This is a genomic window from Neoaquamicrobium microcysteis (assembly GCF_008180155.1).
Lineage (GTDB): Bacteria > Pseudomonadota > Alphaproteobacteria > Rhizobiales > Rhizobiaceae > Aerobium > Aerobium microcysteis.
Genome location: NZ_VSZS01000064.1, coordinates 221,053 through 277,580 on the forward strand (window position 1 = coordinate 221,053; position 56,528 = coordinate 277,580).

Here is a 56,528-nt window from a genome sequence, read left to right on the forward strand (position 1 = left end):
TGGGCATCGGCACGAACCATATGTCGGCGTCGAGCCCGAGCTGGTGCGAGGCGTGGCCGGAAAGCATCGGCCCGCCGCGCGGCTGCGAGATGTCGCCGATCAGCAGCCCCGGCCAGCCGTCCTGCGCCGCCTCGCGCGAGAAGCGCTCCAGCAGCGAGATCATTTCCGGGTGGCCCCAGCGGCGGTTGCGCGACAGGCGCATGGCCTGCCAGTTGGGCCCGTCCTCGGCGATCGCCATGCCGCCTGCAAAGCAGCCTTTGGAATAGAAACCGTGCGCGGCAGCCTGGGTGGCAGCCGGCAGGCTTTGCGCGCCGAACACGTCCTTTGCCAGCGGGTCTGCATGCGTCTCGGCGGCGAAGGAGAACGCCGTCGCAAGCCCGGCAAGGGCAAGTGTCGTGTTGCGGATGAAGTGTGAGAACCGCATAAGCCGGCCTCCGGTGATCGTCGGTTTCGCTGGCGCCCGTTGCCCGTCGGTCACCTTGGCAGACGCATGGTTAACCGAATCATAACAGTTCAGGGCCGGATTTTCGAGCTTGCGACCCGCCGCGCCATTCCCCGCTTCTCCACAGATGGTCGAGCGCGGCGCGATAATTCGGGAAGCGGAAATCGTATCCGGCCTGCCTGATGCGGGCATTGGAGACCCGCTTGTTCTCGCTATAGAAGGAGCGCGCCATCGGCGTCATGTCGGCATCATCGAAGGCGATCTCCGGCGGCGGTACAACCCCCATCAGCGATGCGGCATAGGCCACCACGTCCTGCGGCGGCGCCGGCTCGTCGTCGGTGACGTTGAACACGCCGCCGGTTTCATGCGTCGCCAGCAGCATCGCGGCCCCGGCGATGTCGTCGACATGGATGCGGTTGAACACCTGGTCCGTCTTGACGATGCGCCGCGCCGTGCCCTTGTCGAGATTGACCAGCCCATTGCGACCCGGACCGTATATGCCCGAAAGGCGCAGGATCGCGACCGGCAGGCCGGTCCGCGCCCCGAGCTCCAGCCATTCCCGCTCGGCGGCCAGACGCTGGCGCGAACGGCCCGAGACCGGGCGGGATTCGGCATCCTCGGCGATCCATGCCCCGCCATGGTCACCATAGACGCCGACGGTGGAGAGGTAGCCGATCCAGCACAGCGCCGGCATCCTTTTCTCGATGATGTCGCGCGCGGCCGCCAGCACCGGGTCGGCCTCGCCCGGCGCGATCGAGACGACGAGGTGGGTGGTTTCGGCGAGCGCGGCCCTCAGTTCTGATGATGGGGACGCGCCGTCGAACAGAAACGGCACCATGCCCTGCGCGCGCAATTCCTCTGCCTTGTCAGCCGAGCGGGTCGTGCCGGAAGCGACGCCGCCGGTCTCGATCACGCTTTGCGCGATGGCGCGACCCGAATAGCCCGCCCCGAAGATGAAGCACCGCATCGTCATGAGAGCTCTTTCGTAGTCCCGGCCGGCAGAACCGTATCGATTTCGGCGAGCACATCGCCATCGGCTTCCACCGCGCGCAGGTCGCGCAGCGCAGCCACCAGCCTTTCGGCGGGCAAAAGCCGCGACAGCGCCCAGACAGCCGCGCCGCGCACCAGCGGGGACGGATCGGCGAGCAGCTTCTCCGCTTGCGTCGCCAGCGATCGCTCGCCCGAATTGCCGGCCGCGATCAGGACGTTGCGGATGAACCGGTCGCGGCCGATGCGCTTGACCGGCGAGCCGGAGAAGAACGCCCGAAAGCCGGCGTCGTCGAGCGTCAGCAGGTCGGCGAGGCGCGGTTCCAGCAGGTCTTGGCGGGCCACAAGCCTGGCCTCGGATGCGGCCTGCGCGAACTTGTTCCACGGGCACACGGCGAGACAATCGTCGCAGCCATAGATGCGGTTGCCCATCGGCTCGCGAAACTCGTGCGGTATCGGCCCCTTGTGCTCGATGGTGAGGTAGGAGATGCAGCGCCGCGCATCGAGCTGGTAGGGCGCGGGGAAGGCGTCGGTCGGGCAGATGTCCAGGCAGGCCCGGCAAGAGCCGCAATGATCCCGCTCGGGGTCGTCTGGCGGTAGTTCGGCGGCGGTGAAGATCGAGCCGAGAAACAGCCAGGAGCCGAATTCCCGGCTGACGAGGTTGGTGTGCTTGCCCTGCCAGCCTATGCCGGCGGCTTCCGCCAGCGGCTTTTCCATCACCGGCGCGGTGTCAACGAACACCTTCACCTCCGCGCCGCTGCGCGACGCCAGCTTCTGCGCGATCTCCTTGAGCCGGCCCTTGATGACGTCGTGATAGTCGCGGTGGCGCGCATAGACCGAGATGGCGGCTCGGTCCTTGCGCGACATAAGGTCGAGCGGGTCGCGATCCGGGCCGTAGTTCATTGCCAGCATGACGATGGAGCGCACCTGCGGCCACAGGTTTCGCGGATCGCCGCGCCTTGCCGCCGTCTCCGCGATCCAGTCCATCGAGCCGTGGCGGCCCTTTTCGACATAGGCGGCAAGCCGCTCCGGCGCCAGCGGTACAGCATCGGGCCGCGTCACGGCGATGGCATCGAAGCCCTGCCGTCTCGCTTCCTCGTCAAGGAAAGCCCGAAGCCGGTCCGGTCGGACGGGATTCAGGGCCGCAGCCATCAGAAGTCCAGGTCGGCGTAGTGCGATACGGGCGACAGCGCACGCACCCTGTCTGCCAGGAGCGGGCGGAAGGACGGGCGCGACTTCATCCGCGTGTACCAGTCCTTGGCGGCCGGATAGTCGCCCCAGCTCACCTCGCCCATGTAATCGAGCACCGACAGCGTGGCGGCGGCGGCCATGTCGGCATAGGTGAGGCGCGTGCCTGCCAGCCAGTTGCGGGTGCCCGCCAGCCAGTTGGTGTATTTCAGGTGCTGCTTCACATTGGCGCGGGCGGCGCGAATGGCTGTCGAATCGGGTGCGCCGCCGCCATACTCGCTGCCCATGATCGGTTTCAGCACGCGTTCGCGCACCAGATGGCGGGTCACGTCGGCTTCCGTCTTGACGAGATACCAGTCCACCAGCCGGCGGATTTCGGCCCGCGCCAGCGGGTCCTCCACGAACAGCCGCTTGTCGCGCTTCAGCACGCCCCTCGTCTCGTCGACATATTCGGCGATGACCGTCGCGCCGACAATCGGCTGGTCGCCTTCGGCCAACAGCACGGGCAGGCTGGCCGCAGGGTTGAGGGTGAGGAACTCCTTGCGCCGAAGCCAGGGCTTTTCCTCGATGAGTGCGAGCTCCTCGCCATATTCGCCGAACGACAGGCGAACGAAACGACAGGCGGGAAGCAGCGGATGGTGGAACAGGGTCAGCATGGCACCGGGCAAACAGGAACGGTCTGGCCTTTTTAGGGCAGCGGGGCTAAGTCTCGAACCCGTTCCTGAGTCGGGCGCGAGGCGGTCACGTCCTATAGGCGCTCATCCATATCCTGACAAGCAAGCGGCGCAGATACTGCGGGGCGAGACATGAGCGAACAGACGATCGTCGGGGCTGCGATACTCGGCATTCTCGAAGGGCTGACCGAGTTCATCCCCGTCTCGTCGACCGGCCACATCCTGCTTGCCGGCCATTTCATGGGCTTCCAGTCCACCGGCAAGGTGTTCGAGGTCGTCATCCAGCTCGGCGCGATCCTGGCCATTCTGTCGGTCTATTTCGCGCGTCTGTGGGACATGCTGATCAAGCTGCCCTCCGACCGCGCCACGCAGACCTTCGTCCTGGGCATCCTGATCGCGTTCCTGCCTGCGGCGGTCATCGGTGCGATGGCCCACGGCTTCATCAAGGAAGTGCTGTTCGAAAGCCCGATGCTGATCTGCATCATGCTCATTCTCGGCGGCTTCATCCTGCTGTGGGTGGACCGGCGCGCGGTGGAGCCGAAATACACCGATGCGGCCGCGTTTCCGCTGTCGGTCTATTTCCGCATCGGCCTGTTCCAGTGCCTGGCGATGATCCCCGGCACGTCGCGCTCCGGCGCCACCATCGTCGGCGCGCTGCTGATGGGCGCAGACAAGCGTTCGGCAGCCGAGTTCTCGTTCTTCCTCGCCATGCCCACCATGGCGGGAGCCTTCGTCTACGACCTTTACCAGAACCGCGACATCCTGTCGGCGAACGATCTTCCCATCATCGCGACGGGGTTCGTCTTCGCCTTCATCTCCGCCGTGGTGGTGGTGCGCAAGCTGCTCGATTTCGTCTCGCGCCGCGGCTTCGCGCCCTTCGCCTACTGGCGGCTGCTGGTCGGAACCGTCGGGCTCGTCGCCCTTTTGGTCTGGGGCTAAAGCTCCAGCACGCCGCGGCGGATCATGTCGGCCGCCAGAAGCGTGATGCCGATCTTGAACCAGCGGCGGAAGCTTTCTTCGGGCAGCTTCTCAAGCCACGACGTGCCGTAGACGGTTCCCAGAAAGCCCGATGCGATCATCGCGGCCACCAGCGGCATCCACTGCGCGAACGCGAAGCCCGCCAGCCCGAACACCACCACCTTGAGGAAATGGTGGATCGTCATCGCCGCCCCGTGCGTGGCCACCAGCGCCTTGCGGTCATCCGGCATGATCTGCCCGAAGAACGCGGCAAGCAGCGGTCCCGTTGCCCCAACGAACATGGTTGCCAGTGCCGTGACGGCGCTGCCGATGGCAAGGCCGGCATGCGACAGCCGCTCGAAGCCGGGTATCTTCGTCCAGGTGACGGCGACGATGAAGCCGCCGAGCAGCAGCTTCAGCAGCGCGTCGGGCAATTGAACCACCACCATCGCGCCCACCGCCGCGCCCACCAGCGAGCCGGCGATGAACGGCCCGAAGATGTCGCGGCGCACATGCGCCCGCTGGTGCCATGCCCGCCCGGTGTTGGAGCCGAGCTGCACCGCGCCGTGCACGGGGATGAGGGCTGCGACCGGCAGGAAGATGCCCATCAGCGCCAGCATCGCCACGCCGCCGCCCACTCCGAAGGCGGCAGTCAGCGCCGATGTGAAGAACGAGGCGACGACCAGCAGGGCGGCGATGCCGGGGCCGATGCCTTCGGGCAGCAGCGAGGCGACCGTGTCCACGGGCCGGTTGCGCTCAGGCCGCGTTCGGCTGGGTGAACTGGCCCGAAGGCCTGTAATGCCAAAGATAGGTCGGCAGGATCGCGTCCATCGCCTGCGGCGCGATGCCGAGCCCGGCAAAGGTGCGCTCCTCCTGCACCGCCGCCTGCGAGACGACGTTATCGGTGCGCAGCATCTCCACCTGGTCGGTGGTCAGAAGCGGCTTGGGCAGCAGGCCGAGGAAGCTCGCCTTCAGCCGCGCCAGCGACCACGGCACCGTGACCAGCATGCGCTTGCGGCCGATGACCGACAGCATCTTCTTCATGCAGCCCTCGAAGCTCAGCGTCTCGGGCCCGCCCAGTTCGTAGATGCGGCCGCCCTGCACCTGCCCGTCCACGGACCGCGCGATCGCCTCGGCGACGTCGGCGACGTAGACCGGCTGGAAAAGCGTGTGGCCGCCGCCGATGAGCGGCAGCACCGGCGACAGGCGCGCCATCGCGGCGAAGCGGTTGAAGAACCCGTCTTCCGGCCCGAAGATGATCGACGGGCGGAAGATCACCGCATCGCTGACCGTTTCCAGCACGGCCTGTTCGCCGCGCGCCTTGGTGCGTGCATAGGCGGCGCTCGACTGCGGGTCCGCGCCGATGGCGGACACGTGCGTCAGCTTCGCGCCCTGCGCGCGCGCCGCTTCCGCAACCGCCCGCGCGCCGAAATCCTGCACCGCGTCGAAGGACTGCCGGCCGCTCTCGAACAGGATGCCCACGAGGTTGATGACGTGGTCGGCGCCCTGCACCGCGCGGTCGATGGACCAGCGCACGCGCAGATTGGCCTGCACCGCCTGTATCTGGCCGACATTGCCGAGCGGCTGGAGATGGTGGGCGATGTTGGGGTTGCGCACGGCGACACGCACGCGATAGCCGCGCTTGGCCAGCGCGCGCACGACATGGCGGCCGAGAAAGCCCGATCCGCCGAAGACGGTGACGAGCGGGGGGACCTTTATGACGGATGTCATCGCTGGCTCTCCATATGCCTGTTCTGCCGCTTCTTAATCGCTTCGCGGCGAAAGGCAAAGGCCGCGCTTCGGTGTCTGGAGGATGATTCTTTCGACGCAGGGTTACGATTCCGCTTCTCGCAGGCGAACCGGCCCGCTAATAGAGACGCCGCCGAGACGACCGACACAAGAGGGACTTTCATGCAGTTTGCGATCTGGGTGGCGACGCTCGCCGCAGCCGTGATGGGCGCGCCCGACGCAGCCTTCGCTGCGGAAGCCCTGCCGGGCGGGACCATGTCGCTGCTCTGGGCCGTTCCCTTCGCCGGCATCCTGCTTTCGATCGCCACCGGTCCGCTCTTCTTCCCGCATTTCTGGGAGCATCATTACGGCAAGATTTCCGCCTTCTGGGCAGCCCTGGTGATCCTGCCGATGATGGCGGGCTTCGGCTTCTCGACGGCGCTGGGCGCGGTGCTGCACACGATCCTGCTCGAATACATGTCCTTCATCATCCTGCTGTTCGCCCTGTTCACCATCTCGGGCGGCATTCTGGTGTCGGGCAACATCCACGGCACGCCGCTGGTCAATTCCGGTCTCCTGCTGATCGGCGCGCTGATGGCTTCCGTGGTGGGAACGACGGGCGCGTCGATGATCCTGATCCGCCCGATCATCCGCGCCAACGACAACCGCCGCCACAACGCGCACGTCATCGTCTTCTTCATCTTCCTGGTTTCCAACATCGGCGGCTCGCTCACCCCGCTGGGCGACCCGCCGCTGTTCCTCGGCTTCCTGCGCGGCGTCGACTTCTTCTGGACGACGACGCACCTGCTGCCTGAAATGCTGTTCGTGGGCGGCATCGTGCTGGCGCTGTTCTTCGCGCTCGACACGTGGCTCTACCGCCGCGAGGAGGCGAGGCCGCCGGTAGCCGACCCCACGCCCGATTCGCGTGTGCGCATCCGCGGGCTGGTGAACCTGCCGCTGCTGGTGGGCGTCATTGCCGCGATCCTGATGTCGGGCATGTGGAAGCCCGGCATCGACATCACCATTCACGGCGTCCACGTCGAACTGCAGAACCTTTTGCGCGACATCATCATCGTCGGGCTGGCGATCGTTTCGCTGGTCGTCTCGCGCAAGGATTACCGCGAGGCCAACGGCTTCAACTGGGAGCCGATCCGCGAGGTGGCCAAGCTGTTCGCCGGCATCTTCGTCTGCATCATCCCGGTCATCGCCATCCTGCAGGCGGGCCTCGAAGGCGCGTTTGCACCCCTGGTCTCGCTGGTGACGGGCCCGGGCGGCGCGCCCAACGACCTGGCCTACTTCTGGCTCACCGGCATCCTCTCGTCCTTCCTCGACAATGCGCCGACCTATCTCGTCTTCTTCGAGATGGCGGGCGGCGACCCGCAGGTGCTGATGACGACGCTGGCCCGGACGCTCACGGCGATATCGGCCGGCGCGGTCTTCATGGGCGCCAACACCTATATCGGCAACGCGCCCAACTTCATGGTCTACGCCATCGCCCGCAGCCAGGGCATCGCGATGCCCTCGTTCTTCGGCTACATGCTGTGGTCGGGCGCGGTGCTGATCCCGGTCTTCCTGCTGACAGGGTTCATCTTCTTCACCTGAGGGCTCAATCCAGCGTGCGGCGGAAGCGAGCCAGCGCCACGCCGCCATAGGCGAGGACGAACAGGCACAGCACGACGATTTCCGTCGTCACCTCGTGCGTGTTCGCGCCTTTCAGCATGACCGCCCGGATCACGCGCAGGAAATGGGTGAGCGGGAAGAACTCGCCGATCCACTGCGCCCACAGCGGCATGCCGCGAAACGGGAACATGAAGCCCGACAGCATGATCGACGGCAGGAAGAAGAAGAAGGTTAGCTGAAGCGCCTGCATCTGCGTGCGCGCGATTGTCGAGATGAAATAGCCCAGCAGCACCAGCGCCAGCACGAAGATGAGCACGGCCGCGAGAAGCAGCGCGATGCTGCCCACGAACGGCACGTCGAACAAGAGCTTTGCCGCCGACAGCACGACGATCACCTGCACCGACCCGACGGCGAGATAGGGCAGCACCTTTCCCAGCATGATCTCGAACGGGCTGGCGGGCATGGCCAGCAGGTTCTCCATCGTCCCACGCTCGATCTCGCGGGTCAGTGCGATGGAGGTCATCATCACCATCGTCATCTGCAGGATGACGCCGAGCAGGCCCGGCACGATGTTGTACTGGGAAACGCCTTCCGGGTTGTAGCGGCGGTGGACGACCACCTCGAGCCGGCTGGATGCGTCCTGCGCGGCGGCGGCCTGCATTCCGCGCTCGCGCAGCAGTGCCTGGTTTGCGACCGTGCCGAGCGTCGAGATCGCGCCGCTGGCCACCGACGGGTCGGTCGCATCGGCCTCGATGAGGATTTGCGGGCTGTCGCCCCTGTCGACCCGGCGCGCGAAGTCTGAAGGGATCGTCACCACGAACACCACCTGCCCCGACGCGATCAGCGCCTCGGCCTCGGCCGCGCTGGCGGTCACGTGGTCGAAGCGGTAGTAGCCCGTCGTCTCCAGCGCCGACACCATGGCGCGGGTATAGTGATCCTGGCTGACGGCCACGAGTGCTGCGGGAAGCTGCTTCGGGTCCGAATTGATCGCGTATCCGAACAGCAGAAGCTGCGCCAGCGGTACGCCGAGCATCATGGTGAAGGTGATGCGGTCTCGCCGCATCTGGATGAACTCCTTGATGAGGAGCGCTGCGAGGCGCGCGAGGGAGAAGGCGGCGTTCATTGCATGTTGTCCCGCGCGCCGCTCATGAACTGGATGAACACGTCTTCCAGGCTCGTCTCGCCGCGCTCGAAGGACACGCCTTTCCGCCCGCCGGTGTATTCTGCCAGAGATTTTTCAAGCAGCGCTGCATCGCTGCCGACGACATGCAGCGTGGTGCCGAAGGGCGCGGCCTGCTCGACGCCCGGTAGCGCGGAAATCTGTTCGGCCAGCTTGTGGAGATCCTCTCCCCGTACGACGAAGGTCGTCAGGCCCGCGTCGCTCACCACCTCGTCCACCGTTCCCGTCGCCAGCATCTTTCCATAGGCGATGTAGCTGATGCGGTGGCAGCGCTCGGCCTCGTCCATGTAGTGGGTCGAGACCAGGACCGTGAGCCCGTTTGCGGCCAGCCGGTGGATTTCGTCCCAGAAGTCGCGGCGCGCCTTGGGATCGACGCCGGCTGTCGGCTCGTCCAGCAGCAGCAGCTTCGGCCGATGCATGATGCAGGCGGCAAGGGCGAGGCGCTGCTTCCACCCGCCGGAGAGCGTGCCTGCCAGCTGGTCGCGGCGCGAGCCGAGGCCCAGTTCGTCGAGCGTGCGGTCGACATGCTCGCCGACCGGGTCGAGCTGGTAGAGCCGGGCGACGAAAGCGAGGTTTTCGGCGATCGTCAGATCCTCGTAGAACGAGAATTTCTGCGTCATGTAGCCGACCTCGCGCTTGATCTTGAGCGCGTTGGTTCTCAGGTCGAAGCCCAGCACGCGGCCTTCGCCTTCATCCGGCGTCAGCAGGCCGCACATCAGGCGGATGGTGGTTGTCTTGCCGGAGCCGTTGGGCCCGAGGAAGCCGACTATCTCGCCCTCGCCGACGGTCATCGAAACATGGTCCACGACCGTCTTGTCGCCGAAGCGCTTGACCAGCCCGCTGACCTCGATGGCGTTCATGGTGCGAGATCCACGTCGACGATCTGGCCGGGCTTCAGGGCGCTCGCGTCGCCTTCGGCCCGCGCCTCGACCAGATGCACCAGCTTCTGCCGCGTATCCAGCGAGTAGATGACCGGCGGCGTGAATTCGGGCTCCGGCGAAACGTAGCTGACGCGCGCAGTCAGCCCGTCCGCACAGCCGTCGCAGCGCACGGCAAGCAGGCTTCCCATCTCGATCGAGGAGAAGCGCGGCTCCGGCACGTAGAGCTTGAGCTTCACGCCGCCGTCGGGCAGCAGCGACAGAACGGGTGCGGCCGGCCCGGCGGTATCCCCCTGTATGCGGATGACGTCGTCCACCCGTCCGGCGACAGGGGCGACGAGTGTGCGCTTGTCCAGCCTCCACCGCGCCTGCTCCAGCAGTGCGTCTGCTCTTTTCGTCGCGCCTTCGGCGGCGCGGATCGCTCCCTCGCGCGCTGGCAGGCGCGCCACCTCCAGGTTGGCTTCCGCCTCGCCAACGGAGGCGGTGGCCAGTTCCAGCGCGGTTTCGTCGCGGTCGAGATCGGCCTGCGTGGAGATGCCGCGCCGCCGCAGGTCGCCCGTGCGCTCCACCACGCGCCTGGCCTCGGCCTCCTGCGCGTTGGCTGAACGCAGCGCAGCCTCGATCACCGCCATCTCCTGCGGGCGCTTGCCGAGCTTCAGGTCTGCGAGTTGTGCCCGCGCCTGTGCCAGGGCCGCCTCTGCTTCCGCCACCGCGAGGCTGGCGTCGTCTGTTTCCAGCCTCGCCAGAACCTGCCCGGCCTCGACCCGGTCGCCGCGGCGGACGTCCAGCGCCAGAATCTGCGCGGTTTCGATCGGGGCCAGCATCACGTACTCGCCTTCCACATACCCCACGGCCAGCGTTGCCGGCTGTGCGCAGGCGGCAAAAAGCCAGCTGGCGAAAGGGATGGCGCAGAGATAGCTCATCACGGCCTCCGGCGTGCCGCTATTGCGGCCTTGACGTTGATGATGATGGCGTTGGCGATCTTGCGGGCCTCGTCCGGTCCCACCTGCTCCCACGCCATCCGCCGCACCACCGCTTCGCGCCCGATCCGGAAATAGACGAGCTGGCCGATCATCGAGAACACGGCGATCTTGACGTCCTCGCTGTCCGGCCCCTCGCCGGTTGCCGTCGCCCAAATGCGGCATAGCAGCCCGTGCATCGGCTCGAACACGCCGCGATAGATGATGTCGAGTGCCGTCGTCGGGTGCTGCAATTCGGACAGGATGAAGCGCACGAAGACGGCCGCTTCCGGGCTGGCGAGCAGGAAACCGCTCATGCGATGGATGACAGCGACGAGTTGCGCCTCCGCAGCGTCGGCATCCGGCGCAGGGGGCGTCGCCTCGATGACGGGGGCCGCGAAACCGCGCATCGTCGCGACGATGTGCTGGGCACAGGCGTCGCGCAGCGCTTCCTTGCCGCCGAAATGATAGGCGATCGACCCGATATTCGCGTTTGCCTCGGCAGCGATCTCGCGGGTGGACGTTGCCGCATAGCCTCTTTCGCCGAACAGCTTGAGGCCCGCTTCGATAAGGGCTGCACGCGTAGTGTCGGCTGAGCGCGAAGCAGTGGATGTGTCGGTTCGTATTTTCATGATATCAATTTAATCAATCGATTGATTAAAGTCAAGTCGCGCCAACACGACCGGGTGGCTGCCGGCTCGATGGATTGGAACGAGGATGTCTCAGGCCGCGAGGCAGCTCGCGCAGTGGCCGCGTATTTCGACGGTCGTCTTCTCGGCCTTGAAGCCGTTCTGCGACGACCATGCGCCGAGCCGCTCGCGCACCACCTCGTCGGAAAACTCGTCCACCTGCCCGCAATCCTCGCAAATGGCAAACGCGATGAGCCCGTGGGCGTGGCAATGCGGATGCGCGCAGGCGACGAAGGCGTTGAGCGATTCCAGCCGGTGCACGAGCCCGAACCCGAGCAGCTTCTCCAGCGCGCGATAGACCTGGAGCGGCGCGCGGAAGCCGTCGGCTCTTAGCCGGTCGAGGATGGTGTAGGCCGAAAGCGGCCCGTCGGCCTTGGCCAGCGTGTCCAGCACCAGCGTCTGGTTTCGGGTGAGTTCCTGATGTGTCGCGCTCATGGCATCCGGTTTCCGTCCGCGGCCGACCCGCGTCTCGAGAATGCAGAGTAGGGGAGCAGGCTCACCAGGAAAAGGGCGAGCGCTGCGACCACGATGGAAGGCCCCGACGGCGTGTCGAATTCGAGCGAGCCGAACAGGCCGCCCGCAACCGCCACCGCGCCGATGCCCGATGCCATCAGCGCCATCTGCTCGGGCGTGGCGGCAAAGCGCCTTGCCGTGGCGGCGGGGATGATCATCAGCGCGGTAATCAGCAGGATGCCGACGATCTTCATCGCGATGGCGATGACCAGCGCCATCAGCAGCATGAAGACCACGCGGGAGCGCTCCGGCGCCATGCCTTCGGCGCGCGCCAGTTCCTCGTTGACGGTCGCGGCCAGAAGCGGCCGCCACAGCCAAGCGATGACCGCCAGAACCACCGCCCCGCCGCCGTAGATTAGCGCGATGTCGAGACGCGACACGGCGAGGATGTCGCCGAACAGGAAGCCCATCAGGTCGATGCGAACCCATGTCATGAAGGCGACCATCACGAGGCCGAGCGCCAGCGTGGCATGTGACAGGATGCCGAGCAGCGCGTCGGTGGAAAGCGCGCCGCGACGCTGAAGCACGAGAAGGGCCCCCGAAACCATGGCTGCGGCGATGAACACGCCGACGGTCAGGTTGATCTCGAACAGGAAGGCGAGCGCGACCCCCAGAAGTGCCGAATGCGCCATCGTGTCGCCGAAATAGGCCATGCGCCGCCACACGATGAAGCAGCCGAGCGGGCCGGTCGTCACCGCCAGCCCGATGCCGGCGATCAGCGCGCGCGTGAAGAAATCATCGAGCATGGCCGCCCCCCTCATGGTCATGCCCATGCCCATGCCCGTGCCCATGATCGTGCGTATGGTCGCCGTGGTGCCCGTCGCCCGCGTGGCAATGCTCGGTCACGGTGCCGTCGGCATGCAGCACGCGGCCGTCCGGCAGGTGCGTGTGGTCGTGATCGTGGCGGTAGACGGCCAGCGTGCCCGCCGCGCGCGCGCCGAAAAGCTGATGGTACTCCGGGCTTGCGGCCACCGATTGCGGCGTGCCGCGGCAGCAGACATGCCCGTTCAGGCAGATGACCGTGTCTGTACTGGCCATCACGACGTGCAGATCGTGCGAGATCAGCAGAATGCCGCAGCCGGTCTCGTCGCGGATCCTGCCGATGAGATCGTAGAGCGCGACCTCGCCTGCGAAATCGACGCCCTGCACCGGCTCGTCCAGCACCAGCAGGTCGGGCTTGCGCAGGATGGCGCGGGCCAGAAGCGCGCGCTGGAACTCGCCGCCCGAAAGCGCCTGCACCTCCGCGCCCGCCAGATGCGAGATGCCGACGGAAGCCAGAGCCTCGGCAATTTCGGAAGCGTTATGCGCGGCCGTCAGGCTCATCAGCCTCGCCACGGTCAGCGGCAGCGTCCAGTCGATCGAAAGCTTCTGCGGCACGTAGCCGACGCGCAGACCCGGCAGGCGCCAGACACTGCCCTCGTCGGGCTTGAGGACGCCGATCGCCGACCGTGCAGTGGTGCTCTTGCCCGAGCCGTTGGGACCGATCAGCGTGACGATCTCGCCGCGCGCGATGTCGAACTCCACATTGCGCACCAGCCAGCGCCCGCCCCGGTACACGCCGGCGCCCTTCAGGCTGACGAGGGTCTCGCGCGGGCCGCGCAGGGCGGGATCGGATTTTTTCAGCATCGTGTCCGTTCGGGGTTGCCACCGGCATATGGCACACGTTATAGCGCTGCGCAATGTAATATCATTACATCCGTTTCTGACACATGAGGAGAGACCGCGCCATGACCCTGAAAAAGCTCCGCACCATCACGCTTGCCTCTGCCTCGCTCGCGGTCCTCGGCACCGGCCATGCCATCGCGATGGACGGCGTGGTGGCCTCGATCAAGCCGATACATTCGCTCGTCTCTGCGGTCATGGAAGGGGTGGGCGAGCCCGAGCTGATCGTGCGCAGCACCGGATCGGAGCACGCCTATACGCTGCGGCCATCCGATGCCAACGCCCTGCAGAACGCGAAGATCGTCTTCTGGGTCGGCCACGAGATGGAAACCTTTCTGGAAGGCCCGATAGAGACGCTGGCCGGCGGCGCGACGGTCGTCGCGCTGGAAGATGCCGAAGGGTTGGAAAAGCTGAAGTTCCGCGAAGGCGGCCCGTTCGAGGCGCATGCGCATGGCGAAGACGATCACGGCCATGCCCATGAGGGCCACGATCATGAGGGCCACGATCACGCGCATGACGACCATGGGCACGATGAACACCATAGCCACGCGCATGGCGAATACGACCTGCATTTCTGGCTCGACCCGCTCAATGCCAAGCTGCTTCTGGCGCAGATCGAGAAGACGCTTAGCGAAGCCGATCCCGACAATGCAGAGCGCTACAGGGCCAATGTCGAAACCTATTCCGCAAGGCTGGACGAGCTGGTCTCCGAGGTCGAGGCTCAGCTCGCTCCTGTGAAGGACAAGCCCTTCGTCGTCTTCCACGACGCCTATCAGTATTTCGAGCAGCGCTTCGGCGTGAACGTCGTCGGCTCGATCACCGTCAATCCCGAGATCATGCCCGGCGCGCAGCGTGTGGCCGAGATCAAGGCGCGGATTGCCGAGCTTCGTGCTGCCTGCATCTTCGCCGAGCCGCAGTTCGAGCCGCGTCTGGTGTCCGTCGTGGCCGAGGGGACGGACACGAAATCCGGTGTGCTCGACCCGCTGGGCGCGGACCTCGACGACGGCCCGGAGCTCTATTTCGAGCTCATCCGCAACATGGGCACTTCCATGGCGGCCTGCCTTTCGCAGGCCGGCTGACGCTCAGCCCTCCTCGAAGCCGGTCAGCACGCCGACTGCGTTGATGCCGATCTCGTCCACCGCATACCCGCCTTCCATGACGAAGAGCGTCGGCAGGCCGAGCTGCGCGATGCGCCGGCCCATCCTTGGGTAATCGGCGCTGCTCAGCCTGAAATTGCTGATCGGGTCGCGCTCGAACGTATCGACGCCGAGCGACACGATCAGCACGTCCGGCGCGTGCCCCGCGACGAGATCGCAGGCACGATCGAGCGCCGCGCTCCAGCCGCTCCAGTCGGTGCCGGCCGGCATCGGGAAATTGTGGTTGAAGCCGTGGCCTTCACCCTCGCCCCGCTCGTCGGCATGGCCGAGGAAGTAGGGATATTCCGTCATCGGGTCCCCGTGCAGGTTGACGACCTGCACATCGGCCCGCGCGTAGAAGATCTGCTGCGTGCCGTTGCCGTGGTGGTAGTCGATGTCGAGGACGGACACGCGCCGCGCACCCGCGTCGATGAAGCTCTGCGCTGCGACCGCGGCGTTGTTGATGAAGCAGTAGCCGCCCATGAAGTTCGAGCCGGCATGATGGCCGGGCGGACGGCACAGCGCAAAGGCGGCGGGCTCGCCCGAGCGCACGAGCCCCGCTGCCGTCAGCGCGGTGTCGTGCGAGGACTTGATCGCCTCCCACGTACCCTTCACGAAGGTCGCGCCGCCGTCGAAGGCGTAGAACCCCAGCTTCGCTTCGATGGCCTGTGGCGGCACGTCGCCGCGCAGGCCTCTCGTCGGAAACACGTAGGGCATGGCCGTTCCGCCACGCCCCGCTTTCTCCCATTCCGGCCACACCGTGGGCAGGAAGGCGAGATAGGCGGGATCGTGGACCTTGCGCGCGGTCGCAAGCTCGTGCTCGTCCGGTTCGGTGATCGGCCCGAGGCCCACTTCGGCAACGCGCGCCTTGATGATCTCGGCACGCGAGGGCATTTCGTAGGCGGGCAGGATTGCTCCCGCATCGAGTTCGACATTGCCCGCGTGCGCGGCGTGGCGAGGGGAAAGGATGGTCCTCATCGGCCTGTTGTCGCCCATGGCGCGGCATCGGTCCAGAACCATCACCCAAAAAGAGAAAGCCCCGCTTGGGCGGGGCTTTCGCAGGGGCTGGGAACGGGATCAGTGACGGCCCAGCCAGGTGTCGATTTCCTTGTCGGCCTCGTCCTGCGCCTTGCCGTAGCGCTCCTGGATGCGGCCGGCCAGCTCGGTGCGCTTGCCCTTGATGACGTCGAGATCGTCATTGGTGAGCTTGCCCCACTGCTGCTGGACCTTGCCCTTGAACTGTTCCCAATTTCCTTCGACCTGATTCCAGTTCATTGTCGGTCTCCTTTCGACATTTCTTGTTCGGCAGGGCGATTTGCCCTTCGGCAGGGTTAACGTGGGCAACCGGCATGGGTTCCGACACGACGAGGCTGAGCATCGACGACGCCGTGGCGCTGGCGCAGCAGGCCTGCGAGCGCGCCGGGGCGGGAGAGGCTGCTGCCCGGTCGCTGGCGCGCGCGGTGGTGGATGCCGAGGTCGCCGGCCAGCCCAATGTCGGGCTCGCGCACCTGATCGACCACCTTGATGCGTTGCGGGCGGGGCGCATCGCCGGCCATGCCGTGCCGGCCGTCACCCGTCCCGCGCCGGCCTTCTTCCATTGCGATGCCGGTGGCGGCATCGCGCAGCTCGGCTTCGACATGGCGTTCGACGAACTGGCGCAAACGGCGCGTCAGCTCGGCATCGCGCTGTTCGCGCAGCACAATGCCTATACCTGCGGCGCATTGGGCTGGTTCGCCAACCGGCTGGCGGATGAGGGTCTGGTGGCGATCGCGGCGACCAACGGGCCGGCGCTGTTGGCGGGCTCAGGCGGCACGAAGCCTGTCTATTGCACCAATCCTTTGGCCTTCGCCGCGCCACGAGCCGGCGGGCCGCCGCTGCTGATCGACCAAGCCTCCAGTGAAACCGCCTTCGTCAATGTCCGGCAGGCGGCCAAGGCGGGACGAGCCATTCCGCAGGGATGGGCGCTCGATGCCGACGGCAACCCCACGACCGACGCCAAGGCGGCCGTGAAGGGTGCGCTTCTGGCCTTCGGCGGCGCACGCGGCGCGAATATCGCGCTGATGGTGGAGGTGCTCGCAGCCGGGCTGACGGGCGCGAACTGGTCGCTCGACGCGCCGTCCTTCGTTTCAGGCTCGCAGAGCCCCGGTAGCGGACTGCTTGTCATCGCGATCGAGCCGAGGCTGCTTGATCCGGATTTCGAAAACCGCCTCGGCGCCCAGCTCGATCGGCTGGACGCGGCGTACGGCGTCCACATTCCCGGCGCGGGCAAGGGTGCGTCGCGGCAGGCGGCGCAGCGCGCCGGACTGGAGATCGCCAACGCGATTCTTGCGCGCCTGCGGGGCTGACGACCTCCCGCAAATGAACTTCTTTTGACACCGGGGTCGTTTCAGGTTTTCGCCGGAACGCCCCTCCACCGTCTTCGGCGGTTCTTGAGGACGAGCCACTTGTCTCATCTGTCTTTCTGACCCCCCGCTTCGCAGGGAGGATCCTGGGTTGCCCACGGCCGCGACGCCGGATCTACGCGAAGTCTGAAACTTCCCAACCGCTGACCGCACAAAGAAAAACCGCCGGATCGCTCCGGCGGTTTCTTGGTTTGTCAGACAGACCGGGACGATCAGTCCTTGGTGGTCTGCTTCTTCAGCGCGGCGCCGAGAATGTCGCCCAGCGAAGCGCCCGAGTCGGTCGAACCGTACTGTGCGACGGCTTCCTTCTCTTCGGCGATTTCCAGCGCCTTGATCGAGACCTGCAGCCTGCGGGTCTTCTTGTCGAAGGCGATGACGCGGGCATCGACCTTCTGGCCGACCTGGAAGCGCTCGGGACGCTGCTCGTCGCGGTCGCGCGACAGGTCCGAACGCTTGATGAAGGACTCGACGTCGTGGTCGACGAGGCGAACTTCAAGCCCGCCGTCCTTCACGTCGGTGACCTCGCAGGTGACGATCGCACCCTTGCGCAGTTCGCCCGAGGAAGCGGCTTCGCCGATCGAATCGCGGCCCAGCTGCTTGATGCCGAGCGAGATGCGCTCCTTCTCGATGTCGACGTCGAGGACCTGCGCCGAAACCATGTCGCCGCGGTTGTACTCCTCGATCACCTGCTCGCCCGGACGGTTCCAGTCGAGGTCGGAGAGGTGGACCATGCCGTCCACGTCGCCGTCGAGGCCGATGAACAGGCCGAACTCGGTCTTGTTCTTGACCTCGCCCTCGACAACCGAGCCCGAAGGATGGTTGCGGGCGAATGCCTCCCACGGGTTCTCCAGCGTCTGCTTGAGGCCCAGCGAGATGCGGCGCTTCTGCGGGTCGACCTCGAGAACCACGACCTCGACTTCCTGCGTCGTCGACAGGATCTTGCCGGGGTGCACGTTCTTCTTGGTCCAGGACATTTCCGAGACGTGGATGAGGCCTTCGATGCCCGGCTCCAGCTCGACGAACGCACCGTAGTCGGTGATGTTCGTGACGGTTCCGCTGATCTTCTTGCCGATCGGGAACTTGGTGCCGATGTCCTGCCACGGATCGCTCTCGAGCTGCTTCATGCCGAGCGAGATGCGGTGGGTTTCCTGGTTGATGCGGATGATCTGCACCTTGACCGTCTGACCGATGTTGAGGATTTCGGTCGGATGGTTGACGCGGCGCCATGCCATGTCGGTGACGTGCAGCAGGCCGTCGATGCCGCCGAGGTCGACGAACGCACCGTAGTCGGTGATGTTCTTGACCACGCCTTCCACGACCTGACCTTCTTCGAGGTTCTGGACGATCTCCGAGCGCTGCTCTGCACGGCTCTCTTCGAGAACGGTGCGGCGCGACACGACGATGTTGCCGCGACGGCGATCCATCTTGAGGATCTCGAAGGGCTGCGGGTTGTGCATGAGGGGCGTGACGTCGCGGATCGGGCGGATGTCCACCTGCGAACGCGGCAGGAACGCCACTGCGCCGTCCAGATCGACCGTGAAGCCGCCCTTGACCTGGTTGAAGATGACGCCTTCGACGCGCTCGCCGGCGTTGAACTTGGCTTCGAGGCGGACCCAGCTCTCTTCGCGGCGAGCCTTCTCGCGCGACAGCATGGCTTCGCCAAGCGCGTTCTCGATGCGCTCGACATAGACCTCGACCTCGTCGCCGGCCTTGAGTTCCTTGGCGCTCGCGCCGAACTCCTTGAGCGGCACGCGACCTTCGACCTTCAGGCCGACGTCGATGATGGCCATGTCCTTCTCGATGGCCGTGATGAGGCCCTTGACGACCGAACCTTCAGCGGAATGCTCGGCGGAAAACGACTCGTCGAGAAGGCTGGCGAAATCGTCGCGGGTGGGATTTGCGTTGGACATATGTTCTCCTGGGTGCCCGGCCGCTCTGGGCTCTCGGGCTGCGCCGTCGGTTTGCGTTGCGTGTGGCCTGCCGTGCATCGCGATCCTTTCGGGATCGGCTGCCGCTGTCGCGGCGTTCCGGCGCATGGAGATGCGGGCAGACCGGTTTCGGCATGAACGAAAATGCGCCGCAGGCCTTTTCCTCGTCGGAAAAGAGATGCGTCGCGCCTCGTTGTCAGCCTTCGTTCCCGGAAGCCATGGCCTGTTCGACCAGTGTTTTCGCCGCCTGGAACGCGGTCTCTATATCCATTTCGCTCGTATCGAGCAAGTGCGCATCGGCTGCGGGCCGCAGCGGCGAATCCTCGCGGCCCATGTCGCGCTGGTCGCGGCGCCTGATGTCGTCGAGGATCTGCTCGAGATCGGCCTTGCCGCCGCGCGCCTCGATCTCGGCGAGCCGCCGGCGCGCGCGCACCTCCGCGCTTGCGGTGAGGTAGAGCTTCACGTTCGCATCCGGGCAGACCACGGTGCCGATGTCGCGGCCATCGAGCACGGCGCCCGGCGGCCGCGTGGCGAACTCGCGCTGCTTGTCCACCAGCGCGCGCCGAACGGAAGGGATCACGGCCACCTGCGAAGCGGCCTCGCCGATCGCATGCTGCGACAACACTTCCCGATCCATCGCCCCCAGATCGACCTGCCGCGCGGCGGTCTCGGCCGCCGACACGTTGTCGAGCGGCAGGCCGTAGCTCAGCATGCGATGCGCGACGGCGCGATAGCTGAGCCCGGTATCGAGCAGGTTGAGATGGAAATGATCGGCCAGCCGCCGCGCGAGCGTCCCCTTGCCCGCCCCCGCCGGCCCGTCGATGGCGATGATGAACCCGGCCCCCATCGCTTAAACCGACCGCATCATGCCGCCGTCGATGCGCACGCTCTGGCCGGTGATGTAGGACGACTTTTCCGATGCGAGGAACAGGATCAGCTCCGCCACTTCCTCCGCCTTGCCGTAGCGCTTCATCGGCACGTTCTGCCGGCGCTCCTCGGTCGGCGCGATGCTGTCGATCCAGCCTGGCAGCACGTTGTTCATGCGCACCTTGCGGGCCGCGTACTCGTCGGCGAAGAGCCGCGTATAGGCCGCCAGCCCCGCGCGTGCCACGGCCGAGGTGGGGAACATCGCGCTCGGCTCGTCCACCCACGCTGTCGAGATGTTGACGATGGAACCGCCTTCTTCCTGCGCCGCCATCACGGGCGCGACGAGGCGCACCGCGCGCACCACGTTCATGAAATACACGTCGAAGCCGGTGCGCCACTGCTCGTCGGTGATGTCGAGCAGCGGTGCGCGCGGCCCGTGCCCTGCCCCGTTCACCAGAACGTCGATCCGTTCCCATCTGTCCATGGTGGCCTCGACGAAGCGTTTGAGGTCGTCGCCCGACTGGTTGGAGCCGGTGAAGCCCAGCCCGCCGAGCTCGTTGGCCAGCGCCTCACCCTTGCCTGACGACGAAAGCACGGCCACCGAATAGCCGCTCTCGGCCAGTTTGCGCGCCGCTGCCGCACCCATGCCGCTGCCGCCGCCGACAACCATCGCAATCTTTTTATCGCTCATATCGGGGTACTCCTAAGCTATCTCCGCGCCCAGCCCGGTCATCAGGTCGAAAAACTCGGGGAAGCTGGTGGCGACCATGCTGCGGTCATCGACCGTTATCGGCTTTTCGGCCGCAAGTCCCATGACAAGGAAGCTCATGGCGATGCGGTGGTCGAGATGGGTTTCGACCGTTCCGCCGCCTATGCCGCTGCCGCCGGGGCGGCCGCGCACCGTCAGCGAGGTCTCGCCTTCCGTGCAGTCCACGCCGTTGGCCTCCAGCCCGCGCGCCACGGCGGCAAGCCTGTCGCTTTCCTTGACGCGCAGCTCTTCGAGCCCGTCCATCACCGTCTCGCCTTCCGCAAACGCGGCCGCCACCGCCAGCACCGGATATTCGTCGATCATGAACGGCGCGCGGGCGGGCGGCACCGTCACGCCCTTCAGCTCCGAATGGCGCACCCGCAGATCGGCCATGTCCTCGCCGCCGGCATTGCGGCGATTGAGGATTTCGATGTTCGCGCCCATCTCCAGCAGCGTATCGATCAGTCCGGTGCGGGTCGGATTCATCAGCGCGCCCTCGATGATGACGTCCGAGCCGGGCACCAGCAGCGCCGCTACCATGGGGAACGCCGCCGAGGACGGGTCGCCCGGAACCGCGATGGTCTGTCCGGTCAACCTCGGCTCGCCCTCGATGCGGATGTGGCGAACGCCCTGGGCGTCGGTTTCCACCTCCAGCGTGGCACCGAAGCCGGCCAGCATCTTTTCTGTATGGTCGCGCGTCATGATAGGCTCGATCACGGTGGTGACGCCGGGGGTGTTCAGCGCGGCCAGCAGCACGGCGGACTTCACCTGCGCCGAGGCCATCGGCACGCGGTAGCTGATCGGTGTCGCGCGCTTCGGGCCGCGCAGCGTCAGCGGCATGCGGTCGCCCTGTGCAGCCTCCAGCACCTGCACGCCCATCTCGCGCAGCGGGTCGAGCACACGGCCCATCGGCCGCTTGGAAAGCGAGGCGTCGCCGATGAAGGTCGTCTTCATGTCGTAGGTGCCCACCAGCCCCATGGTCAGGCGCGAGCCGGTGCCGGCATTGCCGAAGTCGAGCGGCGCAACCGGCTCCAGCAGGCAGCCATTGCCCACGCCCTGGATGATCCATTCCCCGCCCTGTTTCTCGATGCGCGCGCCCATCGCCTTCATCGCCTCGCCGGTGCGCAGCACGTCCTCGCCTTCCAGCAGCCCGGTGATGCGCGTCTCGCCCGCGGCGAGCCCGCCGAACATGAACGAACGGTGGGAGATCGACTTGTCGCCGGGAACCTTGATGCTGCCCGAAAGCGGCTGCGAGCGGGAGGCGGTTGCGGGAACGGGCGTTGCGTGTGCGTTCATGCGGGTGGTCCTTGCCTGGCGCGGCAGAGCGGGTGGTGGTATGGCGGCGGTCCTAACACGGTGGCCGCGTGCGGTCATCCCCCGGCGGCAGGCCTTGGATGAAAAGGCTTTTTCACGATCGCGGCGAGGCATGTCGACACATGCGGCAGGACGGTTGACATAGGCTTTGACACCACGCCTACTTGCGTTTATGGGGACCGCACTTTTTTACGAGGAAGGGGCCGCCGCACATCAGGTATGGCCCCGGCGGGCCACCCCGGCGAATGGCGGTCCCGGCAAGCAAAGCAGACGAAGAGGCAGCAGGTGGCAAATCCCGATCTCGGCGCCAAGCGCATCTGCCCGGAAACGGGCCGCAAATTCTACGACCTGAACAAGGATCCCATCGTTTCGCCCTATACGGGCCAGTCCTATCCCCGCTCCTATTTCGAGAGCGGCTCGTCCTCGTCGGCCGTCGCCGATGACGAAGAGGTCGAGGAGAAGGAAGTCGACACCGAGGAAGAGGGCGCGGAGATCGTTTCGCTCGAAGATGCGGACGACGAGGCCAAGGGCGGCAAGGACGACGATGTCGATCTCGGCGACGATGACGACGACGATGTCGACCTTGGCGACGACGATGACGACACCTTCCTCGCCGACGACGACGAAGAGGACGAGGACGACGTTTCCGGCATCATCGGCGTCGGCGACGACGACGACGACAGCTGAGCGAAAAAAGGCCTCAAACGAGGCTTGATATTGACGACAGGCGGGTTTAGAAGCCGCCTCGATAACCGGTGCACCACCCAGGCGCACCGGTAGGATGCCGGAAACGGCAGCGGCCCTCGGGCCGGCGTGGGGCCATAGCTCAGCTGGGAGAGCGCCTGCATGGCATGCAGGAGGTCAGCGGTTCGATCCCGCTTGGCTCCACCAAATTTCCCTCTCTCACGGCAGTTCGCTTCGCCCCCGCTTCCGATCGGCGGATCGCTCTTGTCTTTTCTCGCTTTTGTCGTGGCGCGGGCAATGCGGGCGCGGAACCGGGGCGTCGCGAAACGGTTTTGAGGAAAACCGGAGACGCCTATCTTGTCGGCACGAGCTCAGCCATCGCGATCGGGTACGGCGCGGGCCGTCCGCGACTTCGGCCGTGCGGCCGGCGGGGCGCTGGTGTTCTCGCTGCCGATGCTGATGACCATGGAGCTGTGGTGGCTCGGCTTCTATCTCGACCGCGCGCGGCTGCTCGTGCTGTTCCTCACGGCGCTGCCGCTGCTCGTCGTCCTTTCGCACCATGTCGGCTTTGAACGGACGCGCGGCTGGCGCGACGACATCCTCGATGCGCTGATCGCGGCCGGCATCGCTGCGGTCGTCTGCACCACGTTGCTAATTCTTTTCGGCACGATCACCTTCGATACCCCGCCTGACGAGATCGTCGGCAAGGTGGCGATACAGAGCGTGCCTGCGTCGATCGGCGCGCTTCTGGCAAGAAGCCAGTTCGGGCACGGCGCGGCGGACGACGAGGATGTGGCCGACGAGGAGGAGCCCTATGGTGGCGAACTCTTCCTCATGGGCGTGGGCGCGCTTTTCCTGGGGTTCAATGTCGCGCCGACGGAGGAGATGATGCTGATTTCCTACCAGATGTCGCAATGGCATGCGCTCGCGCTGGTCGTCCTTTCGCTCGTCCTCATGCACGGCTTCGTCTTTGCGCTCGGCTTTGCCGGCGGTTCGGAGGTCTCGCCCGACGAACCGTGGTGGAGCCCCTTCGTCAGGCTTACCTTGCCCGGCTACGTGATAGCGCTGGCCATCAGCTTCTACCTGCTTTGGCTTTTCGCACGCACCGACGGCCTGCCGGTCGAGGGCGTGGTCATGGCGGTCGTCGTGCTCGCCTTCCCCTCGGCCATCGGCGCCGCGGCCGCGCGCCTGATAATGTGAGGCTGCCATGGGCAAGACCAAGCCTGCCGGACGAGCCGGAAACGGCCGTCCGCTCATCGAGTGGGTGTTCGGAGGTGTTTCCGCTGCCGTCGTCGCCGCGCTGATCCTGTTTCTCGGCTATCAGGCGCTGTTCGGCGACGCCCGGCCTGCCGACCTGATGGTGACGATCGAGCGCATCGACGGGCTCGAAAGCGGCGCTGCGGTCGTCGTCGCCGTGGAGAACCGGGGCGACCGGGCGGCTTCGGCGGTTGCGGTCTATGCGTCGGAGCGCGGCGACGGCGCTTCGCGGCAACGGATCGAGTTCGACTATGTCGCCGCCCATGGCGTCAGGCGGGGCGCGTTCATCTTCTCCGAGCCCGTCGAGGCCGCCGATCTGCTGGTGGAGGTCGGCGGCTACACCGAACCCTAGGAAAGACCTGCCTATCGATGAAAAGAATTTATCGCCTCCCATGACAATTAACAATTCGACTCATCAAACCGCCGGCGCTTAACTGTTCCCAACAACAAGCCTGCGGCCGGATACCCCGGTGACAGACAGGAGAACCGGGGAATAGCGTGAACGATACGGCAGAGCTGACGACCGGATATTATGCAAGCGGCACCGAGGTGCGCGCAGCCTGTCGCGACGGGCGTCATACCGGTCAGACATCGGGTCTCGCGCAGGGCTTTCAGCAGGGCAACCTCGCCATCCTCCCAAGCGCCTATGCCGACGATTTCCTGCGCTACTGCGTCCGCAACCCCAAGCCCGCCCCGCTTCTCGGCGTCTCCGAGCCCGGCGATCCCTCGCTGCCGCAGATCGGCCGCGACATCGACATTCGCCGCGACCTGCCGCGCTATCGCGTCTTCCGCAATGGCGAGCCGGCCGAATCGGTCACCGATCTGGATGCGCTCTGGCGCGACGATTTCGTCAGCTTCGTCATCGGCTGCTCGTTCTCGTTCGAGACCGCGCTCCTGCGCGACGACATCCCCGTGCGCCATATCGCGGCGGGGCGTAACGTCGCCATGTACGTCACCAATATCGAGACCGAGCAGGCCGGGCCTTTCGGCGGCCCCATGGTTGTGTCGATGCGCTCGTTTTCCCCGCGTGATGCCATCCGCGCGGTGATCCTGTCGTCGCGCCTGCCCGAAGCGCACGGCGCGCCGGTGCATCTGGGCGATCCCGCGGCGATCGGCATCGCCGACCTGTCGAAGCCCGACTTCGGCGATGTGCCTGACATTCACGCAGGCGACGTGCCGGTGTTCTGGGCCTGCGGCGTGACCCCGCAATCGGCGATCAGGCGGGCGCGGCCCGAGATCGCCATCGTGCACGAACCCGGCCACATGCTGGTGACGGATTTGCGCGTGAGCATGAGTTGACCACGCCCCGGCTTCGGCCGGGTCGAGACTGCACTGCCGTTGACGACCTTGATAAGAGAAAGGGGAACCTGAGATGAAATCCGTATTCCGCACCCTGCTTGCCGGCGCAGCACTCCTGCCGCTCGCGACCGCCGCAACCGCCCAGGACCTTCCGGCCACCGATTTCAACGTGGTGGGAAGCTGGAGCAACCTGCCGCTCTACCAGGAGTTCGAGCGCAAGTTCTGGGAAGAGACCGTGCCCGCCGAATCGGGCGGCGCGATCAACGTCACCATGACGACCTTCGACCAGATGGGCGTGGCCGGCGCCGACGTCTACCGCATGCTGGGCGACGGCGTGTTCGACGTTGGCATGACGGTGGCCGACTACACGGTGGGCGACGCGCCCGAACTGGAAGGCCTCGACGTGCCGCTGATCGCCATGGACGCCGGCAGCGCCCGCAAGATGGTCGATGCCGCAAAGCCCTGGGTGGCCGATATCATGCGCGATCGCTTCAACGCGCATGCGCTCGCCATTGCGCCCTATCCGCCGCAGATCGTCTTCTGCAACGCCGAGATCGCCAGCCTCGACGACCTTGCCGGCAAGAAGATTCGCGGCTCCGGCCGCATGACCTCGCTGTTCCTCGAAGCGCTGGGTGCCGAGGGCATCACGCTCGCCTTCTCCGAAGTGCCGGGTGCGCTCGAGCGCGGCGTCATCGATTGCGCCGTCACGGGTGCGGGCTCGGGCTATGCGTCCGGCTGGCATGAATCCTCAACCCATCTGGTCAACCTGCCGCTCGGCGGCTGGGATCCGGTTGTCACCGCCGTCAACCTCGACAAGTGGGAAAGCCTCGATCCGGCGGTCCAGGCTTTCCTGACCGAGAAGGCCGCCAGCGAATTCGAGACCCCGGCATGGGAAGATGCCGACGGTGCGCTTGCCCGCGACATCGCCTGCCTGACGGGCTCGGGCGAATGTGCGCGCGGGCCTGCGGCTTCAATGACGCTGGTCGAGGTCTCGGCCGAAGATCAGGCCAAGGCCGTCGCGATCCTCGAAGACAAGATCCTACCCGACTGGGCGCAGCGCGCCGGCGGAGACTGGGCGCAGCGCTGGAACGAAACCGTCGGCGCGACGCTCGGCGTCTCGATCGCCGAGTAGGCGGCGGCAGCGCCATGGCACCGCACGCACAAACCCTCGCAGCGCCGGTGATGAAGATCACCGGCGTGTTGCGGGCGGCCAACCGCATCGTCGCGCTCGCCTGCGGTGTCGCGCTGCTGGTCGCCGTGGCGATGATCCTGATGGAGGTCGCGGGGCGGCGGTGGCCTTGGCTGCGCATCGGCGGGGCCGACGAGCTGTCGGGCTACGTGATGGCGGGCCTCGCCACCTGGGGCTTCGCCTATGCGCTGGTCGAGCGCGCCCATGTGCGCATCGACCTGCTCTACGTGAAACTGACCGCGCCCGGCCGGGCGTGGCTCGACATCGTGGCCATGGCCAGTGTGGCGTTCGTCGCCGTGCTGGTCGCCTACTATGCCTATGACGTGCTGGGCAAATCGCTGGCGCGGGGCTCCCGCTCCAACACGCCGCTCGCGATCCAGCTCTGGATACCGCAGGCGATCTGGTTTGCCGGCTGGGTCTGGCTCGCGGTCACCTCCACCGTGCTTCTGGCATGCGTGCTGCTGATGACCTTCGTACGGCGGTGGGCACAGGTCGCCGACCTTGCCGGCGTGACCTCCGAGACGGGAGAAGCGGTATGATGTGGTTTGTCGGCGGTGGCCTCGCCGTCCTGCTCGCGCTGTCCATCCCCGTCGGGGCCGCCTTGTTCCTGCTCGGCCTCGGGCTCGACTTCTTCTTCTCGCCGCTGCCGCTCATCCGCGGTCTCGGCCAGATGGTCTGGTCGTCGTCCGACAGCTTCCTTTTGATCGCGATCCCGCTTTTCGTGCTTCTGGGCGAGATCCTCGTGCGCGCCGGCATCGCCGAGCGCACCTATGCCACGCTCGACGCATGGTTCTCGTGGCTGCCGGGCGGGCTCGTCCATGCCAACATCGGCACGGCCACCATGTTTTCCGCCACCTCCGGCTCGTCGGTCGCCACGGCTGCCACCGTCGCCACCGTCGCCATGCCGCAGGCGGAAAAGCAGGGCTACGACCAGCGGCTCTTTGCCGGCGCGATTGCAGCCGGCGGCACGCTCGGCATCATGCTGCCGCCGTCGATCAACCTGATCGTCTACGGCTTCCTCACCCAGACCTCGGTGCCCCAGCTATTCATGGCCGGCATCCTGCCGGGCCTGCTCATGGCGGCCGGCTTCATGCTCATCACCGCGGTCATCTGCAAGGTCAGGCCGCAGCTTGGCGGGCCCAGCCGGTCGTTCACCTGGCGACAGCGTTTCGAGGGGCTGCGCCACCTGATACCGGTATTCCTCGTCTTCGCGATCATCATCGTCTCCATCTATCGCGGCTGGGCCACCCCCACCGAGGCTGCGGCCGTCGGCGTGGCGATGGCGATGGTCATCGCGGCCTTCTACAAGGCGCTCACGCCGGCCAACATGCGCGAGGCGCTCCTGGGCACCATCCGCACCACATCGCTGGTGATGTTCGTCATCGTCGGCGCGTACTTCCTCAACTACACGCTCGGCGCGACAGGGCTCGGCCGCCAGCTCACCGCTTTCCTCGACGGGCTGGGCCTCGGGCCCTACGGCATGCTGCTCATCATCATCCTGATGTACATCGTGCTCGGCTTCTTCATCGAGACGCTGGCGCTGATGATCGCGACGATCCCGATCGTCGTGCCCATCGTTGTCGGGCTGGGCTTCGACAAGGTGTGGTTCGGCATCCTTCTCATCGTGCTGATCGAGATGGCGCTGATCACGCCGCCCGTCGGCCTCAACCTCTACGTGGTCCAGGGAGCCCGCAAGAGCGGCCGGCTGGGCGACGTGATGGTCGGAGCCATCCCCTACGTGCTGGTGATGCTTCTGATGGTGGTCCTGCTGATCGCCTTCCCCGGCATCGCCCTGTTCTTCGCGCCGGTCTGAGCCGGCGTCTTCCTCTCAACGGTAGGACAATGACCAACACCATTACCTTCGACGTAGCGGGCCGCGAGCCCGTCACCATCGCGGTGCGCAACGCCATCATCGCCGGCTGGACCGGGCGCAACATGGATGCCGTGCAGCATCACATCGACGAGCTGGAGGCCATCGGCGTGCCGCCGCCCTCCACGGTGCCGCTCTACTACCGCGTCGGCGCGGCGCTCCTCACCACCGACAAGCTGATCGAGACGGTGGACGAGACCTCCTCCGGCGAGGCCGAGCCGGTTCTGGTCGACGACGGCGAGAACCTCTATCTCGGCCTCGGCTCCGACCACACCGACCGCCAGCTCGAGACGCATTCGGTGGCGCTGTCGAAGCAGATCTGCGCCAAGCCGGTCGCATCGACGCTGTGGCTGTTCAGCGAGGTAGCCGATCACCTCGACGACCTCCAGATCCGCTCCTTCATCAGCGAGAACGGCGAGTGGGTTCCTTACCAGAGCGGCACGCTGGCCTCCATCCGGCCGCTTCTCGATCTCGTCGCCGCCTCGCCCAAGGCGCAAAGCGCCACCCGACTTGCGGCGGGAACGGCGATGATGTGCGGCACCTTCCCGGTCCTGTCGGGCGGCGTGCGCCCCGCACGCCGTTTTCGCATGGAGATGGAGGACGCAAGGCTTGGCCGGCGCATCGAGCATAGCTATGAAATGAGCCCGCTGCCCGTCATTTCGTGAGAGATCGCCCATGCCTGCCGCTTCCCCCCTCCGCCCCGGCCATAACGGCATTTCGCTGCGCGCGGCCGACCGGGCCCGCCATGCGATAGACCGCGCGATGGCGCTGGACGGCTCGGTGCTGTCCAGCATCTTCACGAGCTTCGACTCAGGCCGCATAGCAGCGGACGCCGAGGCGCTGGATCGCGATGCGGCGCGTCTTGAGGGGCCGCTCGCCGGCTTGCTGGTGTCGATCAAGGATCTGTTCGACGAGGAGGGCGTGACCACCACGGCCGGCTCCGCGATCCTGGCGGGCGAGGCCCCGGCTGGCCGGGATGCCGAAGCGGTGCGACGCCTCAAGGCGGCCGGAGCTATCGCCTGCGGGCGCACGACGATGAGCGAGTTCGCCTATTCGGGCGTCGGCCTCAACCCGCATTTCGGCAATCCCGGCAACGCGCTCGACCCGCTTCGCATCACCGGCGGCTCCACCTCCGGCGGGTCCGTCACCGTGGCGCTGGGCATCGCCGATGTGGCGCTGGGTTCCGACACCGGCGGTTCCGTGCGCATCCCCGCCGCCCTCAACGGCCTTTGCGGCTTCAAGCCCACACAGGCCGCCGTGCCGCTCGACGGCGCGTTTCCGCTGTCCGGCACCTATGACAGCATCGGCCCGCTCGCACGCACCATCGCCTTGTGCGCGGCCGTGCACGCCGTGCTTTCCGGCACGTCGCCCGACAATGGCGAGGCGGTCGAAAAGCCCCGCATCGGCGTCGTGCGCGGCCCGCTGACCGAAGGGCTGGACGAGAAGGTGTCGCGCGACTTCGACGCCGCGCTGGTGAAGCTCGCCGATGCCGGCTGCACGCTACAGGACGTCGACCTGCCGATGCTCGACGGCTACGGCAATGTCAACCGCATCCTCGTCGCCACCGAGGCGCACGCGATCCATCGCCACCGTCTCGACGGGCTGGAGACGGCCGGTGACGCGCGCGTGCTCAAGCGCATCCGCGCGGCCGAAACCTTCAGCGCCGCCGAGGTGGCCGAGGCGCGTGCCCTTCGCGCCCACGCGGTCGAGGCGTTTCGCGCGCTGTCGGGCGGGTTCGACGCCTTCGTGATGCCGACGCTCCCCACCGTTGCCCCATTGATCGCCGATGTCGAGGCGGAGTTCGACCGGCTGAACGCGCTGATGCTGCGCAACCCGTCTGCGCTCAACTTCCTCGACGGCTGCGCAGCCACCGTGCCGATGCACGGCGACCGGAGCCTCGCCACCGGGCTGACCATGTTCGCGGCCGGCGGTGCCGACTGGCGCGTGCTGGCGCTGGCGCAACGCGCCGAGGCCGCGCTGGCGTGACGGGCATCGAAGGCGTCTGGATCGAATTTCTGGTCCGGGCCGGCGCGACCGCCTTCGTGGTCATCTTTATCGCGTGGGCGGCCGCCCGCTTCAATTCGCTGGTGGGCGGCGTCCTCGTCGGACTGCCGATCGTGCTGGGGCCGGCCTTCTTCTTCATGACGCTCGAGCACGAGCCGCCCTTCGTCGCCGAAACGGCCGCCGGCGCGCTGTACTCGCTGACGGCGACACAGGCGTTTCTGGCATTCTATATCATTGCCGCGGGGCGGCTTTCGGCCGTGGGCGCAACGCTTGCTGCCGCCATAGCGTGGGTGGCGACTGCCCTGCCGCTGGCCTTCGCGCCGCATCCGCTCCCTGCCGGCGTGGCGCTTTTCGTCCTCGTCACCATCGGGCTTCGCATCGCGCTCAAGCGCTTCGTGCCGGCCAGCACTCCGCCCGCCTCGGCCAGCCGGTGGCCGCTTCTGGTCCTGCGCGGCGTGGCGGCCGGCCTGCTCGTGGGCGCGGTCACGCTGGCGGCATCAGGGCTGGGGCCGTCGCTGGCAGGCATTCTGGTCTCGTTTCCCATCGGCTTCTGCGCGATCCTTTTGTCGCTCAATCTCGACCACGGCGCGGCCATCGCGACGAAAACCGCCTATGCCGGTCTGGTCGGCGTATCCAGCCTCGCAGCCTTCTGCCTGACGCTGGCGACGACGGCCGGCATCACCGCGCCATGGGCAGGCTTCACGCTCGGCCTCGGCGCATCGCTGGTGGTGACGGCCCTGTGCGGGCTGCTCATGCGCGGCCGCCCCGCCTTGCGCTGAAGCGAGGCTTGCAGGCATGGTGGGTGGGCCGGCAGCAGCTTTCGGGGAACCAGCATCATGGTCGACTTCAAGGGTCTGGAGACCTTCGTCTGGGTGGTCGCCCTCGGCAGCTTTCGCGGCGCGGCGCAGAAGCTCAACACCACCCAGCCGGCCGTCTCCCACCGCATCAACAATCTCGAGGAAGAGATCGGCGCCAAGCTGCTCATCCGCGAGACGCGCAGCGTCACGCCCACCCCGCGCGGCCGCCAGCTCCTGCCCTATGCCGAACGCATCCTCACCATGCGCGCCGAGATGCTGTCGGTGCTGCGCGATGCGGCGGCGATACGCGGGGTGCTCCGGCTCGGCGTCGCCGAAACCATCGTCCAGACATGGCTTCCGCATTTCATCAAGGAAGTGAACCGCTGCTATCCCAACCTGTCGGTCGAGATCGACGTGGACATCTCGCCGTCGCTGCGCACGCGCCTGCTGGCGCAGGAGATCGACATCGCCTTCATGCTCGGGCCGCTGACCGCGCCGCGCCTCAACAACCGGCTCCTGTGCGAATATCAGGTCGGCTTCATCGCCAGCCCGTCGCTCAGGGTTCCCAACCCCGCAACGCTCGAAGATTTGTCGTCCTTTCCGCTCATCACCTTCGCCCGCAAGACGCAGCCCTACGAAGCGGTGAAGTCGCTTTTCAACCGGCCCGACCTGCCGCCGATCAAGCTGCACGCCAGCGCCTCGATGGCCACCGTCGTGCATCTGGCGCTCGAAGGCATCGGCATCGCCGTCATCCCCTATGAATCGGTCGCATCCGAGATCGCGGACGGCGAGCTGGAACTGATCCGCACCGACATCGCCATCCCCCAGCTCACCTTCTGCGCCTGCTGGCTCCAGTCTCCCGACACCTACGCCGTCGAGCTCGTCGTCGACATCGCCGCCCGCATCGCGGCGCGCTGAACCAGCGTTACCATCTTTCCCCAGCACCCGGTTTCGCTTGACAGGACGCCCATCGCCTGAATGAATTGGGGAACCAATCAATCAAATGGTTCCACCCGAGGGAGCGCGGCATTTGCAGCCGGAACGGGCGACGTTGAATTCCTCCATAGCGCTGGAGAATCTGCGCCAGCTCGTGCGCGAGCATCGCGACGATGCGGAATGGCGGCTGCCTCCCGAGCGCGAGCTGGCGATTTCCATGGGTCTCGGCCGGCGCGCGGTTCGCCGGGCGATGGAGGTTCTGGAGGCCGAAGGCGCGGTCTGGCGGCAGCAGGGCAAGGGAACCTTTATCGGGCGTCGTCCCGCGCTTCAGCCGCTGCTGGCCGGCAACCTCGCCGAACGCACCAACCCGCTCGAGGTCATGGAGGCCCGGTTGCAGATCGAGCCGGCGCTGGCCCGCATGGCGGCGCTGCGTTGCTCTTCCGACGATATAGACGCCCTGCGCCGCCTCTCGCAGAAGACCTCGACGGCGCTCGACAATGACGGCTGGGAGCTGTGGGACAGCGCCTTCCACCGCCGCATCGCCGAATGCGCGGGCAACGGCCTGCTGCTGTCGCTGTTCGACGTGGTGCAGACCATCCGGCAGGAGCCGGGCTGGCGCAGCCTGCGGGCGCGTGCGCGCAGCGATGCCAGCCGCGACGATTCGTTCCGCGAGCACGAGGCGATCGTCGAGGCGATTGCCGATCGCGACGCGCCGGGGGCCGAGCGCGCCATGCGCCGCCACCTCAACGCCATCAACGCCAACCTGCAGTCCGCGATCATGGGCGGCGACGAATATCCCGACGAGAGCGCCATGGGCCACGATGACATGAGGACCACCGCATGAGCGCACCGCAGGCCGCATCCGGCGTTTCCACAGCCGCTTCGCCGGCAGCGGCAGCGCCGGTCCTGTCGGTCGAGGGCTTCTCGCTCACCTTCGACGCCAAAGCGCAGACCAATCTGGTGGAAGACGTGTCGTTCTCGGTCGCGCCGGGCCGCACGCTCTGCATCGTGGGCGAATCGGGCTGCGGCAAGAGCGTCACGTCGCTGGCCCTGATGGGGCTTCTGCCCTCGCCGCCGGCGCGCATCGTCTCCGGCACGGCGCGGTTCGAGGGCAGCGACCTGTTCGCCATGTCCGAGCGCGCGCGCGCCGATCTGCGCGGAAACGAGATGGCGATGATCTTTCAGGAGCCGATGACCTCGCTCAATCCGGCCTTCACCATCGGCCACCAGATTGCGGAAGGCATCATCCGCCACCGCAAGCTGTCGAAGGCGCAGGCGCGGGCCGAGGCGCTGAAGATGCTCGAATGGGTGCGCATCCCGGCCGCCGCCAAGCGGCTCGACGCCTACCCGCACCAGCTTTCCGGCGGCATGCGCCAGCGCGTCATGATCGCGATGGCGCTGGCCAACCGGCCGAAGCTTCTCATCGCCGACGAGCCGACGACGGCGCTCGACGTGACGATCCAGGCGCAGATCCTGGCTCTGGTCCGCCGCATCCAGCAGGAGACCGGCACGGCGATGATCCTCATCACCCACGATCTGGGCGTCGTGGCCGAGGTCGCCGACGATGTGGCGGTCATGTATGCCGGCCGCATCGTGGAGAGCGGCCCGGTTGAGGCGATCTTCGCCGACCCGCAGCACCCCTACACGATCGGCCTTTTCGGCTCGGTGCCCTCGCTCGAGCGCAGGCAGGGCAGGCTGGCGACCATCAAGGGCGCGGTGCCGCCGCTCCAACTGATGCCGAAGGGTTGCCGCTTCGCGCCGCGCTGCCCCTTTGCCGACACGCGCTGTCACGAGCAGGTGCCGCCCACGGTTTCTTTCGGCGCGGGTCACAAGGCTGCATGCTGGTACGCGCCGATCGAGCAGACGATGGGGGCGACACAATGAGTTCGCCGGCTGAACAGCCCATCCTCGAGGCCCGCGGTCTGGTCAAGCGGTTCGGCGGCCGTCGCGGTATCTTCGATTCCTCGCCCACCGTTCACGCCGTCAACGACGTTTCGCTCAGGATCGCCCGTGGCGAAACCTTTGCGATCGTCGGCGAATCGGGCTGCGGGAAATCGACGCTCGGCCGTCTTCTGCTGCGGCTCATCGAAGCGAGCGAGGGCGAGGTGCTCTACGAGGGCCAGTCGATCACCGCGCTGTCGCAGCGCGAGATGCGGCGGCTGCGCCGCGATCTCCAGATCATCTTCCAGGATCCCTTCGCCTCGCTCAACCCGCGCATGACGGTGGGCGACATCATCGCCGAGCCCATCCGCCTTCACGGGCTGGCCCGCGGCAAGGCGGTGCAGGCGCGCGTCACCGAGCTGCTCGGCATCGTCGGGCTGCGGGCCGAATATGCCGACCGCTACCCGCATGAGTTTTCAGGCGGCCAGCGCCAGCGCATCGGCATCGCACGCGCGCTGGCGGGCGAGCCGAAGCTTATCATCGGCGACGAGCCGGTCTCCGCGCTCGACGTGTCCATCCAGGCGCAGGTCATCAACCTGCTCGAAGACCTCAAGGACCGCTTCGGCCTCACCCTCGTCATCGTCGCGCACGACCTTGCCGTCATCCGCCACATGAGCGACCGCGTGGCCGTCATGTATCTGGGCGAGATCGTCGAGCTTTCGCCGGTCGATCCGCTCTACGAGCAGCCGCTGCATCCCTATACGCAGGCGCTTCTCGGCGCCATTCCGCGGCCCGACCCGAAGGACCGCGCCGCGCCTAAGCTCTTGCAGGGCGATGTCCCTAGCCCCACCGACCTTCCGCCCGGCTGCCGCTTCCACACGCGCTGCCCCCATGCGCGCCAGCTCTGCCAGGAAATCCGTCCCGTGCTGGAGGATGCCGGCGGGGGGCGCGGCGTCGCCTGCCACTTCTGGCGCGAGATCGCGCAGATGGAGACGGCGACCACGCAGCGGGCGCGGACCGACGGCGCGCTCGACCGCCGTCTCGAGGTCTACCGCGCGGCACAGGCGCGGCGCGAAGCGGACAGTTCGCAAGCCGGCAAAATTCTTTAAGGAGCCACACACATGAAAAGATTGATGACATTGACGCTGGGGGCGATGCTGATGGCCAGCGCCGCCTCGGCAGCCGACCTCAGGATCGCGCTGCAGGACGATCCCGACGTGCTCGACCCGCACCGCGCCCGCACCTTCGTCGGCCGCATCGTCTTCACTTCGCTCTGCGACAAGCTGGTCGACATCGACGCCAACCTCGCCATCCAGCCGCAGATCGCGACCGAATGGTCGTGGAACGACGACAACACCGTCCTGACCATGTCGCTGCGCGAGGGCGCGACCTTCCACGACGGCGCGCCGATCGACGCCGAGGCGGTGAAGGCCAATCTCGACCGCGCCCGCACCGACGAGGAAAGCCTGCGCCGCAGCGAGGTCGCCTCGATCTCCGACATCGCCGTCATCGATGCGCAGACGCTGGAGATCACGCTGTCTCAGCCCGATGCCGGCCTGCTTTCGCAGCTCACCGACCGCGCCGGCATGCTGATGTCGCCCGCCTCCTTCGATGCCGATCCCGGCCAGAACCCGGTCTGCTCCGGCCCCTACAAGTTCGTCGAGCGCATCCAGAACGACCGCATCGTGCTGGAGAAGTTCGCCGGGCACTGGAACGCCGACGCCTACGCCTTCGACAAGGTGACCTTCGTGCCGATCCCGGATGCGACGGTGCGCCTCGCCAATCTGCGCTCCGGCGATGTCGATATCATCGAGCGCGTCGCGCCGTCCGATCTTGAAACGGTGGCGGGCGACGACAGCATCACGCTCGCCTCCGTCACCGGCCTCGGCTTCCAGGCGATCGAGGTCAACATGGCCAATGGCGACCGCGCGAACAACCCGCTCGGCACCGACAAGCGGGTGCGTCAGGCGCTCGATCTGGCCATCGATCGCAACGTGCTCAACGAAGTGGTCGGCGCCGGCACCTACGAGCCTGCCTATCAGGCCTTCCCGCCGGCAAGCTTCGCCTACAATCCCGAGATTGGCGCCGAGGGCCGCGATGTCGAGAAGGCCAGGGCCCTGCTGGCAGAGGCCGGCCACGAGCGCGTCGCCTTCGAGCTGACCTTCGGCAACAACACCATCATGCAGCAGGTCTTCGAACTGGTGCAGGCCATGGGCGCCGAAGCCGGCTTCGACATCACGCTTCGTCCGACCGAGTTCGCGGCCCTCCAGTCCGCGCTCAAAGCCGGCGATTTCGAGGTCGGCCAGTCCGGCTGGTCGGGCCGCGTCGATCCCGACGGCAACATCCACCAGTACGTCACCTGCGAAGGCAGCCTCAACGACGCAAAATACTGCAACGAGGAGGTCGACCGGCTGCTCAACGAGGCGCGCACCATCAACGACGAAGCCCAGCGCAAGGCGCTCTACGACGAGGCGCAGGCCATCCTGCGCGACGAGATGCCGATCCTCTATCTGTTCTACCTGCCCTGGCCCTTCGTGCATCAGGCCGCCATCGAGGGCTTCACCGCCTATCCCGACGGCATGATCCGGCTTGCCGGCGTCACCGTGGGCGAATGACCGGCTGGACGGTCCCCGGGAGCCGGCTCCGGCCGGCCCCCGCCTCAACGACAACAAAGCTGAAAACAGGGGAATAAAACCATGAGACTGCTTCTTTCATCGCTGCTGGCGACGACCCTCCTCGCCACCGTGGGCGCATCGGCCCAGGATTTCCGCATCGGCCTTCAGGAAGACCCCGACGTGCTGGACCCGCACAAATCGCGCACCTTCGTCGGCCGCCTCGTCTACACCTCGCTCTGCGACAAGCTGATCGACGTCGATGCGGCGCTGGAGTTCGTGCCCCGCGTCGCCACCGACTGGAGCTGGAACGACGACAACACCCAGCTCACCTTCACCATCCGCGACGACATGGTGTTCCATGACGGCGAGAAGCTGGACGCCGCAGCCGTCGCCGCCAATCTGGAGCGTGCCCGTACCCTGCCGGACAGCCTTCGCAAGAGCGAGCTTGCCTCGGTGACGGGCGTCGAGGCGACCGACGACACCACCGTCGTCCTCACGCTGGCCCAGCCCGACGCGACCCTGCTGGCGCAGCTTTCGGACCGCGCCGGCATGCTGCTTTCACCGGCCAGCTTCGAGACCGATGTCGGCACCAACCCCGTCTGCTCTGGCCCGTACAAATTCGTCAGCCGCGTGCAGAACGACCGCATCATCCTCGAGAAGTTCGCCGATCATCCGGAAGCCGACGACTATCATTTCGACCGCCTCGTCTTCCAGCCGATCCCCGATTCCACCGTGCGACTCGCCAATCTGCGCGCCGGCGATCTCGACATGCTGGAGAGGCTGAACCCGTCCGACGCCGCCACCGTGCGCGACGACGCTGCCCTGCAGTTCGTCACCGTCGCCGGTCTCGGCTATCAGGGCATCACCATCAACACCAGCGGCGAGGGCAAGGGCGACAACCCGCTCGGCACCGACAAGCGGGTCAGGCAGGCGCTTCAGCTCGCCATCGGCCGCGACATCATCAACGAAGTCGTCGGCAACGGCCTGTTCGAGCCGGCACAGCAGCCCTTCCCGCCTGCGAGCCCCTACAACAGCGAGAAGTTTCCGCTCGTGGCCCGCGACGTGGAGGCCGCGAAGGCGCTGCTGGCGGAGGCGGGCCACGAGCGCGTCTCCTTCGAGCTTGCCTTCGGCAACAACACGACGGCGTCGGCCATCAACGAGCTGATCCAGGCCATGGCGTCCGAAGCCGGCTTCGACATCAGCCTCCAGCCGACCGAGTTCGCCGCCATGCAGCAGGAGATGCAGGCCGGCAACTATCAGGCGGCGCAGATCGGCTGGTCCGGCCGCGTCGATCCCGATGGCAATCTCCACGGCTTCGTCACCTGCGAAGGCACCCTCAACGATTCGAACTACTGCAACGAGGAGGTCGATCGCCTGCTCAACGAAGCGCGCCAGACGCCCGACACGCAGGCCCGCATTCCGCTCTACGAGCAGGCGCAGGCGATCCTGATGGACGAGCTGCCGATCATCTATGTCTACCACCAGCCCTGGCCGTTCGTTCTGTCCTCGAACGTCGAGGGCTTCGAGGCCTATCCCGATGGCATGCTGCGCCTCAAGGGCGTCAGCCTCGCCGACTAGTCATAACCCGGCGGCGGGCCATCGCCCGCCGCCGCCATCCCATCGCGTGGTCGAAGCCTCATGTTGAAGATCATTGCCAGGCGCGTGCTCGTCGCGATACCGACGCTGGTGCTCGTGACGCTGATCGTGTTCGGTTTGCAGAAGATCCTGCCGGGCGATCCGCTGCTGACGCTTGCGGGCGAGGAGCGCGATCCGCAGGTGCTGGCCTATCTGCGCGAAAAATACAGGCTCGACGACCCCTTCCACATGCAATACCTCGCCTGGCTCGGAAACGTGCTGACAGGCGATTTCGGCAACTCGCTGCGCACCGGCGTTCCCGTCTCCACGCTCATCGCCCAGAAGCTGCCGGTCACGCTCCAGCTTGCCGTCATGGCGATCATCATGGCGATGCTGATCGGCATCCCTGCGGGCATCATCTCGGCGGTGCGCAAGGGAACCACCACCGACTACGCCGCCAATGCGGTCGCGCTGTCGGGCATGTCGATCCCCAATTTCTGGCTCGGCATCATTCTCATCATGGTCGTGTCGGTGCAGTGGCGGCTGCTGCCGGCCTCGGGCTACGTGCCGCTGACGGAAAACCCCATCCAGTCGCTGCGCACCATGCTGATGCCGTCCTTCGTGCTGGCCACCGCGCTGGCGGCCTATCTGATGCGCCATACGCGCTCGGCCATGCTGGGCGTGCTCACGTCCGACTATATCCGCACCGCGCGCGCCAAGGGCCTCCTGCCCAAGACCGTGATCCTCAAGCACGCGCTGCGCAACGCGCTGATGCCCATCGTCACCCTGTCCACGCTTCTCTTCGGCGAGTTGCTGGCCGGCGCGGTGCTCACCGAGCAGGTGTTCACCATTCCCGGCTTCGGCAAGCTCATCGTCGATGCCGTGTTCACCCGCGACTATGCGGTGGTGCAGGGCGTGGTGCTGTGCACGGCGGTCGGCTTCATCTTCATGAACCTTGTCGCCGACGTGCTCTACATCCTCATCAACCCCCGCCTGAGGCATCCCCAATGAGCGTTCAGGCAGAAGCCATCGCGCCGCGCCGCAGGCTCGGACGCGCGGCGACCAAGTTCCTCGCCAACCGCAGCGCCGTGTTCGGCGGCGTGCTCGTCAGCGTCTTCGTGCTGATGGCTCTGCTGGCGCCGGTGCTCACCAGCTACGATCCGTTCGCGACATCCTTCACCTCGATCCGCAAGCCGCCCTCGGCCGATTTCTGGCTGGGCACCGACGAGCTGGGCCGCGACATCTACACCCGCATGCTCTACGGCGCGCGCGCCTCGCTCATGGCGGGTGTGGTCTCGGTCGCCATCGCGGTCGCCGTCGGCGTTCCCTTCGGGCTGCTGGCAGGTTTCTACGGAGGCTGGGTCGACGCCTCCGTCTCCCGCGTGACCGAGGCGCTGCTGGCGATCCCCTTCCTCATCCTCGCCATCGCGCTCGCCGCCTTCCTCGGGCCCAGCCTCACCAACGCGATGATAGCCATCGGCCTGTCGGCCACGCCGATCTTCATCCGCCTCACGCGCGGCCAGACGCTGGCGGTCAAGACGGAGGATTATGTCGAAGGTGCGCGCGCCATCGGCCTGCCCAACGTGCTCATCATCACCCGCTACATCTTCCCCAACGTGCTGCCGCCCATCGTCGTGCAGGCGACCATCACCATCGCCACCGCCATCATCGCGGAGGCCAGCCTTTCCTTCCTCGGCCTCGGCCAGCAGCCGCCCAACCCCTCATGGGGCTCGATGCTCAACACGGCCAAGAACTTCATGACCCAGGCCCCCTGGATGTCGATCTTCCCCGGCGGCGCGATCTTTATGGTCGTGCTCGGCTTCAACCTCCTCGGCGACGGCCTGCGCGACGCGCTCGACCCTCGCGATCATTGACCACACCACGGAGCAGACCATCCATGTTCACCACAAGGCCCGAGATCCTCGGCACGTTCGGCGTCGTCACGACAACCCACTGGCTCGCCTCGCAGTCCGGCATGGCGATGCTGGAACGCGGCGGCAACGCCTTCGACGCGGCCGTCGCGGCCGGCTTCGTGCTGCAGGTGGTCGAGCCCCATCTGGTCGGGCCGGGCGGCGAAGTTCCGATCGTGTTCCACTCCGCCAGGACGGGCAGGACGCAGGTGCTGTGCGGGCAGGGCACCACGCCGGCAGGCGCGACGATGGAGCACTACAAGTCTGAAGGCCTGACGCTCATCCCCGGCAACGGCCTGCTGGCGACCGTCATCCCCGGCGCGTTCGACGCATGGATGCAGCTTCTGCGCGACCATGGCTCGCTGCCGCTGGCCGAGGTGATGGCGCCTGCGATCCACTATGCCGAGAACGGGCACCCGATGCTGCCGCGCGTCGCCAACACCATCGCCGGGCTGAAGGATTTCTTCGCCCGCGAATGGCCCACCTCGGCCGCCTTCTTCACCCCCGGCGGCAGCCTGCCCGAGGCGAAGAAGCTGTTCCGCAACGAGGCGCTGGCCAACACGTGGAAGCGCATCGTCGCCGAATCGCAGGCCGGCGGCGGCAGCCGCGAAAAGCAGGTCGACCGGGCACGCGATGCCTTCTACCGTGGTTTCGTTGCCGAAACGATCGAGCGTTTCGTCAATGAAAACGAGGTCATGGACGAAAGCGGCAAGCGCCATCGCGGCGTCATCACCGCCGACGACATGGCCGGCTGGCAAGCCACTTACGAGGAGCCGCTGACCTACGACTATCACGGCTATCGCCTCAACAAGATCGGCGCGTGGGGGCAGGGGCCGGTCTTCCTTCAGACGCTGGCGCTGCTCAAGGGCTTCGACATCGGCGCGATGGACACGCGGGGGCCGGATTTCGTCCACACGCTCACCGAAGCGATGAAGCTCGCCTTCGCAGACCGCGAATATTACTACAGCGACCCGAACTTCATCGACGTGCCGGTCGAGACGCTGCTGTCGGACGCCTACAACGACGAACGGCGCAGGCTGATCGAAAGGCAGGCCTCGCTCGAGCTGCGGCCCGGCCGCATCGCCGGCTATGAGGACCAGATCGCGCGCATGGATGCCGCTCTCGAGCGCCTGTCGCGCGTCGCCAATCCCGACGCGGCTTCCGCCGAGCCCACCATGGCCGACATGCGCTCCGTGCGGCGCGGCGATACCGTCCATATCGACGCCATCGACAAGGACGGCAACATGGTCGCCGCCATGCCTTCAGGCGGCTGGCTGCAATCCTCGCCCTATATTCCCGAGCTCGGCTTCATGCTCAACACGCGGGCGCAGATGTTCTGGCTGGAGGAGGGACTGCCCGCCAGCCTCGCGCCGGGCAAGCGGCCACGCACCACGCTCACGCCCAGCCTCGCCGAAAAGGACGGCCGCCCCTACATGGTCTTCGGCACGCCCGGCGGCGACCAGCAGGAGCAGTGGCAGCTTCAGTTCTTCCTGCGGCACGTCCATCACGGGCTCAACCTGCAGGAAGCCATCGACATGCCGATGTCGCATACCGCGCACTTCCCCAACTCGTTCTATCCGCGCGACCGCAAACCCGGAAACCTCGCCATCGAGGAGACTTTCGGGTCCGAAACGATCGAGGAACTGAAAGCGCGCGGCCACCGCCTCGACGTGACGCCTGAATGGTCTATCGGCCGCATGGTGGCGGCCGCCCGCGACGAGGACGGCATTCTTCGCGCCGCAGCGACCCCGCGCCTGATGCAGGCCTACGCGGTCGGGCGCTAGAGCACGTTGCAGGCGGGTGGAAACACCCGGCGTCGCATACATGCGGCTAAATCAACAAGTTGGACCATGATGTCGTCCGAAAACTAGTTCCCGCTTTTCGGCATCATGGTCTAGGGCGCAGTCGCTCCCTCCCGCCGCTACCCCTTGAGTTGCGGCGGGATGTTCTCGCGGAAGATCACCTCCATCGCCAGCGGGCGCTGGGCATCGCCGTTCGACGGCGCGTCCGGCGGCCGCGAGAATCGCGCCAGCGTCTGCGCGATGGTCTGGTCCGGGTCCGAATTGATCACCACGTCCATCGTGCCTTCGATCAGCAGGCGTCTGGTGTCGCCCGTCAGCCCGTGGCCGATGAAGACGACATCGCCGCCCTTGCCCTGTTCGCGCAACGCGCGGCCGATGCCGTCCGACGCGCCGCCGACATTGTAGATGCCGACGAGGTCGGGGTTCTGCTCGAGCAGGGAAAGCGTGTGGCGGTAGTTTTCGTTGCGGTCGTCGTGCCCCTCGCGCATGCCCACGACGCGCAGGCCCGGATGCGCCTCCTCGATGAGGCTGAGGAAGCCCATCTCGCGCTCGGCATGGGCGCGGTAGTTGCGGCTGCCCGCCACAAGCGCGACACTGCCTTCGCGCACCCTGCAGAAGCGGCCTAGCAGCAGCGCGGCGGTCCGGCCCGCCGCCTGGTTGTCGAGCCCGATATAGGCTTCGCGGCCCGGATGCGGCAGGTCGGATACGATGGTGATCAGCCGCGTGCCGCCGTCGGCCACTTCCTCCGCCGCCTCGCGCACCAGCGGGTGGTCCACCGCCATGAAGGCGATGCCGTCGGCCCACCGGGCGTGATGGCGAAGTGCCGTCGCCAGCGCGCCGGCGTCGAAGCTCTCGATGAAGAAGCAGCGCACCGGCACGTCGTCGCGCAGGCTCGTCTCGGCGATCGCGCGCACCTTGTCGCCGAGCAGGCGCAGATAGGGGTTGCCGCCCTTCGGCAGCAGGAAGGCGACGTTGGGCGGCCGCGGCCCCGACAGGCGCTCGCGCTCCTCGGCCTCCATGTAGCCGAGCGCGACGGCGGCCTTCAGCACGCGCTCGACGGTGCGCGGCTTCACCCCCTTGCGCCGGTTCAGCACGCGGTCGACCGTCGCCAGCGACACCCCGGCCGTGGCCGCCACATCGGACATAGAGGGGATGATGCCGGTTTCTGATGACACGTCAAAAAACCTCAATAATGAATGTTTGACGTGAAGCATCATGCTTCCTAGCCTTCTGTCAAGAGGAGCAAGAGGGTGTGGTGTCGTCGCCACGAGCCCTCGAAACACATCAAGGGAGGTAGGCATGGCAGGACAGTTCAATTCGTTCACCCGGCGCGGGGCGCTGGCTCTGGGGCTTGGTGCCGGCGCGCTGGCGATGACGCCGCGCTGGGCCTCGGCCCAGTCGCTCAACCTGCGCTACGGCCACAACAACGAGCCGTCCAGCGTGGCGGGCGCGCAGGCCGACTGGTTCGCCGAGGCGCTCGGCAGGCACTCCGGCGGCGACATCGCCGTTCAGGTGTTTCCGTCCTCGCAGCTGGGCAAGCTTCAGGAGCTGGCCGAGGCCGTCTCGCTCGGCACCATCGCGTTTTCGCACAACACGGCCGGCGGCATCGGCTCGCTCTACGAGCCCTTCGGCGCGCTCGACACGCCCTATCTCTACCGCGACATCGACCACCTCATGAAGGTGATGGACATCAACTCGCCGGTCATGCAGGAGCTGAACCAGGGCCTGATCGAGGCCGCCAACGTGCGCGTCATCTACGCCCACTATTTCGGCCGCCGCAATCTCACCGCCAACAAGGCGGTCTACAAGCCGGCCGACCTTGCGGGCGAGAAGATCCGCTCCGTGCCGTTCCCCATCTACCAGACCGCCATCGAGGGCATGGGCGCTGCACCCGTGCCGGTCGACTGGTCGGAGGTGCCCACCGCGCTCGCCACTGGCGTCGTGGCGGGTCAGGAGAACCCGGTCAACGTCATCCTCAACGTCAAGCTCTACGAGGTCCAGTCGCACCTCATGCTCACGGGCCACATGTCCAACGCCGAGGTCGTCGTGATGAACGAGGACGTTTGGCAGGGCCTCAGCGACGCGCAGAAGCAGGCGGTCGAGGCAGCCTCCCTCGAAATCCGCGAGCGTGCGACGAAGGCGATCGAGGAGAACGAGGAAAAGGAAACCGCCGAGCTGCGCGAGATGGGCATGACCGTGATCGGCCCCGAGGACGGGCTCGACATCGAGGCCTTCCGCGCGTCCGTGTCGACGCTGGTCGATCAGCGCTTTGGCGAGAAGTACGGCGATCTCTACGAGAAGATCCGGGCCATCGCCTGATCGCCGCCGCCTGATCACCGCATGAGATGCAGGACATGACCGCTCCAGCCGCCGACATCCCCGCCGGGCGCCCGCTTGCGGCCGTCGCCACGCTGTGCCGCAACGTGGCGGTCCTGCTGCTCGCCTTGATGAGCGTGCTCATCATCGTCCAGATCGTCGGCCGCAACGTGTTTGCGACCGGCACGCCCTGGGCTGACGAGCTGGCGCGCTTCTGCGGCGTTTCGCTGGTCTTCCTCTGCATCCCGGTGCTGGCCTTGCGGGGCCAGCACGTCGCCGTCGACATGGTGCCGATGATGCTGCCTCCCGCCGGGCGGCGCGCCTTCGCGATCGTCGGCGAGCTGATGGTCCTTTCCTTCGCCTGCATCATGGTCTGGGCGCTCTACGCCTTTCTCGAGCGGGCGTGGAAGTTCGCCACGCCCACGCTGGGCATTCCCAACTGGGTGCTCTACGCGCCGGCCGCCATCGCCTTCGGTCTGCTGGCGCTGGTCACCGTCGCGCGTCTCGCAGGCCTCATGCGCAACGCACCCGCCGGCCGTGAGGAAAAGCCGTCATGAGTGTCCTTCTGCTGGCTGTCTTCGCCGTCGCCCTCGTCGTCGGCGCTCCCATAGCCGTCGCGCTCGGCCTGTCGTCTGCCGTCGCAATCATCGTCTACGACCTGCCCGTCCACGTGCTCGCGCAGCGCGCCGTCAACGCGCTCGATTCGACGCCGCTGCTGGCCGTGCCGCTGTTCATCCTGGCTGCAAGCCTGCTCGGCTCGATCGGCGTCACCCAGCACATCTTTGATCTGGTGCGCCTGCTGGTCGGCCGCATCCGCGGCGCGTTCGCGCAGGTGTCCATCCTCGTCAGCCTCATATTCTCGGGCGTCTCGGGTGCCGCGCTCGCCGATATCGGCGCTCTGGGCAAGCTCCAGATCGACGAAATGGAGAAGCAGGGCTACACCAAGAAGTTCGCGGCAGGCATCACGGTGGCCGCCGCCACCATCGGGCCGATCTTCCCGCCGTCGATCCCCATCGTCATCTATGCCAGCGTCACCAACGTCTCGACCGTGCAGTTGCTCGTCGCCGGCATCATCCCCGCCTTCGTCATCACCGCCGCGCTGATGCTCCAGGTTGCCGTCATGGCGCGCATCTTCAAGCTGCCGCGCGACACGGTGAAACCCAGCCTGCGCGCCGTGGCCGAAAAGACGGCGATCTCGTTTCCCGCACTGCTTGCTCCGGTCATCCTTATCGGCGGGCTGCTTAGCGGCTATTTCGGCCCCACCGAGGTGGCAGGCGTCACCGTCGCCTATGCGCTGCTCATCGGCGCCTTCGTCTACCGGTCGCTCACCGTGCGTGCGGTCTGGGTCGGCCTGCGCGACACGGTCGAGGCGACGGCCAGCATCCTGTTCATCGTCGCCACCGCCGCCGTGTTCGCCTGGGTTCTGACGCTCGATCAGGTGCCCGCGCGCGCCGGCGCATTCCTGCTCGGCCTGTCGGACAATCCGATCGTGCTGCTGCTTCTGGTCAACCTGCTGCTGCTCGTCGTCGGCATGTTCCTGGAATCGATCGCCGCCATCCTCATCATCGCGCCCATCGTCGCGCCGGCGCTCCATGCCGCCGGCGTCGATCCGCTCCAGCTGGGCATCGTCTTCGTGCTCAATCTCATGATCGGCCTGCTGACGCCGCCGGTGGGCATGAGCCTCTACATGGTCTCCATCGTCGGCAAGATGCCCGTCCACATGGTCATCAGGGGCGTGCTGCCCTTTCTCATCCCGCTGCTTGTGTCGCTGCTCGTGGTCACGCTCGTGCCCGCCATCTCGACATGGCTGCCCCGCATCATCTTTCAGTAGGAACACCCCATGAGCAGGTTTCTTGGCGCAATCCGTCAGCTCGGCTATGTCGTCGACGACATCGAGGCGGCGATGGCGCATTGGCACGAGGTGATGGGCGTCGGCCCGTGGTTCTACAATCCGCGAGTGCCGATCGAGGACTACCGCTACGAGGGCAACCCCTACGAGCCGCACAATTCGGTTGCGCTCGCCAATAGCGGCTTCATCCAGGTCGAGCTCATCCAGTGCCGCAACGACGTGCCGTCGATGTATCGCGACTTCCGCCTCGCCGGCCATCGCGGGCTTCAGCACGTCGCCTATTGGACGCAGGATTACGACCGCGACCTCGCCAGCATGGAGGCTCAGGGCTACCGGCAGAAGATGAGCGGCAAGGTGGGCGAGAACGGCCGCTTCGTCTATTTCGACCGCGAGGCGCATCCCGGCACCGTCATCGAGCTTTCCGAGGTGATGGGTCCGAAGGGCCGCATGTTCGACATGATCCGCGCCGCATCGGAAGGCTGGGACGGCAGCGATCCGGTGCGTCCGTTCCCCGACCTCTCGGCCATCTGAGGCGGGCTCGATGCGTCCTGGCACGATCGAGGCGAGCTATCTGATCGAGACGCCGCTCGACCCCGAAAAGGTCGCCGGCATCATGGCGGGCGAGCAGTCGAGCGGAACCTTCCTTCGCGTGGCGGGCGAGACCGACGAACTGCGCGCCCGCGCAGCCGCCGACGTGCTGGAGGTGGTCGAACTCGAAAGCGCGCCTGCTCCCGCCCTTTCCAGCGCATGGCTCGAGCGCAAGGGCGCGTCCGGTCCATGGAGGCGTGCCAGGGTTCGCATCGCCTTTCCGGTCGCCAATATCGGCGCGAACCTGCCGACGCTCGCGGCAACGGTTGCAGGCAACCTCTACGATCTCGGCGAGGTCACCGGGTTGCGGCTGCGCGACGTCGCGCTCCCTCAGTCGTTTCGGGACCGTTTCGAGAAGCCCGTCGTCGGTGTCGCCGGCACCCGCGAAAGTGTCGGCGCACACGGCCGCCCGCTCTTCGGCACCATCATCAAGCCCAATGTCGGCATGCGCGCCCATGAGATTGCCGATCTCGTCGGGCTGCTGTGCGAGGCGGGCGTCGACTTCATCAAGGACGACGAGATTTGCGCCGACCCGGACCACGCGCCGCTGGCCGAGCGCGTACCGGCGGTCATGGCGCGCGTCAGGGCCTATCGGGAGCGCACCGGCCGCAACGTCATGGTGGCCTTCAACATCACCGACGAGACGGATGCGATGCGCCGTCACGCCGCGCTGGTCGAGCGCGAGGGCGGCTCCTGCGTCATGGCAAGCCTCAATTGGTGCGGCCTTTCGGCCATGCAGTCGCTTCGCCGGGCCACGCCGCTCGCCATCCACGGCCACCGCAACGGGTTCGGCGCGTTCGCCCGCCATCCGCTGCTCGGCATCGGCTTCGACGCCTACCAGGCGCTCTACCGGCTGGCGGGGGTAGACCACATGCATGTCCACGGCATCGGGGGGAAGTTCTCCGACCATGCCGACGAGGTGGAGGCCGCGGCGCGGCGCTGCCTCGAGCCGCTCGCCGTCGATGCGGCTCCCGATGCGGCCGATGCCGTCATGCCCGCCTTCTCGTCCGGCCAATGGGCCGGCACGCTGCCGGTGACGGCCAGGGCGGCAGGCTCCAGCGATTTCATGTTCATGGCCGGGGGCGGCATCCTTGCCCATCCGCAGGGCCCGGCAGCCGGCGTCGCCAGTCTGCGTCAGGCGTGGGAGGCGGTCGCCGCCGGCGAGGCGCTTGAGGCCGCGGCCGCGACAAGGCCGGAGCTGGCGGCTGCGCTCGGCTTCTTCGGCCGCTGACATGGCCGGCATCGTCTTCATCGGCGACGATTTCACCGGGGCCTCCGACACGCTCGCGACTTTGGCCGAAAGGGGTGCGACAGTGCGCCTGTTCCTCGATGCGCCGCAGCCGCAAGAGGCGGCGGGGCTGGACGCCATCGGTATCGCCACCGACCTGCGCTCCCGCCCGCCCGAAGAGATTACGTCGCGGCTTGCCGGCCTCATGCCGGCGGTGAAGGCGCTGTCGCCGCGCTTCGTGCACTACAAGATTTGCTCCACCTTCGATTCCGCGCCGCATGTCGGCAGCATCGGCGCGGCCGTGCTGCAGCTCGAAGCCGCGCTTTCGCCCGCTCACACGCTCATCGTCGGCGGGCAGCCGAGCCTTGGCCGCTACTGCGTCTTCGGCATGCTGCTGGCGCGTGCGCCCGATGGCGCGGTGCATCGGATCGACCGGCACCCGATCATGAGCCGGCACCCGGTCACCCCGATGGACGAGGCGGACCTGCGCATCCACCTTGGCCGGCAGGGCCTCGCCGACATCGGGCTCTTCAACCGGGCACAATTGCAATCGGACGCGCAAGGGCTCGCCGCGATGCTGAACCAGCCCGGACGCACTCTTGTCGATGCCGTCGATCAATCGGACATCGAGCAGATCGCCACCGCCCTGCGCGCCTTGCCGCAAGAGTCTGCGCCGGTCATGCTCGTCGGCGCCAGCAGCGTTGCCGAGACGCTGCGCCCCCCGGCCGGGAATCGCCCGGCCGGCAAGATGTCCCGCACGCCCGGCCCGCGTCTCGCCGTGGCCGGCAGCCGCTCGTCGGCCACCGCCGCGCAGGTCGCGGCCGCAACGCTCTACGAATGTGTGCCTCTTACGGTCGAGGATTTCGCCGCCGGGGCTGCGCGGACTGCAAAGCGTTGTGGCGACCTGCTTGCCTCCGGCCGCAATGTGCTGGTCCACCTCGATCCGGCCCGCGACTATCGCCTGACCTCGACCGCGCTTTCCGATGCGCTTGCCAACTTGACGGCGTCCATCCTCGCCCGCACGCCCGTCGCGGCCGTGGCCGTCGCCGGCGGCGACACGTCCGGCGCGGTAGTCGCGCGGCTCGGCTTTCGCAGCCTCTCCTTCGTAGCGCGCGCCGGCGCGGGCGTCGCCATCTGCCGCGGCCATCGCGAGGCAAGCCCGCTCGACGGCGCGCTGCTTCTGCTCAAGGGCGGGCAGGTGGGCGACCTCGACACTTTCGACCGGTTCGTTGCCGGCTAAGTTTCAGCCGCTCTCTCGCACGATGAGCTCGAAGCCGGTATCGACAGTCCGCTGGGAGTGCCCGGCCGACCCGTTCTCCATCAGCATCGCGATCGCGCCGTGTCCCATCTCCCATGGGTGCGGCTTCACCGTCGTCAGCGACGGGCTGATGGTCGATGCGATCTCGTAGTCGCCCCAGCCGATGATCGCGATCCGCCCCGGCACGTCGATACCGCGCCGGGCGCATTCGAACACCATGCTGGCTGCCACCACGTCCGTCGGGCAGATCACCGCATCGATTTCGCCGTCGAGCGCCAGCAGCGCATCCAGCGCCTGCGGCCCGCTGGAAAAGCCGTGCGGCTCGTCCACGTCGACGATCAGGTTGTCCGGCAGGCCTGCCCTGCGCATCTCGTCGCGGAACACCGGCGGCCGTTCCCGGAAGCGGCGGGTGCCCGGCCGGTCGTTGCCCACCAGCGCGATCCGCCTTCGGCCGGCCGCGACGTGGTGCCGGCACGCGGCGCGTACCGCCTCGTCGATGTGGTAGCCGATCGCCATGTCGAGCGGTTCGCCGAGCAGCCAGCTCTCGACCAGCGGGATGCTCGACTTGCCGAGCAGGTCCACCGTCGCCGGGTCGTGGTCGTTGCCGATCAGCACGATCCCTGCCGCGCGCAGTCCGATGAATGTTTCCACCGCCTCGCGTTCCTGGCGCATCGTGTCGGCCAGCATCACGATCAGTTTGTGGCCGTGGGCCTCGCAGCCTTCCTGGAGGCCGGTGACGTATTTGTAGAAGCTGGAATTGCGTACCGACGGCACGGCCGCGCCGATGACCCGGCTCTTGCCCGCCGCCAGGTTACCGGCCGCGAGGTTGGGCACGTAGCCCAGCTCGAACGCCGCCTCCAGCACCTTCAGCCGCGTGGCCTCCTGCACCCGGTGCGGATGGCGGAACGCGTTGGAAACCGTCATGGCGGAAACGTTGGCCGCGTCGGCCACGTCCTGCATCGTCGCGGTGCCTTGCCCCCTCGACGGCTTCATTGTTCTTTCCCGCGCCAACCTGCAAGCATGGTTTTCTACCTAACGGCCCCGACCCAGTGCTGCAATGTCGTGCCGGCAATCGGATTGACACTTACTATAGCGCGGCTATTTTAGCGCTAAAATAGCTATGCATAAACGAGGCGAGGATAGATGCGAAATCGGGCCATCCGAGGTTACCTGAAACGAGTAACTCCGGATCATAGGCTCTCGCAGGTCTTGGGGCGCTTCAAATCCTTGCCCCGCGAGGCTTCGAGGCCAAATCCGTCATGAAATTGCGGCTTCCCGTCGATCATCTCGTTTGCGTTGTGAACGACCTTTCTCGAGCGGTAACCTCATTTGTCGATGCGGACTTCACCGCGACCCCGATTTCGCGTCACAGCGACGCGATGGGAACAGCCAATTCCTGCATCTTGCTGGACGGTGCCTATATCGAACTGATGGGGATAGTGGCCGGTACGCCGGCCAACGAGGGCTGGCGCGCGCTGCTGGCGCAAGGCCATGGCCTCAAGGGCATCGCGCTCGCCAGCGACGACATCGCCGCGACGGAAAAAGCCCTTGAATTGCAAGGCATTGCGGGTGAGGTGAGGCATTTCTCCCGCGCGGTTCCGGAGGGCGAACTGCGCTTCTCCGTGATCCGCCTGCCGCGCGAAATGACCCCCGGCCTGCAATGCCTCTACTGCCAGCACCACACCCCCGCGCTCCTGTGGACGCTGGATGCGATGCGCCATGCCAACGGTGCGACGCGTATCCTGTCGGCCTCCGCGCCGGGCGTTGAGGCCCTTTCCCCGCTCGCTGTCTCGACCGATGGCTTGCCGATGGCCGATACGCCGCAAGCCGCCATCGTGATCGGGACGGCCGAGCCCGTTTCCGCGGAACGCCGCGATGCGATCCTTGCTGCGACCGGCATTGCCATCGAGACGAGGCCGGGCAAATGACCGACTGGCCGACCGACAAGCCTTCGCCGCTATGGCGTTCGCTCTCCCGCGAGACCTTCTCCGCGCCCGCACTTTCGGGCGATGCGGACTGCGATGTGTTGGTGGTGGGCGGCGGCATTTCGGGGCTGACCACCGCGCTGGAACTGCGCAAGCGCGGCCGGTCGGTGCTGCTGCTGGAGGCCGCAACCGTGGGCGCGGGCGCGTCCGGCCGGGCCAATGGGCAAGTGATAGCCGCGCTGACGCGCCACGGTCCCGACGCGATCCGCAAGGCGCTGGGCGAGCCATTCCTCCAGCTTCTGGCGGGCTCGGCCGACCGCCTCTTCGGCCTGGCCGAGACCTACGGCATCGATTGCGATGCGCGTCGCAACGGCTGGCTCCAGCCGGCGCATTCTCCCGGCCGCGCGAAGCGGGCCGCGGCGATGGCCGCGCAATGGGCCGCGATGGGCGCGCCGACAAGGGCGCTGGACCGCGCCGAGATGGCGGCTCGCATCGGCAGCGACAGCTATTTCGGCGGCTGGGAGCATGGCGGCGGCGGCCACATCAACCCCTTTGCCTTCACCGTTGGGCTTGCCCGCGCCGCAGCCGGCGAAGGCGTCGTCATCCACGAGCGGACGCCCGCGCTGTCGCTGACCCGTCAAGGCGACCGTTGGCGCGTGACCACGCCCGCAGGCGCCGTGCGTGCCTCGCGTGTGGCGCTGACGACGGCAGCCCATACGGGCGATCTGTGGCCGGGCCTGCGCCGCACCATCGTGCCGGTCACCTCCTATCAGGCGGCGACCGCACCGCTGGGCGCACTGGCGCACTGGGTGCTGCCGGGGGACGAGGCGTTCTCCGACACCAGGCAGGATCTGCGCTATTTGCGCAAGGACCGCGACGGCCGGATCGTTTCGGGCAGTGCCATGGCGATCCAGCTTGCAGCCCCGACGCGCCTGCCGCGCCTCATCAGCCGAAAGCTGGGGCTGATCCGGCCGGAACTGGGCGAGCTGCCGATGGAGCATTTCTGGGGCGGGCGCATCGCGATGACAGTTGACCGCGTGCCGCATCTGCATCGGACGCCCGACGGGCTTGCAACGTGGATCGGCTGCAACGGGCGCGGGCTGGCGCTGGCATGCGCCATGGCGCAGGTGCTGGCCGATGCCGTCTGCGACGTGCCGGACGAAAAGCTCGCCCTGCGCCCCACGCCGCTGAAACCCGTGCCCTTCCACCCCTTCGTCAGCCGCACCGCCCGCATGATCCTGCCCTGGTTGCGCTGGCAGGACGGACGGGAAATCTGACCCGAGCAGACATAGCGAGATCACCATGCCGCGCGCCGCAGTCATCCAGCTTTTCCACGAAGCCAACGCCTTCACCCCGTCGAAGGCGAATTACGACGGCTTCCTCTCGGCGCAGTATTTTCGCGGTGAGGATGTGCGGCGCGAGTTCGGCTCGACCAGCAACTGGCTGGGCGGCGTGACGGAAGCACTGGACGAAGCCGGTTACGAGATCGCCTATGGCGTCTGCACAGGCTGCCTGCCCGGCGGCACGCTGGACGGCGAAAGCTATCACCGGCTGGTGCGCGAGATCGTCGGTTCGCTGGAGGAGATAGCGGCGGCCGGGCCGGTCGATATCGTCGCGCTGCTGTTGCACGGCGCGCTGGTGGTGGAGGGCGTGGCCACGCCGGAGACCGATCTGGCAAGGAAGGTGCGTGCCGTCGTCGGTCCGAAGGTGCCCATCGCCGTGCCGCTCGATTTTCATGCCAATGTCGAACCCGAGCTGCCGTTCGTGGTGGATGTCGTGATCGGCGGCAAGCTCTACCCGCACGCCGACACCCATGCCCGCGGCAGGAAGCTGATCGAGCTGACGCTGGCGCGCGAACCTTGGAAGACGCGCCGCTTCCGGCTGCCGATGGCCGCACCGATGAGCGCGCAGACCAGCGATACCGCGCCGTTCTCGGAACTGGTCGCCCTGTCGAACGAGATCGAGCAGCGGGCGGGGCTGGCGGATGTGGTCGTCATGGGTGGCTTTCCCTATGTCGATTCCGAGGAGGTCGGCAGCTCGGTCCTCGTGACCGGTACGGACGACGCGGCCATGGTGCGGGCCTATCGCGATATGGCCGACGCTGCCTGGGAGCGGCGCGAGGCGATGCTGACCCGCGCGCCGTCCTTCGAGGAAGCGGCAGCGGAGATATTCGCAAGCGCAGCCAGGGGCAGGGTGGTGGTGGGCGATGCCGGCGACAATCCGGGCTCGGGCGGTGTCGCCAACGTGGCCGACATCTTCGCTTCACTCTCGGCGCAGGATTTGCCGTTCGCCGCAGGCTTCATGGTCGATGGCGAGGCGGTGAAAACCGCGCAGGCGATAGGCGTCGGCAATCGCGGCATCGTGCCGATGGGCATGCTGAAGAACGGCAAGCCCTTCGCGCCGGACGTCACCGTCGAGCGTGTCGGCATCGTCGAGTACCGCAACGAGGGGCCGAACCTGCATGGCGAGTTGCTCGAAGGCGGGTTGGGCGCTGTCGTGCGTGTCGGCGATCACGGCCACATCGCCATCGTCACCGAACGCATCCAGGCCTACGACACGCAGGCCTTTCGCAGCCAGGGCATCGTGCTGGAAGACAAGGCGATCATCCATGTGAAGTCGAGCAACCATTTCCGCTCAGCCTTCACACCGCTGGCCGAGAACGGCGTGTTCGTGGTCGATTCCGGTGGCTGGGCATCGACGGACGCGCTCCGCTTTCCCTTCACGAAGCGCGCGACGCGCATCCTGCCTCTGGCTCAACTCGACAAGGCGGAATGGGACCGTCAGGTAGACGAGGAGTGCGCGGTTGCGTTGCGCAGGGGATGAACCTCGAAGGAAGCACCAGTCAACCTACCCAACCACTGCCCCGCCCTTGATGACGTGCCGGTGATGCCGCGCGAAATCGACCAGCACGCCGGCGTCGAGCGGGTTGGCGTCGAGGACGTTGAGGTCTGCGCGGTAACCCGCCCTGACATGCCCGATCTCGCTTTCCAGCCGGACGAGCTCGGCGGCGACCGAGGTGGCGGAACGCAGCATGTCGAGCGGCGAGACCACGTCTGAGCGCAGGCGAAACTCGTCGAGCTGACGATCCTGCATCGGGCCGACCAGATCCGTGCCGTAGGCCATTGGAATGCCGGTGCGCTGCGCAAGCTCCACGGCGCGTATACCTGAATCGAGCACGGCGTTGACCTTCTGGATGCGGTCTGTCGGAAAGCCGCTCTGCGCGCCGACATCGGCAATTGCTCGAAGCACCGACAGCGTCGGCGTGAGATAGGCGCCGCGCTCCTTCATCAGCCTCGCCGTTTCGTCGTCCAGCAGATTGCCGTGCTCGATGGAGCGGACACCGTTGCGCACGGCGCGCGCGACGGAACGCGCGGTGTAGGTGTGAGAGACGACGTAGAGATTGGCCATCTCGGCCTCGTCCACGATTGCGGCGATTTCGGCTTCGGAGAACTGGTCCGACGTGATGCGGTCGGTGGGCGATGAAATGCCGCCATTGGCCATGATCTTGATGTGGTGCGCACCGCGCCGGATTTCGTCGCGCGCAGCCAGCCGAACGGCGTCCACGCCGTCGCAGCGGCGGCCAAGGCTGACGAGCGAATAGGCGCTGTCCTCATTGTCGGTGCCCATGCCGCGATGGTCGCCGTGCCCGCCGGTGGGCGACAGGGCCTTGCCGCCGTAAAGCACGCGCGGGCCGGCAAACAGTCCTTCTTCCACCGCGCGAGCAAGACCGAAATCGGCCCCGCCGACATCGCGCACGGTCGTGAAGCCGCGCTGTAGCATGGCCTTGAGAAGCACCGCCGCGCGGGCCGCGACATAGATCGGCGACTGCTTCGGCAGCTCGCCCAGATTGGCGGTATAGGCGGTCGCGTGAACGTGGCAGTCGATGAGGCCGGGAATGACGAAGCCGCCGGCCACGTCGATGCGCCGCGCGTCGGCCATGCCGGTGACCGGGCTTTCGGCAATATCGTGGATCAGCCCGTGTTCAAGGACGAGATGGCGGTCGGCTGAGATGGAGCCGGTCTCGACATCCACGATATTGGCGTTTTCGAGAATGGTGGTCACGGTCTGCTCCCCCGATGCATTGAAGGCCGCAAGAAAGACGGCATGAAAAGAGGTGACCGGGCGCGCAAGCGTCCGGCCCCCGACATGGTGTCTATGCGCTTACTCGCCCGACCAGCTGATGCGGTTGAGGAAGATGTTCTCGTTGGCCAGCGGGGTGAACTCGATACCGTCGGCCGCGCCGTAGATGACCGAGGCCTGGTAGAGCGGGATCACGTAGTTCTTCGAGGCGACGATCTCGCTCACCTTCTTGTAGAGATCGAGACGCTCGTCGGTGTCGATCGTCGCGCGCGCCGCATCGAGTGCGCCGTCTAGTTCTTCGTCGGTCACATTGGCCCAGCCGCTGGACGAATGCAGGATCGGATACATGATGCCGTCGGCATCCTGGCAGCCGCAGCTCCACCGGCTGAACGAGGTCTGCGGGATGCTTTCGGGGCCGGACTGCATGCGCTGCATCCAGTTGCCCATATCCGTCATCTCGATCTCGACGTTGAAGCCGACATCGGCCAGCATCTGCTGGATCGCCTGCACCACGCGCTGGTCGTAGACGGGCGCGGTGAGGATCGAGAACGGTGCGGTCGCGGTCTCGCCGAGCTCCGCGATGATCTCCTTCGCCTTCTCCGGGTCGTAGCCGGGGGCCTCGATGCCCTCGACATAGCCGAAGGCGGCCGGCGAGACGAGCTGCGAGACGGGAGCCTCGAAGCCGCCGAGAATGCCTTCGACGATGCCTTCCTTGTCCAGCGCATGGGCGATGGCAAGACGCACCTGCTCATTATCGAGTGGCGCCTTCTGCACGTTCATCGCGAAGTAGGCGACGCGCTCGGTGCGGGCGGACAGAACCTTGCCAGTGCCGCTGGCCTCGACCTGAGCGGCAAGGTCGCTGTCGATGTTGGTGACGATGTCGCTGGTGCCGGACTGGAGGTTGGCGACGCGCGTGGCGGCATCCGGAACGGCGCGGAAGGATGCCTTCGGAAACGCGCCCTTTTCGCCCCAATAGTCGTCGTTGCGCGCCAGAATGACCTCGACCCCGCGGTTCCAGCTCTCGAACCTGTAGGGCCCTGAGCCGACGGGACTGGCGTTGAACTCGTCCTTGGAAACCGCCTCGACCGCGTGCTGCGGCACGATGGACAGCTTGGTGAGCTGCGCGAAAAGCACCGGATACGCGCCGTCGGTGGTCAGCACCACGGTGGTGTCGTCTTTGGCCACCGCGTCGGTGATCGAGTTGAACTGGCCGAGCTGCGGGCTCGCGAACTCCGGATCGGTGATGCGCTTGACGGAGAAGACGACATCTTCCGCCGTCAGCTTCTCTCCGTCATGGAAGGTGACGTCGTCGCGGATCTTGAACTCGATCTCGGTGTCCGAGAGGTAGTTCCACTCGGTCGCGATCTGCGGCGCGATCTCGCCGGCATCGTCGCGGGTCAGCAGGTTGTCGAAGATGTTCCGGTAGACGTTGAAGCTGTCGGGATTCCACTGCACGTGCGGGTCGAGCGAGTTCGGCTCGCCGACGAAGTCGATTACGATCATGTCTTTCGCGCTGGCGACACCCGCCGGCACGGTGAGGGATGAAGCCGCAAGCAGGGCGGCGATCATAAGCCTGTTCAGTCGCATTGGTTT

General features: G+C 66.7%; 55 protein-coding genes and 1 tRNA gene (1 of these 56 running past the window's edge). 33 read left to right on the top strand and 23 right to left on the bottom strand.

The annotated features are described in order from the left end of the window. The 4 genes from mepA to FY036_RS14750 all read right to left on the bottom strand — a co-directional run. Positions 1-424, bottom strand: the start of a protein-coding gene (gene mepA, locus FY036_RS14735) for a penicillin-insensitive murein endopeptidase (protein ID WP_148915496.1). The gene continues 608 nt to the left of window position 1, outside the view; only the first 424 of its 1,032 coding nucleotides appear in the window; the start codon lies at positions 422-424; the stop codon falls past the left edge of the window. A 79-nt stretch (positions 425-503) separates the two neighbouring features. Beyond that, the gene (locus tag FY036_RS14740; RefSeq protein WP_148915497.1) at positions 504-1,415 is read right to left on the bottom strand and encodes an SDR family NAD(P)-dependent oxidoreductase; all 912 of its coding nucleotides are present in this window, start codon (positions 1,413-1,415) and stop codon (positions 504-506) included. Further along, on the bottom strand, positions 1,412-2,581 hold the full coding sequence (gene queG, locus FY036_RS14745; protein ID WP_148915498.1) for a tRNA epoxyqueuosine(34) reductase QueG: 1,170 nt from the start codon (positions 2,579-2,581) through the stop codon (positions 1,412-1,414). Before queG ends, FY036_RS14740 begins: the two co-directional genes overlap by 4 nt. Further along, positions 2,581-3,273: a glutathione S-transferase family protein gene (locus tag FY036_RS14750; protein WP_148915499.1), complete on the bottom strand. Its 693-nt coding sequence runs from the start codon at positions 3,271-3,273 to the stop codon at positions 2,581-2,583. The genes queG and FY036_RS14750 overlap by 1 nt, the downstream gene beginning before the upstream one ends. A gap of 150 nt (positions 3,274-3,423) precedes the next feature. Between FY036_RS14750 and FY036_RS14755 the strand changes: the two genes are divergently transcribed. After that, entirely contained in the window at positions 3,424-4,230 is an 807-nt protein-coding gene (locus FY036_RS14755; protein ID WP_148915500.1) for an undecaprenyl-diphosphate phosphatase, read from the top strand. On the opposite strand, the gene FY036_RS14760 is transcribed toward FY036_RS14755, so the two are convergent. Beyond that, positions 4,227-4,991 (bottom strand): sulfite exporter TauE/SafE family protein, encoded by a 765-nt coding sequence (locus tag FY036_RS14760; protein WP_148915501.1) that lies wholly within the window; start codon positions 4,989-4,991, stop codon positions 4,227-4,229. The two genes, FY036_RS14755 and FY036_RS14760, sit on opposite strands and share 4 nt — an antisense overlap. A 13-nt stretch (positions 4,992-5,004) precedes the next feature. After that, a complete protein-coding gene (locus tag FY036_RS14765; protein ID WP_148915502.1) occupies positions 5,005-5,979 on the bottom strand; it encodes a complex I NDUFA9 subunit family protein in 975 nt (324 codons plus the stop codon). Positions 5,980-6,159: 180 nt separating this feature from the next. On the opposite strand from FY036_RS14765, the gene FY036_RS14770 reads away from it, so the two are divergent. Beyond that, positions 6,160-7,578: a sodium:proton antiporter gene (locus FY036_RS14770; RefSeq protein WP_148915503.1), complete on the top strand. Its 1,419-nt coding sequence runs from the start codon at positions 6,160-6,162 to the stop codon at positions 7,576-7,578. Positions 7,579-7,582: 4 nt separating this feature from the next. Here the strand turns inward: FY036_RS14770 and FY036_RS14775 are convergent, their stop codons facing one another. From FY036_RS14775 to FY036_RS14805, 7 genes are all read right to left on the bottom strand, one after another. After that, entirely contained in the window at positions 7,583-8,719 is a 1,137-nt protein-coding gene (locus FY036_RS14775) for an ABC transporter permease (RefSeq protein ID WP_148915504.1), read from the bottom strand. Then, positions 8,716-9,636 carry an ABC transporter ATP-binding protein gene (locus tag FY036_RS14780; RefSeq protein WP_148915505.1) on the bottom strand — a complete coding sequence of 307 codons (921 nt, stop codon included), beginning with the start codon at positions 9,634-9,636 and terminating at the stop codon, positions 8,716-8,718. Before FY036_RS14780 ends, FY036_RS14775 begins: the two co-directional genes overlap by 4 nt. Further along, positions 9,633-10,577 (bottom strand): HlyD family secretion protein, encoded by a 945-nt coding sequence (locus FY036_RS14785; RefSeq protein WP_148915506.1) that lies wholly within the window; start codon positions 10,575-10,577, stop codon positions 9,633-9,635. The genes FY036_RS14780 and FY036_RS14785 overlap by 4 nt, the downstream gene beginning before the upstream one ends. Further along, complete coding sequence (locus FY036_RS14790) at positions 10,577-11,245, bottom strand: CerR family C-terminal domain-containing protein (protein ID WP_148915507.1); 669 nt, start codon at positions 11,243-11,245, stop codon at positions 10,577-10,579. The genes FY036_RS14785 and FY036_RS14790 overlap by 1 nt, the downstream gene beginning before the upstream one ends. 90 nt (positions 11,246-11,335) lie before the next feature. Further along, entirely contained in the window at positions 11,336-11,737 is a 402-nt protein-coding gene (locus tag FY036_RS14795; protein WP_148915508.1) for a Fur family transcriptional regulator, read from the bottom strand. Further along, a complete protein-coding gene (locus tag FY036_RS14800) occupies positions 11,734-12,561 on the bottom strand; it encodes a metal ABC transporter permease (RefSeq protein ID WP_148915509.1) in 828 nt (275 codons plus the stop codon). The genes FY036_RS14795 and FY036_RS14800 overlap by 4 nt, the downstream gene beginning before the upstream one ends. Beyond that, entirely contained in the window at positions 12,551-13,441 is an 891-nt protein-coding gene (locus FY036_RS14805; protein WP_148915510.1) for an ATP-binding cassette domain-containing protein, read from the bottom strand. Before FY036_RS14805 ends, FY036_RS14800 begins: the two co-directional genes overlap by 11 nt. A gap of 107 nt (positions 13,442-13,548) precedes the next feature. Between FY036_RS14805 and znuA the strand changes: the two genes are divergently transcribed. Further along, positions 13,549-14,556 (top strand): zinc ABC transporter substrate-binding protein ZnuA, encoded by a 1,008-nt coding sequence (gene znuA / locus FY036_RS14810; RefSeq protein WP_201744778.1) that lies wholly within the window; start codon positions 13,549-13,551, stop codon positions 14,554-14,556. 3 nt (positions 14,557-14,559) lie between these two features. On the opposite strand, the gene FY036_RS14815 is transcribed toward znuA, so the two are convergent. Then, the gene (locus FY036_RS14815; RefSeq protein ID WP_148915625.1) at positions 14,560-15,591 is read right to left on the bottom strand and encodes a histone deacetylase family protein; all 1,032 of its coding nucleotides are present in this window, start codon (positions 15,589-15,591) and stop codon (positions 14,560-14,562) included. A 99-nt stretch (positions 15,592-15,690) separates the two neighbouring features. Continuing rightward, positions 15,691-15,888, bottom strand: coding sequence for a CsbD family protein (locus tag FY036_RS14820; RefSeq protein WP_148915512.1), 198 nt, complete (start codon positions 15,886-15,888; stop codon positions 15,691-15,693). Positions 15,889-15,962: 74 nt separating this feature from the next. On the opposite strand from FY036_RS14820, the gene FY036_RS14825 reads away from it, so the two are divergent. Further along, positions 15,963-16,958 (top strand): Ldh family oxidoreductase, encoded by a 996-nt coding sequence (locus FY036_RS14825; protein WP_148915513.1) that lies wholly within the window; start codon positions 15,963-15,965, stop codon positions 16,956-16,958. A gap of 269 nt (positions 16,959-17,227) precedes the next feature. Here FY036_RS14825 and rpsA read toward each other — a convergent pair whose 3' ends face one another. The 4 genes from rpsA to aroA form a co-directional block, all read right to left on the bottom strand. Continuing rightward, positions 17,228-18,925, bottom strand: coding sequence for a 30S ribosomal protein S1 (gene rpsA / locus FY036_RS14830; protein WP_148915514.1), 1,698 nt, complete (start codon positions 18,923-18,925; stop codon positions 17,228-17,230). A gap of 214 nt (positions 18,926-19,139) precedes the next feature. Then, the gene (gene cmk, locus FY036_RS14835; protein WP_148915515.1) at positions 19,140-19,790 is read right to left on the bottom strand and encodes a (d)CMP kinase; all 651 of its coding nucleotides are present in this window, start codon (positions 19,788-19,790) and stop codon (positions 19,140-19,142) included. Positions 19,791-19,793: 3 nt separating this feature from the next. Next, complete coding sequence (locus FY036_RS14840) at positions 19,794-20,501, bottom strand: SDR family oxidoreductase (RefSeq protein WP_148915516.1); 708 nt, start codon at positions 20,499-20,501, stop codon at positions 19,794-19,796. 12 nt (positions 20,502-20,513) lie between these two features. Next, positions 20,514-21,854 (bottom strand): 3-phosphoshikimate 1-carboxyvinyltransferase, encoded by a 1,341-nt coding sequence (gene aroA / locus FY036_RS14845; RefSeq protein ID WP_148915517.1) that lies wholly within the window; start codon positions 21,852-21,854, stop codon positions 20,514-20,516. A 303-nt stretch (positions 21,855-22,157) separates the two neighbouring features. Here aroA and FY036_RS14850 point away from each other — a divergent pair, with 303 nt between their 5' ends. The 20 genes from FY036_RS14850 to FY036_RS14945 all read left to right on the top strand — a co-directional run bounded on the left by FY036_RS14850 (position 22,158) and on the right by FY036_RS14945 (position 41,673). Beyond that, positions 22,158-22,559 carry a TIGR02300 family protein gene (locus FY036_RS14850; RefSeq protein WP_148915518.1) on the top strand — a complete coding sequence of 134 codons (402 nt, stop codon included), beginning with the start codon at positions 22,158-22,160 and terminating at the stop codon, positions 22,557-22,559. A 128-nt stretch (positions 22,560-22,687) separates the two neighbouring features. Continuing rightward, a tRNA-Ala gene (locus FY036_RS14855) sits at positions 22,688-22,763 on the top strand. 150 nt (positions 22,764-22,913) lie between these two features. Beyond that, positions 22,914-23,756 (top strand): TIGR02587 family membrane protein, encoded by an 843-nt coding sequence (locus FY036_RS14860; RefSeq protein ID WP_148915519.1) that lies wholly within the window; start codon positions 22,914-22,916, stop codon positions 23,754-23,756. Positions 23,757-23,763: 7 nt separating this feature from the next. Continuing rightward, a complete protein-coding gene (locus tag FY036_RS14865) occupies positions 23,764-24,165 on the top strand; it encodes a hypothetical protein (RefSeq protein WP_148915520.1) in 402 nt (133 codons plus the stop codon). 146 nt (positions 24,166-24,311) lie between these two features. Further along, positions 24,312-25,112, top strand: coding sequence for a putative hydro-lyase (locus tag FY036_RS14870; protein WP_201744770.1), 801 nt, complete (start codon positions 24,312-24,314; stop codon positions 25,110-25,112). A 73-nt stretch (positions 25,113-25,185) separates the two neighbouring features. Continuing rightward, the gene (locus FY036_RS14875; RefSeq protein ID WP_148915521.1) at positions 25,186-26,244 is read left to right on the top strand and encodes a TRAP transporter substrate-binding protein; all 1,059 of its coding nucleotides are present in this window, start codon (positions 25,186-25,188) and stop codon (positions 26,242-26,244) included. Positions 26,245-26,258: 14 nt separating this feature from the next. Further along, positions 26,259-26,840, top strand: a complete 582-nt coding sequence (locus FY036_RS14880) for a TRAP transporter small permease subunit (protein ID WP_148915522.1) — start codon at positions 26,259-26,261, stop codon at positions 26,838-26,840. Next, positions 26,837-28,114, top strand: coding sequence for a TRAP transporter large permease (locus FY036_RS14885; RefSeq protein ID WP_148915523.1), 1,278 nt, complete (start codon positions 26,837-26,839; stop codon positions 28,112-28,114). Before FY036_RS14880 ends, FY036_RS14885 begins: the two co-directional genes overlap by 4 nt. Positions 28,115-28,143: 29 nt before the next feature. Beyond that, complete coding sequence (locus tag FY036_RS14890; RefSeq protein WP_148915524.1) at positions 28,144-28,836, top strand: DUF2848 domain-containing protein; 693 nt, start codon at positions 28,144-28,146, stop codon at positions 28,834-28,836. Positions 28,837-28,846: 10 nt separating this feature from the next. Next, positions 28,847-30,157, top strand: a complete 1,311-nt coding sequence (locus FY036_RS14895; RefSeq protein ID WP_148915525.1) for an amidase family protein — start codon at positions 28,847-28,849, stop codon at positions 30,155-30,157. Then, complete coding sequence (locus FY036_RS14900; RefSeq protein ID WP_148915526.1) at positions 30,154-30,954, top strand: hypothetical protein; 801 nt, start codon at positions 30,154-30,156, stop codon at positions 30,952-30,954. Before FY036_RS14895 ends, FY036_RS14900 begins: the two co-directional genes overlap by 4 nt. Before the next feature lie 57 nt (positions 30,955-31,011). After that, complete coding sequence (locus FY036_RS14905; RefSeq protein ID WP_148915527.1) at positions 31,012-31,890, top strand: LysR family transcriptional regulator; 879 nt, start codon at positions 31,012-31,014, stop codon at positions 31,888-31,890. A 133-nt stretch (positions 31,891-32,023) separates the two neighbouring features. After that, the gene (locus tag FY036_RS14910) at positions 32,024-32,752 is read left to right on the top strand and encodes a FadR/GntR family transcriptional regulator (RefSeq protein ID WP_201744771.1); all 729 of its coding nucleotides are present in this window, start codon (positions 32,024-32,026) and stop codon (positions 32,750-32,752) included. Further along, positions 32,749-33,792 carry an ABC transporter ATP-binding protein gene (locus FY036_RS14915; protein ID WP_148915529.1) on the top strand — a complete coding sequence of 348 codons (1,044 nt, stop codon included), beginning with the start codon at positions 32,749-32,751 and terminating at the stop codon, positions 33,790-33,792. Before FY036_RS14910 ends, FY036_RS14915 begins: the two co-directional genes overlap by 4 nt. Further along, positions 33,789-34,898 (top strand): ABC transporter ATP-binding protein, encoded by a 1,110-nt coding sequence (locus tag FY036_RS14920; RefSeq protein WP_148915530.1) that lies wholly within the window; start codon positions 33,789-33,791, stop codon positions 34,896-34,898. The genes FY036_RS14915 and FY036_RS14920 overlap by 4 nt, the downstream gene beginning before the upstream one ends. A gap of 12 nt (positions 34,899-34,910) precedes the next feature. Next, on the top strand, positions 34,911-36,404 hold the full coding sequence (locus FY036_RS14925; protein ID WP_148915531.1) for an ABC transporter substrate-binding protein: 1,494 nt from the start codon (positions 34,911-34,913) through the stop codon (positions 36,402-36,404). Between the two features lie 81 nt (positions 36,405-36,485). Beyond that, a complete protein-coding gene (locus FY036_RS14930) occupies positions 36,486-37,982 on the top strand; it encodes an ABC transporter substrate-binding protein (RefSeq protein ID WP_148915532.1) in 1,497 nt (498 codons plus the stop codon). A gap of 60 nt (positions 37,983-38,042) precedes the next feature. After that, on the top strand, positions 38,043-38,990 hold the full coding sequence (locus FY036_RS14935) for an ABC transporter permease (RefSeq protein ID WP_148915533.1): 948 nt from the start codon (positions 38,043-38,045) through the stop codon (positions 38,988-38,990). Continuing rightward, positions 38,987-39,853, top strand: a complete 867-nt coding sequence (locus tag FY036_RS14940) for an ABC transporter permease (protein WP_148915534.1) — start codon at positions 38,987-38,989, stop codon at positions 39,851-39,853. Before FY036_RS14935 ends, FY036_RS14940 begins: the two co-directional genes overlap by 4 nt. A 23-nt stretch (positions 39,854-39,876) precedes the next feature. Next, positions 39,877-41,673 carry a gamma-glutamyltransferase family protein gene (locus tag FY036_RS14945; RefSeq protein WP_148915535.1) on the top strand — a complete coding sequence of 599 codons (1,797 nt, stop codon included), beginning with the start codon at positions 39,877-39,879 and terminating at the stop codon, positions 41,671-41,673. Between the two features lie 137 nt (positions 41,674-41,810). Here the strand turns inward: FY036_RS14945 and FY036_RS14950 are convergent, their stop codons facing one another. After that, positions 41,811-42,866 (bottom strand): LacI family DNA-binding transcriptional regulator, encoded by a 1,056-nt coding sequence (locus FY036_RS14950; protein ID WP_235897681.1) that lies wholly within the window; start codon positions 42,864-42,866, stop codon positions 41,811-41,813. Positions 42,867-42,990: 124 nt separating this feature from the next. On the opposite strand from FY036_RS14950, the gene FY036_RS14955 reads away from it, so the two are divergent. Genes FY036_RS14955 through FY036_RS14980 form a run of 6 tightly spaced genes read left to right on the top strand, consistent with a single transcriptional unit; the run spans position 42,991 to position 48,912 of the window. Then, on the top strand, positions 42,991-44,010 hold the full coding sequence (locus FY036_RS14955) for a TRAP transporter substrate-binding protein (protein ID WP_201744772.1): 1,020 nt from the start codon (positions 42,991-42,993) through the stop codon (positions 44,008-44,010). A gap of 35 nt (positions 44,011-44,045) precedes the next feature. Continuing rightward, a complete protein-coding gene (locus FY036_RS14960; protein ID WP_148915536.1) occupies positions 44,046-44,564 on the top strand; it encodes a TRAP transporter small permease in 519 nt (172 codons plus the stop codon). Beyond that, positions 44,561-45,838, top strand: a complete 1,278-nt coding sequence (locus FY036_RS14965; protein ID WP_148915537.1) for a TRAP transporter large permease — start codon at positions 44,561-44,563, stop codon at positions 45,836-45,838. The genes FY036_RS14960 and FY036_RS14965 overlap by 4 nt, the downstream gene beginning before the upstream one ends. A gap of 9 nt (positions 45,839-45,847) precedes the next feature. Then, positions 45,848-46,387 carry a VOC family protein gene (locus FY036_RS14970; RefSeq protein WP_148915538.1) on the top strand — a complete coding sequence of 180 codons (540 nt, stop codon included), beginning with the start codon at positions 45,848-45,850 and terminating at the stop codon, positions 46,385-46,387. Between the two features lie 10 nt (positions 46,388-46,397). Then, a complete protein-coding gene (locus FY036_RS14975) occupies positions 46,398-47,675 on the top strand; it encodes a RuBisCO large subunit C-terminal-like domain-containing protein (protein WP_148915539.1) in 1,278 nt (425 codons plus the stop codon). A gap of 1 nt (position 47,676) precedes the next feature. Beyond that, positions 47,677-48,912 (top strand): four-carbon acid sugar kinase family protein, encoded by a 1,236-nt coding sequence (locus tag FY036_RS14980; RefSeq protein WP_148915540.1) that lies wholly within the window; start codon positions 47,677-47,679, stop codon positions 48,910-48,912. A 3-nt stretch (positions 48,913-48,915) separates the two neighbouring features. Here the strand turns inward: FY036_RS14980 and FY036_RS14985 are convergent, their stop codons facing one another. Next, positions 48,916-49,923 carry a LacI family DNA-binding transcriptional regulator gene (locus FY036_RS14985; protein WP_235897682.1) on the bottom strand — a complete coding sequence of 336 codons (1,008 nt, stop codon included), beginning with the start codon at positions 49,921-49,923 and terminating at the stop codon, positions 48,916-48,918. Positions 49,924-50,189: 266 nt separating this feature from the next. On the opposite strand from FY036_RS14985, the gene FY036_RS14990 reads away from it, so the two are divergent. The 3 genes from FY036_RS14990 to FY036_RS15000 are packed head-to-tail and all read left to right on the top strand — an operon-like array spanning position 50,190 to position 53,678. Then, positions 50,190-50,858 carry a VOC family protein gene (locus tag FY036_RS14990; protein ID WP_148915541.1) on the top strand — a complete coding sequence of 223 codons (669 nt, stop codon included), beginning with the start codon at positions 50,190-50,192 and terminating at the stop codon, positions 50,856-50,858. Next, on the top strand, positions 50,855-52,132 hold the full coding sequence (locus FY036_RS14995; protein WP_148915542.1) for an NAD(P)/FAD-dependent oxidoreductase: 1,278 nt from the start codon (positions 50,855-50,857) through the stop codon (positions 52,130-52,132). The genes FY036_RS14990 and FY036_RS14995 overlap by 4 nt, the downstream gene beginning before the upstream one ends. 25 nt (positions 52,133-52,157) lie before the next feature. Then, positions 52,158-53,678: a M81 family metallopeptidase gene (locus tag FY036_RS15000; RefSeq protein WP_148915543.1), complete on the top strand. Its 1,521-nt coding sequence runs from the start codon at positions 52,158-52,160 to the stop codon at positions 53,676-53,678. A 24-nt stretch (positions 53,679-53,702) separates the two neighbouring features. Here the strand turns inward: FY036_RS15000 and FY036_RS15005 are convergent, their stop codons facing one another. Both FY036_RS15005 and FY036_RS15010 read right to left on the bottom strand, forming a co-directional pair. After that, entirely contained in the window at positions 53,703-54,917 is a 1,215-nt protein-coding gene (locus FY036_RS15005; protein WP_148915544.1) for a metal-dependent hydrolase family protein, read from the bottom strand. Between the two features lie 99 nt (positions 54,918-55,016). After that, complete coding sequence (locus FY036_RS15010; protein ID WP_148915545.1) at positions 55,017-56,522, bottom strand: ABC transporter substrate-binding protein; 1,506 nt, start codon at positions 56,520-56,522, stop codon at positions 55,017-55,019. Positions 56,523-56,528: the final 6 nt, after the last annotated feature.

Coding starts and splice junctions, on each gene's coding strand:
- queG (WP_148915498.1), bottom strand. CDS start 2,581: ATGGCTGCGGCCCTGAATCCCGTCCGACCGGACCGGCTTCGGGCTTTC.
- FY036_RS14875 (WP_148915521.1), top strand. CDS start 25,186: ATGAAATCCGTATTCCGCACCCTGCTTGCCGGCGCAGCACTCCTGCCG.
- FY036_RS14790 (WP_148915507.1), bottom strand. CDS start 11,245: ATGAAAATACGAACCGACACATCCACTGCTTCGCGCTCAGCCGACACT.
- cmk (WP_148915515.1), bottom strand. CDS start 19,790: ATGGGGGCCGGGTTCATCATCGCCATCGACGGGCCGGCGGGGGCGGGC.
- FY036_RS14990 (WP_148915541.1), top strand. CDS start 50,190: ATGAAATTGCGGCTTCCCGTCGATCATCTCGTTTGCGTTGTGAACGAC.
- FY036_RS14970 (WP_148915538.1), top strand. CDS start 45,848: ATGAGCAGGTTTCTTGGCGCAATCCGTCAGCTCGGCTATGTCGTCGAC.
- FY036_RS14905 (WP_148915527.1), top strand. CDS start 31,012: ATGGTCGACTTCAAGGGTCTGGAGACCTTCGTCTGGGTGGTCGCCCTC.
- FY036_RS14985 (WP_235897682.1), bottom strand. CDS start 49,923: ATGAAGCCGTCGAGGGGGCAAGGCACCGCGACGATGCAGGACGTGGCC.
- FY036_RS14935 (WP_148915533.1), top strand. CDS start 38,043: ATGTTGAAGATCATTGCCAGGCGCGTGCTCGTCGCGATACCGACGCTG.
- FY036_RS14780 (WP_148915505.1), bottom strand. CDS start 9,636: ATGAACGCCATCGAGGTCAGCGGGCTGGTCAAGCGCTTCGGCGACAAG.
- FY036_RS14960 (WP_148915536.1), top strand. CDS start 44,046: ATGACCGCTCCAGCCGCCGACATCCCCGCCGGGCGCCCGCTTGCGGCC.
- FY036_RS14940 (WP_148915534.1), top strand. CDS start 38,987: ATGAGCGTTCAGGCAGAAGCCATCGCGCCGCGCCGCAGGCTCGGACGC.
- FY036_RS14840 (WP_148915516.1), bottom strand. CDS start 20,501: ATGAGCGATAAAAAGATTGCGATGGTTGTCGGCGGCGGCAGCGGCATG.
- FY036_RS15010 (WP_148915545.1), bottom strand. CDS start 56,522: ATGCGACTGAACAGGCTTATGATCGCCGCCCTGCTTGCGGCTTCATCC.
- FY036_RS14775 (WP_148915504.1), bottom strand. CDS start 8,719: ATGAACGCCGCCTTCTCCCTCGCGCGCCTCGCAGCGCTCCTCATCAAG.
- FY036_RS14820 (WP_148915512.1), bottom strand. CDS start 15,888: ATGAACTGGAATCAGGTCGAAGGAAATTGGGAACAGTTCAAGGGCAAG.
- FY036_RS14955 (WP_201744772.1), top strand. CDS start 42,991: ATGGCAGGACAGTTCAATTCGTTCACCCGGCGCGGGGCGCTGGCTCTG.
- FY036_RS14945 (WP_148915535.1), top strand. CDS start 39,877: ATGTTCACCACAAGGCCCGAGATCCTCGGCACGTTCGGCGTCGTCACG.
- FY036_RS14980 (WP_148915540.1), top strand. CDS start 47,677: ATGGCCGGCATCGTCTTCATCGGCGACGATTTCACCGGGGCCTCCGAC.
- FY036_RS14825 (WP_148915513.1), top strand. CDS start 15,963: ATGGGTTCCGACACGACGAGGCTGAGCATCGACGACGCCGTGGCGCTG.
- FY036_RS14765 (WP_148915502.1), bottom strand. CDS start 5,979: ATGACATCCGTCATAAAGGTCCCCCCGCTCGTCACCGTCTTCGGCGGA.
- FY036_RS14895 (WP_148915525.1), top strand. CDS start 28,847: ATGCCTGCCGCTTCCCCCCTCCGCCCCGGCCATAACGGCATTTCGCTG.
- FY036_RS15000 (WP_148915543.1), top strand. CDS start 52,158: ATGCCGCGCGCCGCAGTCATCCAGCTTTTCCACGAAGCCAACGCCTTC.
- FY036_RS14740 (WP_148915497.1), bottom strand. CDS start 1,415: ATGACGATGCGGTGCTTCATCTTCGGGGCGGGCTATTCGGGTCGCGCC.
- rpsA (WP_148915514.1), bottom strand. CDS start 18,925: ATGTCCAACGCAAATCCCACCCGCGACGATTTCGCCAGCCTTCTCGAC.
- FY036_RS14750 (WP_148915499.1), bottom strand. CDS start 3,273: ATGCTGACCCTGTTCCACCATCCGCTGCTTCCCGCCTGTCGTTTCGTT.
- FY036_RS14815 (WP_148915625.1), bottom strand. CDS start 15,591: ATGAGGACCATCCTTTCCCCTCGCCACGCCGCGCACGCGGGCAATGTC.
- aroA (WP_148915517.1), bottom strand. CDS start 21,854: ATGAACGCACACGCAACGCCCGTTCCCGCAACCGCCTCCCGCTCGCAG.
- FY036_RS14995 (WP_148915542.1), top strand. CDS start 50,855: ATGACCGACTGGCCGACCGACAAGCCTTCGCCGCTATGGCGTTCGCTC.
- FY036_RS14925 (WP_148915531.1), top strand. CDS start 34,911: ATGAAAAGATTGATGACATTGACGCTGGGGGCGATGCTGATGGCCAGC.
- FY036_RS14890 (WP_148915524.1), top strand. CDS start 28,144: ATGACCAACACCATTACCTTCGACGTAGCGGGCCGCGAGCCCGTCACC.
- FY036_RS14915 (WP_148915529.1), top strand. CDS start 32,749: ATGAGCGCACCGCAGGCCGCATCCGGCGTTTCCACAGCCGCTTCGCCG.
- FY036_RS14795 (WP_148915508.1), bottom strand. CDS start 11,737: ATGAGCGCGACACATCAGGAACTCACCCGAAACCAGACGCTGGTGCTG.
- FY036_RS14800 (WP_148915509.1), bottom strand. CDS start 12,561: ATGCTCGATGATTTCTTCACGCGCGCGCTGATCGCCGGCATCGGGCTG.
- FY036_RS14805 (WP_148915510.1), bottom strand. CDS start 13,441: ATGCTGAAAAAATCCGATCCCGCCCTGCGCGGCCCGCGCGAGACCCTC.
- FY036_RS14930 (WP_148915532.1), top strand. CDS start 36,486: ATGAGACTGCTTCTTTCATCGCTGCTGGCGACGACCCTCCTCGCCACC.
- FY036_RS14755 (WP_148915500.1), top strand. CDS start 3,424: ATGAGCGAACAGACGATCGTCGGGGCTGCGATACTCGGCATTCTCGAA.
- FY036_RS14785 (WP_148915506.1), bottom strand. CDS start 10,577: ATGAGCTATCTCTGCGCCATCCCTTTCGCCAGCTGGCTTTTTGCCGCC.
- FY036_RS14975 (WP_148915539.1), top strand. CDS start 46,398: ATGCGTCCTGGCACGATCGAGGCGAGCTATCTGATCGAGACGCCGCTC.
- FY036_RS14965 (WP_148915537.1), top strand. CDS start 44,561: ATGAGTGTCCTTCTGCTGGCTGTCTTCGCCGTCGCCCTCGTCGTCGGC.
- FY036_RS14770 (WP_148915503.1), top strand. CDS start 6,160: ATGCAGTTTGCGATCTGGGTGGCGACGCTCGCCGCAGCCGTGATGGGC.
- FY036_RS14885 (WP_148915523.1), top strand. CDS start 26,837: ATGATGTGGTTTGTCGGCGGTGGCCTCGCCGTCCTGCTCGCGCTGTCC.
- FY036_RS14880 (WP_148915522.1), top strand. CDS start 26,259: ATGGCACCGCACGCACAAACCCTCGCAGCGCCGGTGATGAAGATCACC.
- FY036_RS14865 (WP_148915520.1), top strand. CDS start 23,764: ATGGGCAAGACCAAGCCTGCCGGACGAGCCGGAAACGGCCGTCCGCTC.
- FY036_RS14920 (WP_148915530.1), top strand. CDS start 33,789: ATGAGTTCGCCGGCTGAACAGCCCATCCTCGAGGCCCGCGGTCTGGTC.